Origin of the sequence: Citrobacter sp. Cy070 (genome assembly GCF_030332245.1) — a bacterium.
Classification (GTDB): Bacteria; Pseudomonadota; Gammaproteobacteria; order Enterobacterales; family Enterobacteriaceae; genus Citrobacter; species Citrobacter youngae.
Genome location: NZ_JAOWIG010000074.1, coordinates 57,672 through 114,367, shown reverse-complemented (window position 1 = coordinate 114,367; position 56,696 = coordinate 57,672). Strand labels below are relative to the sequence as shown.

The 56,696-nt window shown below is 51.6% G+C and carries 60 protein-coding genes and 1 pseudogene (1 of these 61 only partly in view); 20 read left to right on the top strand and 41 right to left on the bottom strand.

Annotation, left to right across the window (positions count from 1 at the left end; genetic code table 11):
- Together OGY19_RS14835 and OGY19_RS14830 are read right to left on the bottom strand one after the other, a co-directional pair.
- Window positions 1-129, bottom strand: the beginning of a protein-coding gene (locus OGY19_RS14835; RefSeq protein WP_286596716.1) for a dihydrodipicolinate synthase family protein. The gene continues 765 nt to the left of window position 1, outside the view; only the first 129 of its 894 coding nucleotides appear in the window; the start codon lies at window positions 127-129; its stop codon lies off the left edge, out of view.
- A 21-nt stretch (window positions 130-150) separates the two neighbouring features.
- On the bottom strand, window positions 151-846 hold the full coding sequence (locus OGY19_RS14830; protein ID WP_048998202.1) for a B3/B4 domain-containing protein: 696 nt from the start codon (window positions 844-846) through the stop codon (window positions 151-153).
- Between the two features lie 43 nt (window positions 847-889).
- Between OGY19_RS14830 and OGY19_RS14825 the strand changes: the two genes are divergently transcribed.
- From OGY19_RS14825 to OGY19_RS14815, 3 genes are all read left to right on the top strand, one after another.
- Window positions 890-1,492, top strand: a complete 603-nt coding sequence (locus tag OGY19_RS14825; protein ID WP_048998203.1) for a helix-turn-helix domain-containing protein — start codon at window positions 890-892, stop codon at window positions 1,490-1,492.
- 61 nt (window positions 1,493-1,553) lie between these two features.
- Window positions 1,554-2,015 carry a GNAT family N-acetyltransferase gene (locus OGY19_RS14820; RefSeq protein WP_116361278.1) on the top strand — a complete coding sequence of 154 codons (462 nt, stop codon included), beginning with the start codon at window positions 1,554-1,556 and terminating at the stop codon, window positions 2,013-2,015.
- A 26-nt stretch (window positions 2,016-2,041) separates the two neighbouring features.
- Window positions 2,042-2,560, top strand: coding sequence for a GNAT family N-acetyltransferase (locus tag OGY19_RS14815; RefSeq protein WP_286596715.1), 519 nt, complete (start codon window positions 2,042-2,044; stop codon window positions 2,558-2,560).
- A gap of 163 nt (window positions 2,561-2,723) precedes the next feature.
- On the opposite strand, the gene fecE is transcribed toward OGY19_RS14815, so the two are convergent.
- The 9 genes from fecE to OGY19_RS14770 form a co-directional block, all read right to left on the bottom strand.
- The gene (fecE, locus tag OGY19_RS14810; RefSeq protein WP_286596713.1) at window positions 2,724-3,491 is read right to left on the bottom strand and encodes a Fe(3+) dicitrate ABC transporter ATP-binding protein FecE; all 768 of its coding nucleotides are present in this window, start codon (window positions 3,489-3,491) and stop codon (window positions 2,724-2,726) included.
- Window positions 3,492-4,448 carry a Fe(3+) dicitrate ABC transporter permease subunit FecD gene (gene fecD, locus OGY19_RS14805; RefSeq protein WP_142879242.1) on the bottom strand — a complete coding sequence of 319 codons (957 nt, stop codon included), beginning with the start codon at window positions 4,446-4,448 and terminating at the stop codon, window positions 3,492-3,494.
- Window positions 4,445-5,443 (bottom strand): iron-dicitrate ABC transporter permease FecC, encoded by a 999-nt coding sequence (gene fecC, locus OGY19_RS14800; protein WP_116361231.1) that lies wholly within the window; start codon window positions 5,441-5,443, stop codon window positions 4,445-4,447. Before fecC ends, fecD begins: the two co-directional genes overlap by 4 nt.
- On the bottom strand, window positions 5,440-6,342 hold the full coding sequence (locus tag OGY19_RS14795) for a Fe(3+) dicitrate ABC transporter substrate-binding protein FecB (protein ID WP_286596712.1): 903 nt from the start codon (window positions 6,340-6,342) through the stop codon (window positions 5,440-5,442). The genes fecC and OGY19_RS14795 overlap by 4 nt, the downstream gene beginning before the upstream one ends.
- 74 nt (window positions 6,343-6,416) lie before the next feature.
- Window positions 6,417-8,741: a TonB-dependent Fe(3+) dicitrate receptor FecA gene (fecA, locus tag OGY19_RS14790; protein ID WP_286596710.1), complete on the bottom strand. Its 2,325-nt coding sequence runs from the start codon at window positions 8,739-8,741 to the stop codon at window positions 6,417-6,419.
- Between the two features lie 86 nt (window positions 8,742-8,827).
- Complete coding sequence (fecR, locus tag OGY19_RS14785; RefSeq protein WP_286596709.1) at window positions 8,828-9,781, bottom strand: ferric citrate uptake sigma factor regulator FecR; 954 nt, start codon at window positions 9,779-9,781, stop codon at window positions 8,828-8,830.
- A complete protein-coding gene (gene fecI, locus OGY19_RS14780; protein ID WP_048211780.1) occupies window positions 9,778-10,299 on the bottom strand; it encodes a ferric citrate uptake sigma factor FecI in 522 nt (173 codons plus the stop codon). Before fecI ends, fecR begins: the two co-directional genes overlap by 4 nt.
- A gap of 230 nt (window positions 10,300-10,529) precedes the next feature.
- Window positions 10,530-10,889, bottom strand: a complete 360-nt coding sequence (locus tag OGY19_RS14775; protein WP_286596707.1) for a TIR domain-containing protein — start codon at window positions 10,887-10,889, stop codon at window positions 10,530-10,532.
- Window positions 10,890-10,899: 10 nt separating this feature from the next.
- Window positions 10,900-11,484, bottom strand: coding sequence for an NUDIX hydrolase (locus OGY19_RS14770; RefSeq protein ID WP_040233800.1), 585 nt, complete (start codon window positions 11,482-11,484; stop codon window positions 10,900-10,902).
- Between the two features lie 87 nt (window positions 11,485-11,571).
- On the opposite strand from OGY19_RS14770, the gene OGY19_RS14765 reads away from it, so the two are divergent.
- Both OGY19_RS14765 and OGY19_RS14760 read left to right on the top strand, forming a co-directional pair.
- Complete coding sequence (locus tag OGY19_RS14765; RefSeq protein ID WP_061067844.1) at window positions 11,572-12,327, top strand: DeoR/GlpR family DNA-binding transcription regulator; 756 nt, start codon at window positions 11,572-11,574, stop codon at window positions 12,325-12,327.
- A gap of 696 nt (window positions 12,328-13,023) precedes the next feature.
- Window positions 13,024-14,445, top strand: coding sequence for a YeeR family protein (locus OGY19_RS14760; protein ID WP_286596704.1), 1,422 nt, complete (start codon window positions 13,024-13,026; stop codon window positions 14,443-14,445).
- Between the two features lie 246 nt (window positions 14,446-14,691).
- On the opposite strand, the gene OGY19_RS14755 is transcribed toward OGY19_RS14760, so the two are convergent.
- From OGY19_RS14755 to OGY19_RS14735, 5 genes are all read right to left on the bottom strand, one after another.
- Window positions 14,692-15,174, bottom strand: coding sequence for a glutathione peroxidase (locus OGY19_RS14755; protein ID WP_115602091.1), 483 nt, complete (start codon window positions 15,172-15,174; stop codon window positions 14,692-14,694).
- A 118-nt stretch (window positions 15,175-15,292) separates the two neighbouring features.
- Window positions 15,293-16,030 (bottom strand): SDR family oxidoreductase, encoded by a 738-nt coding sequence (locus OGY19_RS14750; protein WP_115602090.1) that lies wholly within the window; start codon window positions 16,028-16,030, stop codon window positions 15,293-15,295.
- Between the two features lie 202 nt (window positions 16,031-16,232).
- Entirely contained in the window at window positions 16,233-17,237 is a 1,005-nt protein-coding gene (gene trpS, locus OGY19_RS14745) for a tryptophan--tRNA ligase (protein ID WP_048211775.1), read from the bottom strand.
- A gap of 257 nt (window positions 17,238-17,494) precedes the next feature.
- On the bottom strand, window positions 17,495-19,279 hold the full coding sequence (locus OGY19_RS14740) for a diguanylate cyclase (RefSeq protein ID WP_061067850.1): 1,785 nt from the start codon (window positions 19,277-19,279) through the stop codon (window positions 17,495-17,497).
- A 116-nt stretch (window positions 19,280-19,395) separates the two neighbouring features.
- Entirely contained in the window at window positions 19,396-20,505 is a 1,110-nt protein-coding gene (locus OGY19_RS14735; RefSeq protein WP_061067851.1) for an AI-2E family transporter, read from the bottom strand.
- 308 nt (window positions 20,506-20,813) lie between these two features.
- Here OGY19_RS14735 and OGY19_RS14730 point away from each other — a divergent pair, with 308 nt between their 5' ends.
- Entirely contained in the window at window positions 20,814-21,512 is a 699-nt protein-coding gene (locus OGY19_RS14730) for an RluA family pseudouridine synthase (RefSeq protein WP_048211772.1), read from the top strand.
- Between the two features lie 19 nt (window positions 21,513-21,531).
- Here the strand turns inward: OGY19_RS14730 and mdtK are convergent, their stop codons facing one another.
- Window positions 21,532-22,905, bottom strand: a complete 1,374-nt coding sequence (gene mdtK / locus OGY19_RS14725; protein WP_115602089.1) for a multidrug efflux MATE transporter MdtK — start codon at window positions 22,903-22,905, stop codon at window positions 21,532-21,534.
- A gap of 217 nt (window positions 22,906-23,122) precedes the next feature.
- On the opposite strand from mdtK, the gene OGY19_RS14720 reads away from it, so the two are divergent.
- Window positions 23,123-23,770 (top strand): riboflavin synthase, encoded by a 648-nt coding sequence (locus tag OGY19_RS14720; RefSeq protein ID WP_061067853.1) that lies wholly within the window; start codon window positions 23,123-23,125, stop codon window positions 23,768-23,770.
- A gap of 41 nt (window positions 23,771-23,811) precedes the next feature.
- On the opposite strand, the gene cfa is transcribed toward OGY19_RS14720, so the two are convergent.
- Both cfa and punC read right to left on the bottom strand, forming a co-directional pair.
- Window positions 23,812-24,960 carry a cyclopropane fatty acyl phospholipid synthase gene (gene cfa / locus OGY19_RS14715; protein ID WP_061067854.1) on the bottom strand — a complete coding sequence of 383 codons (1,149 nt, stop codon included), beginning with the start codon at window positions 24,958-24,960 and terminating at the stop codon, window positions 23,812-23,814.
- Window positions 24,961-25,250: 290 nt separating this feature from the next.
- Window positions 25,251-26,456, bottom strand: coding sequence for a purine nucleoside transporter PunC (punC, locus tag OGY19_RS14710; protein WP_048211768.1), 1,206 nt, complete (start codon window positions 26,454-26,456; stop codon window positions 25,251-25,253).
- Window positions 26,457-26,567: 111 nt separating this feature from the next.
- Here punC and punR point away from each other — a divergent pair, with 111 nt between their 5' ends.
- Window positions 26,568-27,500, top strand: a complete 933-nt coding sequence (gene punR / locus OGY19_RS14705; RefSeq protein ID WP_048211767.1) for a DNA-binding transcriptional activator PunR — start codon at window positions 26,568-26,570, stop codon at window positions 27,498-27,500.
- On the opposite strand, the gene purR is transcribed toward punR, so the two are convergent.
- Window positions 27,497-28,522 (bottom strand): HTH-type transcriptional repressor PurR, encoded by a 1,026-nt coding sequence (purR, locus tag OGY19_RS14700; RefSeq protein WP_048211766.1) that lies wholly within the window; start codon window positions 28,520-28,522, stop codon window positions 27,497-27,499. The two genes, punR and purR, sit on opposite strands and share 4 nt — an antisense overlap.
- Before the next feature lie 297 nt (window positions 28,523-28,819).
- On the opposite strand from purR, the gene cydH reads away from it, so the two are divergent.
- Together cydH and OGY19_RS14690 are read left to right on the top strand one after the other, a co-directional pair.
- On the top strand, window positions 28,820-28,909 hold the full coding sequence (cydH, locus tag OGY19_RS14695; protein WP_003029209.1) for a cytochrome bd-I accessory subunit CydH: 90 nt from the start codon (window positions 28,820-28,822) through the stop codon (window positions 28,907-28,909).
- A gap of 178 nt (window positions 28,910-29,087) precedes the next feature.
- The gene (locus OGY19_RS14690) at window positions 29,088-30,257 is read left to right on the top strand and encodes an MFS transporter (protein WP_115602088.1); all 1,170 of its coding nucleotides are present in this window, start codon (window positions 29,088-29,090) and stop codon (window positions 30,255-30,257) included.
- A gap of 40 nt (window positions 30,258-30,297) precedes the next feature.
- On the opposite strand, the gene sodB is transcribed toward OGY19_RS14690, so the two are convergent.
- Both sodB and OGY19_RS14680 read right to left on the bottom strand, forming a co-directional pair.
- Window positions 30,298-30,879 carry a superoxide dismutase [Fe] gene (sodB, locus tag OGY19_RS14685; RefSeq protein WP_048211764.1) on the bottom strand — a complete coding sequence of 194 codons (582 nt, stop codon included), beginning with the start codon at window positions 30,877-30,879 and terminating at the stop codon, window positions 30,298-30,300.
- 127 nt (window positions 30,880-31,006) lie between these two features.
- On the bottom strand, window positions 31,007-31,837 hold the full coding sequence (locus OGY19_RS14680; RefSeq protein ID WP_115602087.1) for a C40 family peptidase: 831 nt from the start codon (window positions 31,835-31,837) through the stop codon (window positions 31,007-31,009).
- A gap of 334 nt (window positions 31,838-32,171) precedes the next feature.
- Here OGY19_RS14680 and grxD point away from each other — a divergent pair, with 334 nt between their 5' ends.
- The gene (gene grxD, locus OGY19_RS14675; protein WP_003832760.1) at window positions 32,172-32,519 is read left to right on the top strand and encodes a monothiol glutaredoxin 4; all 348 of its coding nucleotides are present in this window, start codon (window positions 32,172-32,174) and stop codon (window positions 32,517-32,519) included.
- 53 nt (window positions 32,520-32,572) lie between these two features.
- Here the strand turns inward: grxD and rnt are convergent, their stop codons facing one another.
- The 4 genes from rnt to OGY19_RS14655 form a co-directional block, all read right to left on the bottom strand.
- On the bottom strand, window positions 32,573-33,220 hold the full coding sequence (gene rnt / locus OGY19_RS14670; protein WP_048211762.1) for a ribonuclease T: 648 nt from the start codon (window positions 33,218-33,220) through the stop codon (window positions 32,573-32,575).
- 94 nt (window positions 33,221-33,314) lie between these two features.
- On the bottom strand, window positions 33,315-33,722 hold the full coding sequence (gene gloA, locus OGY19_RS14665) for a lactoylglutathione lyase (RefSeq protein WP_003029198.1): 408 nt from the start codon (window positions 33,720-33,722) through the stop codon (window positions 33,315-33,317).
- A gap of 97 nt (window positions 33,723-33,819) precedes the next feature.
- Entirely contained in the window at window positions 33,820-34,917 is a 1,098-nt protein-coding gene (locus tag OGY19_RS14660) for an alkene reductase (RefSeq protein ID WP_115602086.1), read from the bottom strand.
- A 54-nt stretch (window positions 34,918-34,971) separates the two neighbouring features.
- Window positions 34,972-35,571 carry a TetR/AcrR family transcriptional regulator gene (locus tag OGY19_RS14655; RefSeq protein ID WP_048211760.1) on the bottom strand — a complete coding sequence of 200 codons (600 nt, stop codon included), beginning with the start codon at window positions 35,569-35,571 and terminating at the stop codon, window positions 34,972-34,974.
- A gap of 101 nt (window positions 35,572-35,672) precedes the next feature.
- Between OGY19_RS14655 and OGY19_RS14650 the strand changes: the two genes are divergently transcribed.
- From OGY19_RS14650 to sodC, 3 genes are all read left to right on the top strand, one after another.
- A complete protein-coding gene (locus OGY19_RS14650; protein ID WP_048211759.1) occupies window positions 35,673-35,912 on the top strand; it encodes a DUF1289 domain-containing protein in 240 nt (79 codons plus the stop codon).
- A 49-nt stretch (window positions 35,913-35,961) separates the two neighbouring features.
- A complete protein-coding gene (locus OGY19_RS14645) occupies window positions 35,962-36,858 on the top strand; it encodes an aldo/keto reductase (RefSeq protein ID WP_061067856.1) in 897 nt (298 codons plus the stop codon).
- Window positions 36,859-36,939: 81 nt separating this feature from the next.
- The gene (sodC, locus tag OGY19_RS14640) at window positions 36,940-37,461 is read left to right on the top strand and encodes a superoxide dismutase [Cu-Zn] SodC (protein ID WP_115602085.1); all 522 of its coding nucleotides are present in this window, start codon (window positions 36,940-36,942) and stop codon (window positions 37,459-37,461) included.
- Here sodC and OGY19_RS14635 read toward each other — a convergent pair.
- The 3 genes and pseudogenes from OGY19_RS14635 to OGY19_RS14625 form a co-directional block, all read right to left on the bottom strand.
- Window positions 37,437-39,477: pseudogene (locus tag OGY19_RS14635) on the bottom strand (FUSC family protein). The gene sodC and the pseudogene OGY19_RS14635 sit on opposite strands and share 25 nt — an antisense overlap.
- Window positions 39,474-40,337: an efflux RND transporter periplasmic adaptor subunit gene (locus tag OGY19_RS14630; RefSeq protein ID WP_115602084.1), complete on the bottom strand. Its 864-nt coding sequence runs from the start codon at window positions 40,335-40,337 to the stop codon at window positions 39,474-39,476. The pseudogene OGY19_RS14635 and the gene OGY19_RS14630 overlap by 4 nt, the downstream one beginning before the upstream one ends.
- Before the next feature lie 2 nt (window positions 40,338-40,339).
- Window positions 40,340-40,576, bottom strand: coding sequence for a DUF1656 domain-containing protein (locus tag OGY19_RS14625; RefSeq protein ID WP_005127177.1), 237 nt, complete (start codon window positions 40,574-40,576; stop codon window positions 40,340-40,342).
- Between the two features lie 192 nt (window positions 40,577-40,768).
- Here OGY19_RS14625 and slyA point away from each other — a divergent pair, with 192 nt between their 5' ends.
- Complete coding sequence (gene slyA, locus OGY19_RS14620) at window positions 40,769-41,209, top strand: transcriptional regulator SlyA (RefSeq protein ID WP_019076732.1); 441 nt, start codon at window positions 40,769-40,771, stop codon at window positions 41,207-41,209.
- Between the two features lie 48 nt (window positions 41,210-41,257).
- Here slyA and slyB read toward each other — a convergent pair whose 3' ends face one another.
- Window positions 41,258-41,725 (bottom strand): outer membrane lipoprotein SlyB, encoded by a 468-nt coding sequence (slyB, locus tag OGY19_RS14615; protein ID WP_003029175.1) that lies wholly within the window; start codon window positions 41,723-41,725, stop codon window positions 41,258-41,260.
- A gap of 274 nt (window positions 41,726-41,999) precedes the next feature.
- On the opposite strand from slyB, the gene anmK reads away from it, so the two are divergent.
- The 5 genes from anmK (at window position 42,000) to pdxY (ending at window position 46,578) form a co-directional block, all read left to right on the top strand.
- Window positions 42,000-43,121: an anhydro-N-acetylmuramic acid kinase gene (gene anmK / locus OGY19_RS14610; RefSeq protein ID WP_115602083.1), complete on the top strand. Its 1,122-nt coding sequence runs from the start codon at window positions 42,000-42,002 to the stop codon at window positions 43,119-43,121.
- 87 nt (window positions 43,122-43,208) lie between these two features.
- Window positions 43,209-43,538 (top strand): C-type lysozyme inhibitor, encoded by a 330-nt coding sequence (gene mliC, locus OGY19_RS14605; protein WP_086523662.1) that lies wholly within the window; start codon window positions 43,209-43,211, stop codon window positions 43,536-43,538.
- 58 nt (window positions 43,539-43,596) lie between these two features.
- Entirely contained in the window at window positions 43,597-44,253 is a 657-nt protein-coding gene (pdxH, locus tag OGY19_RS14600) for a pyridoxamine 5'-phosphate oxidase (protein WP_048211753.1), read from the top strand.
- A 126-nt stretch (window positions 44,254-44,379) separates the two neighbouring features.
- A complete protein-coding gene (tyrS, locus tag OGY19_RS14595; protein WP_020996426.1) occupies window positions 44,380-45,654 on the top strand; it encodes a tyrosine--tRNA ligase in 1,275 nt (424 codons plus the stop codon).
- 63 nt (window positions 45,655-45,717) lie between these two features.
- Entirely contained in the window at window positions 45,718-46,578 is an 861-nt protein-coding gene (gene pdxY / locus OGY19_RS14590) for a pyridoxal kinase PdxY (RefSeq protein ID WP_048211752.1), read from the top strand.
- An 83-nt stretch (window positions 46,579-46,661) separates the two neighbouring features.
- Here the strand turns inward: pdxY and gstA are convergent, their stop codons facing one another.
- The 11 genes from gstA to ydgT form a co-directional block, all read right to left on the bottom strand.
- Window positions 46,662-47,267 carry a glutathione transferase GstA gene (gene gstA, locus OGY19_RS14585; protein ID WP_048211751.1) on the bottom strand — a complete coding sequence of 202 codons (606 nt, stop codon included), beginning with the start codon at window positions 47,265-47,267 and terminating at the stop codon, window positions 46,662-46,664.
- A 104-nt stretch (window positions 47,268-47,371) separates the two neighbouring features.
- Window positions 47,372-48,877, bottom strand: coding sequence for a dipeptide/tripeptide permease DtpA (dtpA, locus tag OGY19_RS14580; protein ID WP_048211750.1), 1,506 nt, complete (start codon window positions 48,875-48,877; stop codon window positions 47,372-47,374).
- A gap of 611 nt (window positions 48,878-49,488) precedes the next feature.
- Window positions 49,489-50,124 carry an endonuclease III gene (gene nth / locus OGY19_RS14575; RefSeq protein ID WP_048211749.1) on the bottom strand — a complete coding sequence of 212 codons (636 nt, stop codon included), beginning with the start codon at window positions 50,122-50,124 and terminating at the stop codon, window positions 49,489-49,491.
- A complete protein-coding gene (locus tag OGY19_RS14570; RefSeq protein ID WP_048211748.1) occupies window positions 50,124-50,816 on the bottom strand; it encodes an electron transport complex subunit E in 693 nt (230 codons plus the stop codon). Before OGY19_RS14570 ends, nth begins: the two co-directional genes overlap by 1 nt.
- Window positions 50,817-50,818: 2 nt before the next feature.
- Window positions 50,819-51,439: an electron transport complex subunit RsxG gene (gene rsxG, locus OGY19_RS14565; protein ID WP_048211747.1), complete on the bottom strand. Its 621-nt coding sequence runs from the start codon at window positions 51,437-51,439 to the stop codon at window positions 50,819-50,821.
- Window positions 51,440-51,448: 9 nt separating this feature from the next.
- Complete coding sequence (rsxD, locus tag OGY19_RS14560; RefSeq protein ID WP_101742540.1) at window positions 51,449-52,501, bottom strand: electron transport complex subunit RsxD; 1,053 nt, start codon at window positions 52,499-52,501, stop codon at window positions 51,449-51,451.
- Entirely contained in the window at window positions 52,502-54,526 is a 2,025-nt protein-coding gene (rsxC, locus tag OGY19_RS14555; protein WP_115602082.1) for an electron transport complex subunit RsxC, read from the bottom strand. It abuts the gene before it with no gap.
- Entirely contained in the window at window positions 54,519-55,097 is a 579-nt protein-coding gene (gene rsxB, locus OGY19_RS14550; RefSeq protein WP_005121200.1) for an electron transport complex subunit RsxB, read from the bottom strand. The genes rsxC and rsxB overlap by 8 nt, the downstream gene beginning before the upstream one ends.
- A complete protein-coding gene (gene rsxA / locus OGY19_RS14545) occupies window positions 55,097-55,678 on the bottom strand; it encodes an electron transport complex subunit RsxA (protein WP_005121199.1) in 582 nt (193 codons plus the stop codon). Before rsxA ends, rsxB begins: the two co-directional genes overlap by 1 nt.
- A 76-nt stretch (window positions 55,679-55,754) precedes the next feature.
- A complete protein-coding gene (locus OGY19_RS14540; protein ID WP_101742575.1) occupies window positions 55,755-56,195 on the bottom strand; it encodes a DUF2569 domain-containing protein in 441 nt (146 codons plus the stop codon).
- A gap of 91 nt (window positions 56,196-56,286) precedes the next feature.
- Entirely contained in the window at window positions 56,287-56,502 is a 216-nt protein-coding gene (gene ydgT / locus OGY19_RS14535; RefSeq protein WP_003832804.1) for a transcription modulator YdgT, read from the bottom strand.
- Window positions 56,503-56,696: the final 194 nt, after the last annotated feature.

The window sequence follows — 56,696 nt, the reverse complement described above, 5'->3', positions numbered from 1 at the left end:
TGACCCCAGGATGCCCATAGAATCAACCCGAGCTTCTGTCAGGCGGGAAAGAATATGGCTGAAACCCTTTTCATCCACGCCGCTGGCGGTGACTGGGGTTAATGGAAACGCCGACAAACCGGTAAACATAAAAGTTTCTCCTGAATGATATTACTGCTGTTGTTCTTCGATGAGAGCAACCTCAAACCACAGACCGGGCATCATTTTTTCCAGGCCGTCGGTCAGCATCTTCCCGGCTTCGTGAAGTCTCTCCAGCGGCATCTGCGGCAGGCTTTCCAGAATAAACCACATTTGCTGAGCTTCCACACCTAAGCGGGTTCTGAGCCCCTGTCGCCAGTTCCAGCGACGGCAGGTCACACCGATATCATCACACCAGATGATCTCGCCTTGTGAAGGATATTCAACGGCCTTTTCCCCCTCTTTGACTGTATCAAAAGGCTCTGTTCCTTTTGCCACGGCCAGACATGGTGAACCCTGATAGGCAGCGATATTCTCTCCACCCACCGGAACGGCGTAGCGGAGACTAACGGCATTATAAAGATCAACGATGGGATCAAGTGCTGGCATCGTTCCGTCACGTAATACGCGCTTGCGTAACGCATCCGCTGAGCAAGGGGTACGTTTAGGTTTAGCACCAAACTTTTGAAAAACCTCTGCCCATGCGGTCAGATGCGCTTCCGCCCACTCAGGCTCACCGGCCAGAACCGCTTCACAGGCTTCTCGCAGCGCTGTTTCTCCGATATCGGAGTTAAGCACTGGTGCAGCTTTTACGTAGACACTGAGTGCCCGAAAACCAGGCGCAATGCGATAAATTTCAGGGGCAATTGACGGAGAGACTGTTAACACGTGATAATCCTGTAATGACCAATTTATCCCATGATAATGACCGATGACCAAGAAAGTCAATTTAATGACCGATGCAGATTCTATCGTCAGCACCGTAAATGAAGCCGTATCTCAGCGGATTAAGCTGTATCGTAAGCAAAAGAAAATATCGCTCGATGAACTCTCCCGCCGGGCGGGCGTCAGCAAGGGCGCGCTGGTTGAGATTGAGGGATGCCGGGCAAATCCCAGTATAGCCCTGTTATGCCGCCTGGCTGCCGCGATGGGGGTTTCGGTAGCCGATTTTGTGGATGTCAGTTCCAAACCGACCGTGCATCTCATTGCTGAAGATGAGATCCCAGAATTGTGGGCTGGTGAAAAAGGAGGGAGAGCAAGGTTGCTCGCTGGTTCGGGCGGCCCTGATATGACCGAGCTCTGGATGTGGGAAATGCAACCGGGGGAAAAGTTTGCTTCGCCCGGCCACACGGAAGGGACGCTTGAGCTGTTTTATGTTCAGACAGGCACGCTCACGCTGGGTGTGAAGGACCACCTGTATCAGGTAAAAACCGGCTGTTCAGCAACAGCCAGAACGGACGTTCCTCATTTCTATGAAAACCAGGAGGAGGGACCATTGGTGTTCATCATGACAGTACATGAGAAAACATCCTGATTGTCGCCCGGCAAGCAATAGGGCTTGTTTTATCACAGGTAAGTTTGCATGGAGTGGTTCAGTGGATAATCAACATCTGAGTTTTGCCAAAAGCCAGTTTACTGTCACAACCGATCCCGCTTTTTTTCAACTGGAAGCCATTCACGATTACCTCTCGCAATCGTCCTGGGCTCCTGGCATTGATGCCGAAACGGTCAGAATATCAATCCAGAACAGCCTTTGTTTTGCGCTTCTGGATGGAACAAGACAAATCGGCTTCGCCCGCCTTGTCACAGACTATGCCACTTTTGGTTATTTGTGTGACGTCTACGTATTAAACGATTATCAGAAAAGTGGTCTCGGCCGCTGGCTGATCGAATGCTGTCACGCCCATCCGTTGATGTCACGCCTGCGACGGATAATGTTGGTCACTGACAGCGCGCCCTGGCTATACCAAAAACTGGGTTATAACCCATTGAACCGGAAAGATTTTGTCTGGCAGATCAATCGGCCAGACATTTATCGTAATGCCGGACAAAAATAAGAATACTTTTCAGAGAGTAATGATAAATGTTAATCCGTAGGGCCAGTTCCTCTGATGCAGAAGAGCTGGCTATTTTAGCCGAGCGAACCTTCAGAAAGACTTTCCAGGATGGTAATACTCAGGAGGATATGGATCTTCACTGCCATGCAAGCTATTCAACTAATATCCAGTTGAAAGAAATCCTCAGACAAGACTGGATTACATTAGTCTGCGAATACGAGAGCAAACTGATTGGGTACGCTCAACTAAGGTGGGAAGAGTTTCCTCCCTGTGTCAATAGCATCCATGCCGGAGAAATTCTGTGCCTGTATGTCGATGAGCCCTACCATGGTAAAGGATTTGCACAGGCACTGATGCAAAAGTGCTTTGCTGAATTTGAGGCAAAGGGATCGGATCCTGTCTGGTTAGGTGTCTGGGAACATAACCCAAGGGCCATCTCTTTTTACCGTAAGTTTGGGTTTACCGAGGTGGGTGAGCATATCTTTCAGGTTGGGTCAGACCCGCAGAGAGATATCATTATGAAACGCTCAACTTACGCTAGCTGAACACACATTTTGACGTCCGCTTTTGGCACAATGCGGACATTCTAAAACAAGTTGATGGACGATGAGCATTGCTCATCGCAAGCATTCAGAGCCAGGCAGAAGGACACTGCGGCACAGTTCCCGTTTCGTTTAGCCGAGGTTTACTGCATACGACCTGTACAATCTACCTCACCACACACATTGGTCTGCCAGATATCGGCTCGGGATGGATCTCCGTTTCCACGCTGAATACACTTCTCAGCAATCCTGGATTCATCACTGCTTTCGGTGTGCCTTGTGCCATCACATGTCCGTTGGCCATGACCACCAGATGATCGCAGTATCGGCTGGCCTGATTAAGGTCGTGCAGCACTGCGACTACCGTTTTCCCCTGGGCTCGGAGTGCGCCCATCAACCGCATCAGTTCCACCTGATGATTGATATCGAGATAGGTCGTTGGCTCATCGAGCAGGACCACGGGCGTATCCTGCGCCAGGACCATCGCCAGAAATGCGCGCTGGCGCTGGCCGCCAGAAAGATCGGTTAACCGTCTGTCGGCAAGATGATGGATTTGGGTCTGGCTCATGGCGAGATTGACCCGCGCATTGTCTTGCGCACAAAGACGCCCCCAAAGTGGTAACCACGGGTTGCGGCCGTAGGAAACCAGCTCCTGGACGGTGATCCCCTCTGGCGTTAAATGGTGTTGCGGCAGCAGCGCCAGCCTGCGGGCAAGCTGGCGCGATGAGAACGTATTGATGGGATTGTCGTCAAGAAATACGGTGCCGGACTGCGCCATTAACAGCCGTGAAAAACAGTTTAACAGCGTCGATTTCCCACAACCGTTAGGGCCAAGTAGCGCAGTAATCTTGCCCGTAGGCAGTGCGAGTGATACGCCGTCAAGCACCTTGTTTGTCCCGTAACAGACCGTCAGATTTTCAGTTCGTAATGTCATTTATCGCATTCTCACAAGCAGCCAGACAAACCACGGCGCACCGATAATGGCGGTCAGCACGCCAGCCGGAAGCTCCAGCGGGGGATGAATAATTCGCGCCAGCAGGTCGGCCGCCACCAGCAGCAATGCACCCGTCATGGCCGAAACGGGCAGCAGCCAGCGGTGACGCCCACCGGTAATGGTGCGCACCATATGCGGTACCACGAGTCCAATAAAGCTAATCGGGCCGCAGACGGCCACGCCGGTTGACGTCATGGCAACCGCCAGTAGTAAAGCCTGAAACCGTGTACGCGGCACCGACACCCCGAGCGTGGTGGCACGCGCATCGCCCAATGCCAGGAGGTCGAGATCTCGGCAAAAAACCAGGCTCAGCGGCAGAAACAACATCAGCAGCGGGGCGGCAACCTTCACAAAACTCCAGTCACGTCCCCATAAGCTGCCGGTCAGCCACAGCAGGGCGCTGTTGACATCCTGTGGGCGCGAAAGCATCAGGTAATCCGTCAGGCTGGCCCAGCAGGCAGAAAGCGCGACACCCGTGAGCGCGAGCTTCATCGGCTGGCTGGTGTTCGCCAGCATTTTCAGCAGAATCAAGCCTGCCATGCCACCGGCAAAGGCCAGCAGCGGCAGGGCAATTACCGGTAGTGACGGCAAGAGCAACAGCGCGCCCACAGAGGCCAGGCTTGCGGCATGATTTACGCCGAGAATATCCGGCGATGCCAGAGGGTTACGCACGATCCCTTGTACCAGAACGCCTGCCACCGCGAGGGCTGCGCCGACCAGCAGCGCCAGCAGCAATCGCGGCAGGCGGTACGCCGTTAACACGTAATGATACTCGCGCCCGGTTTGCCAGTCGGTCAGCAGGGCGTGCCAGGGAACGGCGATCACCCCCATTTGCAGAGACAGAACCGAAAATCCCGTCAATGCGAGGGCGATGAAAATGACTAACGCAATTTTCATCCACGCCTCCTGACCAGCCAGACAAAGCAGGGCGCACCAATCAGCGCCACTACTGCCCCGGCAGGCAATTCGCCAGGAAAAGCCATCGCTCGGGCCAGAAGATCTGCCAGCAGCAGCAGCGTAGCGCCCATCAGCATGCTCATCGGTAAAACCTTGCGCTGATCGAATCCCACCCAGAAGCGAGCCAGATGCGGCATCAGCAGGCCGATAAACGCAACCGGGCCAGCCACGCTGACGCAGGCACCGACCAGAAGCAGCACCAGAATATTGATGATCAAACGTAGCTTTGGCAGATTCACCCCCAGCGTGCGGGCAGTGCTGTCACTGACGTTAAGCAGGTTCAGTTGATTAGCCAGCAGCAACACTACCGGCAGGGCAACCGCCACCATCGGGAAAAGCTGCCAGAACTCCTGCCAGCGTGCGTGGGATACGCCTCCCGCGAGCCAGTATAAAATGCCGTAAGCGTGATCTTCCGTCAGCAGCAGGGTGATGCGGGTCAGGGCCATGCAAAACGCCGAGAACGCGATGCCCGCGAGGATCAATTTGTTTCGGTCCTGGCTGTGGCGAAATCCGCCGCCAGCGGTCATCACCAGCAGCCAGCTTACGCCGCCACCGCAGGCGGCGATAAAGGCGATGGAGTAACCTGCAACGGGCACGGGGCTGAGAGCGCTGGTCAGCGCCATCGCCAGCGCCGCGCCGCTGTTAATACCAAGCAGCGAAGGGGATGCCATTGAATTATGCGTCAGGGTCTGCAGCAGCGTTCCCGCGAGAGCCAGACTCGCGCCGATCAGAATGGCGACCAGGCTTCGCGGCAAACGAAGGTTTTGCACCAGCGCTTGTGCAAGCGTCGGCGTATGGCCCGGCAGCAGAGCGTGAATGGCGTCAACGCCAGAAACAGGAATGGCCGAGTAGCAAAACAGACTCAGCCAGAAGAGAGTGATAAGCGCGGCAAGGGGAAGACCCCACTGCAGCGCTGGATGTCTGAGAACCGTCATTTCACATCGGATAAAGGCTGGTGATGGAAGATTTTTACCGTGTCACTGGCAATGCGTTCGGCCGCGAAAATGCCGCGCATCCGCGCCCAGGCGTTACTGTCGACCGACGCCGTCTGCTGTTTTTGCACCGCAGTTAACATCTGCCACAGCGGGTCCTGCAGCCAGCGTTTGACGATGCTCTCTTCGCGGTAGTGGGCGACCAGCAGCCATGAAGGATTGATCGCCAGCAACTGCTCCAGGCCGATAGACGGCATAGACGCACCGGATATTGACGCCGGCACCGTCAGCCCCAGAGCGGTCAGGACGCCCCCGGTCCAGGTCTCCTGCGTGTGCAGGTTGAACTGCTGCTCCCGGGACGTACCAAACAACACCAGCGTGCCTTTTGGCAACTGGCTTGCCCACGCTGACATCTGTTGTTGGTGTTGCGCCAGACGTGACTGCATCTGCGCCTTTTTACCCACTACTTCGCCGATGATGGCCGCAGATTGCAGATTTTCAGTGTAGGTTTCATTGCGGGACTTAAGCAGCAGCACCGGTGCGATTTGCTGCAAGGCGCTGTAGATACCCGCATGACGGCTGCTGTCGGCAATGATCAGATCCGGTTTCAGCGCGCTGATGGCTTCTAAGCTCGGCTGCGCGCGCGTACCGACAGACTGCCAGGGTTTAAGATGGGCGCGAACTTCTGGAAGAATGCGTGTGGCATCGTTATCGTCGGCAATGCCGACCGGACTAACATCGACGGCTGCCAGTGCGTCCGCGAACGACAGTTCCAGCACCACGATCCGCTGTGGTGTTTTATCAAGCGTAAAGGTGCCATGTTCGTCATGAACCGTGGCGGCAAAAGCATGGCCGGTGAGCAGCAGCAGAGCGGCGAATAGGGTGCGTAATGATGTAAACATGTGAGTGGCCTGTGTCGAGTGGCGCGTCGTTTACCCGGCCGACAAAAACAGCGTGCAGGCCGGGTAAACGGGATTTAGAACTTCAACGACCCCTGCATATACAGCGTGCGCGGCTGGCCTGCGTAGATGCCTTTATTGTTGTCGTCGTAGGAGCGGGTGAAATATTCTTGGTCGAAGATATTTTTCACACCGAACGCCAGGTTCAGGTCTGCCATCTGCGGACCGAAGTCATAGGCTACGCGTGCGCCCCAGAGCATGAAACCTGGGATACGGCCAGTGCTGCCGTCGGCGCTCTCTTTGACGGTGTTGGCGTTATCCGCAAACTGGCTGGACTGGAAATCGCTGTTCAGGTTGAAGGTCCAGTTGCCCGGCTTATAGTCCACGCCCAATGTGCCTTTGTGTTTCGGCGAGAACGGCACCTGGTTGCCGTAGGTGTCGCCTTTCTCACGAATCTCGGCGTCCACGTACGCATAGCTTGCGTAGACTGAAACGTTGTCGAGCGTTGGCGTCAGCGTGCCGAGGTCATAGCGGGCCTGGGTTTCCAGCCCGGTATGGCGCGTTTTACCGCGTGCTGTAACGGTGTCGTTGGTCTGGTTGGAGTCGTACTGATTATTAAAGTTAATCAGGAACAACCCCATTTCCGCGGTCAGCGCGCCATCGTCGTATCGGGTGCCGAGCTCCCAGGTTCGCGCTTTTTCCGGTTCCACATTGCCGCTTTGCACAGCCTTGCCAATTTGGCTGTACTGTACGGTGCCGAACGAGCCTTCGGTGTTTGAATAAAGATTCCAGCTGTCAGTCAGGTGATAAAGCACGTTTAGCGCCGGAAGCGGGGCGTTATAGCTCACTTCCTCATGTGTGCCTTTGATGGCGTTGTTCTGGTATGACTCGATATGTTCAAAGCGCATACCCGGAGTGATAGTCCAGTTGCCAATATCGATTTTGTCATCCAGATACCAGGCGTGCGCTTCGGTACCGGAACGGGTGTCGCGATCGTAAGGGCTGGCGCTGGTCGGCAGTTGCCCGCTGCTGGTGGCGGTGTAGTAGCGCATTTCATGCGTCGACTCGCTCACATAGCGGTATCCCACCCCCACTTCGTGCGCGGAAGGGCCCACCATAAAGCTTTGGCTGTAGCGTGGCTCAATGCCGCGTACCCAATAGTTACGCGGTGAAAGCGTGGTGCGTTTGCCCTGTTCCAGGTAGCCGCTGCGCAGGGTTTCGGTGTAGAAGCCCTGAATATTGAATTTATGCTGGCTGTCCGGCTGGAACTGATAGCCAAGGCTTGCCAGCTTGCGACGCCCCCAGAAGCGATCGTTCGGACGCGTAGATTGCCAGCGGTCGGCGTTGTAATCCGCGCGCGACAGGCCACCGGGCATATCGGCTTCACCGTCGTAGTATTGCAGAAGACTATTGAAGGTATGCACGTCGTTCGGCGCATATTTGCTTTTCAGCATCAGGTCATCGATGCGCGTCGCGCTGTGCTCGCGCCAGTCGCTGCCGCGCGTGCCGGAGTAAAGCAGGGCGGTGCCAAAACCGTTATCCGCTGTGCCGCCCACCATCAGGTTGTGCGTCTCTTTTGGATTATTTTGCGAGGACGTTGGGCTGAGCTGGCCTTCCATGCCGGCTTCGATCCCGAAGTCTTGCGGAATGGCGCGGGTAACAAAGTTCACCACGCCGCCCACGCTCTGCGGTCCGTAACGTACGGCGCCGCCGCCGCGCACCACATCGATGGCGTCCATATTTCCGAGCGAAACGGGTGCCAGGGAAAGCTGCGGCTGGCCGTAAGGGGCAAACGGCACCGGAATACCGTCCATCAGCACCGTTGAACGGCTGGCAAGGCGCGGGTTCAGGCCGCGAATACCAAAGTTCATCGCCAGATCGTGGCTACCGGTACCGTTGTTTTCCGGGGCGGTAACGCCAGGAATACGATTCAGCACCTCGCGCATGGTCGTCGCGCCGGTTTTGGCGAAATCCTCACGGCGGATAACGTCACGCGCGCCGGCATGTTCGAATACGTCGTTTTCGCGCGCATCGCCCAGCCAGTCGCCCACAACCGTGAGCGCATCTTCCTGTGGTGCTGGAACGTGTTCGAGCGTCCAGCTGTTATTCCCTAACGGCTTCACCTGCAGGCCACTGCCCAGGAGCAACTGCTGCAAACCACTCTCAACATCGTAATCGCCGTGCAAACCGTTGCTGTGCTTGCCGCGCGTCAGGCTGGCATCAACAGACAGGGTAATTCCGCTGTGTGCGGCATATTGGTTTAGCGCTTTATCGAGTGAGCCTGGTGCAATATCAACCTGCGCTGCGAAAGCGGATAACGAGAGCCCAGCCAGCGGCAGCAGGCTCAGGCGAATGGCGTTAACCAAAGGTGTTGTTTTGCTAAAAACGCGTAAAGGCGTCATACCTTCTCCATCATCATTTTTGTTGTGTTCAGCTATGAGTCGAATGAGAAGGGGAAAAAGGACAATGAAAATGAGAATTATTTTTCTTACAGTGCCGAAATATTTACCCAGTATCGCGTAACAGTCTGAATTTTAACTGGAAGTGTCTGGGTAATAACATCCAGAATCGCATCGGTATTTTTCAGCGGGAACGTGCCACTCAGGCGCAGCCCGGCCACTGCCGGATCGCAACGCAGCACGCCGTTGCGATAACGGCTCAGTGTGGCAATGACCTCTCCCAGCGGTTTATCGCTGAAACTCAGAACACCCTGTGTCCAGGTTGCGCTTTCATCATCCGCTGAGGCGATTGCACCAAATTCAGACGCGCTAAACTGCAGGCTCTCGCCAGCGTTGACGATGCGTTTTTCCTGCGGGCGGTTTGCCAGTAAGACTTCAACCGCATGCTGTTGAACGGTAACACGCGTGACGTTGTCCTGCTGGTAGACGGTAAATTCTGTGCCTAATGCGGTGAGCTGGCCCTGGCGGGTCACCACGCGGAAAGGCCTCTGCTGCGCATCTTTTGCGGTGGTAATCGCAATTTCGCCATACCAGAGGTGGACAGCGCGCTGATGCGTATCAAAACGAACATCAGCGGCGCTTTGTGTGTTGAGCGTCAGCAGTGAGCCATCATCCAGCCGCTGATGGCTGACCACGCCTTTAGCGGTGCGGTAGTCGGCACGTAGACCTTCTCCGGCCTCAGATTGCCAGAGCTGCCAGCCGCTACCCACGCCAAGCAGTAGCAACAACCCTTTCATGACGTGACGACGAGTTAGGCGCGTATCGTGCAGCGCCCGGCTGGCGACATCGCCCGGAACGCTGCTGAGCTGGCTGCGCAGGTTTTCAACCTGTTGCCAGGCCCACTGATGATCTTTGTCCTCTTCATACCATTGTTGCCAGCGCGCTTCCTGCTGTGGGCTGACACGCTCGCCGCTCAATACGGCATACCAGTGTGATGCTGAGCGCAAAGCCTGACGGCGAGAATCGGTGATAGCAGCGTTCACAGGCCGTGCTCCAGACGAAACAGCAGACAATGTTCGATAGCCTTTGCCACATACTTTTTCACCGAGCTGACGGAGACGCCGAGCTTAAGCGCGATCTCGCTGTATTTGAGCCCCTCCAGTTGCGAAAGCAAAAACGCTTCGCGTGTGTTTCCGTTCAGGCCGTCAAGCATGCTGTCGATGAGTTGCAGGGTTTCGAGCTGGCTCTCACGTTCCTCGGGCGAAGGCGCGAGATTTTCCGGCATCAGCGCCAGCATCTCCAGATAGGCTTTTTCCAGCGCGTTTCGGCGAAACAGGTCGACCATTACCCGTTTGGCGATAGTGCACAGGAAGGAACGAGGGTCGCGGACAGTCTTGAGCGAGTCACTGCCCATTACCCGTAAAAATGTGTCCTGGGCAATATCATCAGCATCAAAGGCAGACTGGAGCTTGCGCGTCAGCCAGCTTTTCAGCCAGCCGTGATGTGTGCCATAAAGCGACTCGAACGTGAAGCAAGCGGTAGTAGTGGCGCGGTCAGACATGCGGATTGCATCAAAAGTTAATTATCACGCGGCTACATTAACATGAGAATGGTTATCATTACAATTGGAAATGAAATGAGATAAAAATGACATTTTAAAGGGGTTATGATTTTGGCATTAATAGCATCCCTTATTGCCCGCGCTTGCGCTCCCCATCTTTCCTGAGAGTCATAGATCCCATTGGCGATGGTTTAATTGCCTGCACATTCGCAGGCAATAGCACAATAAAATTACGCCAACGGGATGTCTTCAAGGCGGAAATAAACGGTGAGTCCATGCTTATGTGCGACATTGATGTCCATATCAGCACCTTTAGAAGCGCCTTTAATACGGTAAATCGCATCACATTTGGTGATAAGTCGATGGGCAACGGGGTAGATCATAGATTCGCCGATTTCATCGTCAATAGCCGCAGAACCGGCAGATTTTGCCAGTGGTAGTGCCAGCCATTCGCCAATTACAGGAATGTGTCCTCTTTGATATACCGCTAACGCTGCATCTTCCAGGCGAGCAAGATTCGCATCGATAAGATTTTGTTTTCCATCCGTACCGCTACGGTAGGGGCCAGCAATGAGAATAAGTTGTTTCACAAAGAGAACCTCATAGAATGTTTTTCAGCGCGATGTGATAAAGCAACATAATGGTTTTGCCATCGACGATAAGACCACTTTCAATTGCGGCAAGTGCGCTTGCAAGCGGCCACTCAAGCACTTCGATATCTTCTCCTTCAGCCGCAATTCCACCACCGGCACCTGTCTTGTCGGCAGCATCATATTCCGCGATGTAAAAATAGAGCTTCTCCGTGACCGAGCCTGGGCTCATGTACGCCTCGAAAACCTTCTGTACGCTGGATACACGAAAACCGGTTTCTTCTTCAACTTCGGCTTTGATCCGTTTTTCAGGAGCCATGTTGTCAAGAAGACCTGCTGCTGTTTCAATGAGATAGCCATCGTGACCATTTATAAATACCGGAAAACGAAACTGACGAGTTAAGATCACTGTTTTCCTGTCACGGTTATAGAGCAGAATCGTGGCTCCGTTGCCGCGATCGTAAACTTCACGACTTTGGCGCTGCCAATCACCGTTTCTTCGTTGAATATCAAAAGTGTATTTTTTTAAACAATACCAGTCATCGGATAATGTTAGGTTATCGACGATGCGTATTTCTGCACGCTTAGGTTGCATGAAGACTCCTTGATCCGTAGAGTTGACATCATAATCAGCATCATCGTGCAAATACAAGTATAAACATGCATAAACAGGAACGGTCACATGCTCGCTCATCAACGTAAACACCTTATTCTTGAACAACTGCAGGTTGAAGGGCAGGTCCAATCGAAAAATCTGAGTGATCGATTTGGCGTTTCAGAAGACACCATTCGACGGGATTTACGTGAGCTTGCCGCAGAAGGGCGATTGCAGCGCGTTCATGGTGGTGCTTTGCCATCGTCTTCAGCTGTTGCGACATTTTCCGAGCGTAAATCATTAAAAACAGATGTGAAAATGAAGATCGCGCGCAAAGGCACTGAACTCATTTCTTCGGGACAAGTTGTTATTGTGGATGGCGGCACGACCACATCAGAGCTGATTGCCTGTCTGCCGGACGATCTGCATATTACCGTGGTGACACACAGTCCCAGCATTGCACTGGGGTTGGTCGATAAACCCGAGGTTGACGTTATTTTGATCGGTGGCCGACTGTACAAGCACTCCATTGTCAGTGTAGGGGCGGCCGCTATTGAAGGCATCGGCAATATTCATGCGGATATTTTCTTCATGGGGGTAACGGGTATTCATCCTGAAGCGGGATTAACCACGGGTGATTATGAAGAAGCGTGCATCAAACGTGCATTTTCCGGCAGAGCGGCGGAAACGGTCGTACTGGTGTCACCGGAGAAGGTCAACGCTGCGTCATCGTTTGTCATCGGTGAGGTAGGGCTAATCAATACTATCGTGGTTGATAGTGAAACCGATGATAATTGGTTAAGGAGTATTGAAGGAAAGGGCATCACCATTATCAAAGCGTGATTCTCTGTTAATCGAACATGAGAAATCGCATAAAAAACAGATACAGCCACGCCAGTACACTCTGGCCGTTCAGCAACTGTCGCAGATAGCCCAGCACTGTAAAAATCACGCTTTCCATCGTTTGTTCGTGAGATGGCACATATTTGTAAAGTCGGAGGGAAAGGGCAATGAATAGGGGATCTTTGGTAAGGATCTTACTGACTATGGCATTAGTTGGGGATGGGGTAGGACTAGCGACCGCTTTGAGCGAGAAGCGGACATCTTTTCCTATAACGGGCTGCACGCTTAATAGCTATTGGTCATCCATAATATTTTAGCTACATCATCTAACCAGTCTGGAAGATGTTCCCTATACCAGTTGAGATATGAAGGAAATGCTGCTTTTTGCAGCTCATCAAGTAGCGCAATAACTTCAGTGGCTAACTCACATGCCAGAGGCCCTCTAAAGGAGAATGGTATGATCATGCAGGATACTTACATTCCCATCCATAATTAAATTACCCCTCAGGCTGTACACCAAGATGAGTACGATACATCTCAATAAAAACTATGCTTTACAGTATGTTGGGGACCATTAATGCCACTATCAACCCGACAACGGCTGATATTTTTGAGTAAAGCTCCTAAAGAGTGATATGTATATGCCGATAACCAAGTAAATATAATGTCTATTGCCTGAGATTGGATATATACCTCATGAATGAGAAAAATATTGTCGGAACAACCGCTGGTATAATTGGCAGCTCTGAAAATTACGCAGACAATGTAGTCCTTGGGGCAACCAGAGGTCATGGATTTGCTGCTGAAAAAGCGAATCACCTTAAGGATGTGATGTCAGGAAAAAATGCAAAGATTGTTGGCGGTGACAATGTCAAAAATGGCGCTGACAGACTGGTGGATGGCATTCACATACAAACAAAATATTGTAATTCAGGCTCAAAATGTATCAGTGAATGTTTTGAAAATGGAACTTTCCGCTACTTAAACACTGATGGTACCCCTATGCAAATAGAAGTACCGTCAGATAAATATGATGATGCGGTGAAGGCAATGGAGCATAGAATAAAAAATGATCAGGTGCCAGGTGTAAAAGATCCAGAATTAGCGAAAGATATTGTCAGGAAAGGTTCCTTCACATATGAACAAGTAAGGAATATTGCTAAATTTGGTACTATTGAAAGCTTAACTTATGATGCAATAAACGGCATTAAGTTGGCTGGTACTGCAATGGGAATCTCTGCGGCTGTTTCATTCGCTGTCGCTCTATGGAATGGCGAAGACTGGGATAAAGCTCTTGAATCATCTTGCTATGCTGGATTAAAAGTGGGTGGTGTAGCCTGGGTTAGTAGCATCATTACTGCTCAACTTGGCAGAACAGGTATAGAACAAAGTTTACGTGGCGCTACAGATTGGATCGTTCAGCAAATGGGGCCTAAAGCTGCCGCATGGATTGCAAATGGTTTACGATCAGGTAATGCGATATATGGTGCCGCTGCGATGAACCACGTTAGTAAACTTTTGCGCGGGAATATCGTCACAGGCGTTGTCACAACTCTGGTTATATCTTCCGTAGATTTTGTTCGAATGTTTCAGGGCCGATGCTCAGGCGCTCAATTATTCAAGAATGTTACTGCTACTGCATCTGGAGTTGCTGGCGGAACAGGTGGCTGGATGGCAGGTGCTGCTGGAGGAGCCGCATTGGGTTCACTTATTCCTTTCGTTGGCACGGCTGCAGGCGGAATCATCGGGGGGTTATTAGGTGCGTTTGCCGGTGGTACGGCTGCAAATGCTGCTGTTTCAGCTATTCTCGATGAGTTTATTGAGGACGATGCTAAAGAAATGCTTAAAATAGTTGAAGAAGCATTTGGTGAACTTGCTTTTAATTATCTGTTAAGTGAGCAAGAGGCAAAGTCAGTTATTGATGGATTTAAAGAGAAGGACGTACCAGATTTTTTGCGAGATATGTATGCATCTTCTGACCGCCCGTTGTTTGCAAAAAATGAATTTGAACCAATGATTATAAATATTGCTAAGAATAGGAATGTTATTTCTCTACCTACTGATGCTCAACTATTACAAAAAACCGCAAAAATTATAGATACCCTTGTAGCAGATTAATTATTCAGTGTGTATTAGCTCAAGTATGAGCTAATACATCACATTACGTCCATATCATTCCTGAATAGGATATTAATTCGTTTAATATAAATGAATTTTTTGCCTCATTAGGTTTGGGAATCGGAACATGAACCAACTGAAAGCAATCTTTGGTGACAGAGCCCACCTGACCTGCTCCCTGTCGATTCTCATAGGCTGACACTAGCAATGTCCGCTCCTGGCACCAGGTTCAAATGACAATAATACCTAGATTTCAAGTGCAGCAAGGATGATGGTTTCCATTTTCTCCGGGGTAGTGAACGGCGCAAAACGCTTTAGCGGCTTGCCATCGCGTCCGATCAGGAATTTTGTGAAATTCCATTTTATCCGTCCCCCCAGCATGCCGGGCAACTCGTCTTTTAGATAACGAAATACCGGATGCGTAGCGGCGCCGTTAACCTCCACTTTATCAAACATTGGGAAGCTTACACCGTAGTTGATGTGGCAGGTCTGCGCGATTTCGTCGGCGTCGCCGGGTTCCTGCTTACCGAACTGGTTGCAGGGAAAACCAAGCACTACCAGTCCGCGAGCTGCATACTTTTTGTAAAGCGTTTCCAGACCTGCATATTGTGGCGTGAAGCCACAATGGCTGGCGGTATTTACCACCAGAACCAGCTTGCCAGCATAGTCAGCCATAGGGATACGCTGGCCGTCCAGGCTGGTGGCTGTTAGTTGATAAAAGGTGGTCATAGCGAACTCCTCAGAGCAGGACCTGTCAGACATCGGCATAGCCATACAGCATGGTGCTGCCGGGGCAAGTTAGGAGCGGAGGTGAGTCCGCTCGGTTTAGTGCTGCCAGATTCAGTCCCTAATGCTCCAAATCTTCGCGAGTGGGTCCTTGAAAGTAAAGGGTACTAATATGGCAACTACGCGGTTGAGTCAGCACAAAATGAATTGTTTCCCAGACAGAACGCCCATTCATTAGATGTTCTCCCATTCTGGATTGAGTGTCGACAAGAGGATCTAACCCGGTCAATTCAAAATCCGGTGGGTATAACCCGGTTACCCGTATATTTTCTTTGGATAACTGTTCCGACAGTTTAGTTGTAAAACCACTCATCCCGTGTTTACTGGCAAAAAAAGCGGGATGGGCAATTGAATCCGTAAAATTCGGAATGCCGCATACAGATATAATCGAAACAATGTCAGCACTGTCTGAGCGCCTTAATCCTGGAAGCAATGCCTGTGTTAGTAGAATTGAACCTGTCAGGCCTGAGCTGACGGTATTGTAGATTTCTGAGTCCGGTTGTTCGTCTATAGTCCCTGATAACCACTGAGCAGCATTGAGGATTAGAATGTCGATGGACCTGTCTATATCTAAGAGTTGTGAAGCAAACTGAGAAATAGATTCAGGCTGGGTTAAATCACACAGATACCCTTTTGCAACACCACCTTCAGCGGCGATGATGCTGCAGGTTTTGTGAATATCCTCAACCCGCCGGGCAGAAAAATCCACGTTGACGCCTTCTCGAGCCAACCAAACGCACAACGCCTGACCAAATCCTCCTCCGCCGCCGGTGATAACGGCTCTTTTACCTTTCAACATAACGATGCTTCCCTTTCGTGATGAGTTTGTGTCGCTGGATATATAGCATGGTGATACGGGGTCACATCTTCCCGTTAGTGCCATTTACGGCGGGATATAAATAGCGGTTTGCATGCGTTATATCGTTCTCAAAATGGGCTCAGCTCAGATTTAAGCAAAATGCACACCGACGGGGGGATGCATGATGGGACGTCAATCAAGATTAAAATACCGACAATCCCAATCCTTGTTTTACTTCTCTTAGCGTTTGCTGTGTGATGTCGTAGGCCTGCGCGCTGCCTTTTTTAAGCATCGCCATCAGCATACCTTTATCCTGAATATAGGTTGCCCGACGCTCACGCATGGGCGCGATGAGTTCTTGCAGGCACATCTCCAGCTCATTTTTGCATGCCCGATCACCCAATCCTCCTTGCTGATAATTCACTTTCATTTCTGCGACTTTGGCCTTATCCGGGTGAAAAGCATCCAGATAGGTGAACACGACATTACCCTCAATTTGCCCCGGATCGGACACTTTTAGGTGGTTAGGATCAGTGTACATTGCGCTGACGGCGCGATGGATAGTCTCTTCACTTGCCGACAGGAGCAGCGTATTACCGAGTGATTTCGACATCTTGGCGTTGCCGTCAATACCAGGAAGACGGCTGGTTTCGCTTAACATAGCTTTACAGTGATGCAGAACGGGGGTCGGTAACAGGCTATTCATCTTATGCACGATTTCATTAGTCTGTTCGATCATCGGCAACTGATCGTCGCCGACGGGCACCAGGCTGGCTTTGAACGCCGTAATATCTGCTGCCTGGCTGATGGGGTAAACCAGGAAACCGACCGGAAGCGAACGGGCGAAACCTTTTTGCGCAATTTCATTTTTGACCGTTGGGTTACGCTCGACGCGAGCCACGGTAACGATATTCATATACAGCGCGGTGAGTTCGGCAAGGGCAGGTAGTGCTGATTGTAAACAAAGGGTGGTGAGTGAGGGATCAATACCTGCAGCGAGATAATCGGCCAACACTTCGGGTATGTTATTTTGGATCTTTTGTGGATCGCTGCCGTTATCGGTCAGACCTTGCAGGTCTGCGACCAGAACAAACTGCTGATAGTCGTGTTGCAGTATCGCGCGTTGGCGCAGGGAACCGACATAGTGGCCAAGATGCAGTGGCCCAGTAGGGCGGTCGCCGGTAAGGATGATGGATTTGTTGTTCATAGAAGACTCCTTAAGCATAAAACCGAAAGGGGTCTCAAAATGCAAATAACCGCCTTTCGGCGGTTATTTAAAAATGGATAAACACATTCTGACCGCCTTTAAGAAGGCAGCCACCAACGCTTGTGGTTAAAACCGTTGCAATCGTGTTTTATATTCATCGGGTCAACATATCACTACCAGGGGTAGAGGTAAAGTAATGCTCCGCCCGCTCGGGGGGATATTTTAGGAAGTACCCGTCTGGGCTTACGCACCGCTTTTTAGCTCGCTTCCAGCATCCCAAAGCTCACTATACGCGAACGCCCCAGCTCTTTTGCGCGATACAGCGCGACATCCGCGGCACGTAACAGGTTATCGCTCTGGGCGTGCTGCGGGTAGCTGGCGACACCAATAGACACATCAACATGACCGATGTCAGAGACGCCAAAGCTGAGCGTCAACTCGCGTACCCCGTTGTAAATGTCCGTCGCAAAGCGATTGGCCGCTTCTTCATCCATACCGGCAAGCAGAACCAGAAACTCTTCACCACCGTAGCGGAAGGCCATTCCGTGGTCGTGAACAACGCGCTGAATAATTGCTGCGATACTTTTTATCACCCCATCACCTGCCTCATGACCAAATCGGTCGTTGATGTTTTTGAAGTGATCGATATCGATCATCAGGCAACTGATCGGTTCCTGGTTGTGGACAGCCTGACTCATTTGGGTGCGCAGAGTGTCTTCAAGGTGATGGCGATTGCGCAGACCGGTCAGTGGGTCGTAAAGCGCTTTTTCCAGTAATGCATCGCGCAGACGTTGGTTGGCTAATGCCAGTCCAAGTGCCTCGGCCATCAGCTCCAGATAAGCACGGGAAGGGGCGGAATTGTCACTGAGATTCTGGAATGAGAGCAGGCCGATGGCTTCCCCCTGGGCGATCAACGGTACGCACAGGGTATGATCCTGACACGACTCAGGCAGGTGGTAGCAGGCGATATCAGGCTCACCTTGCACGGGAGGATGACTTTGCCCACGGCGCACTGCCCAGCAGTCATCCAGATGGAAAGGGTCTGTTTTGCCTTGCGGCGAAAGCCACTCGGCGGCACAGCGCATGTGCCAGGCTTGCCGATCAAGAATGTAGAGCCGTCCGGCAACGCCAGGGGCAATGTTCGGGGCAAAAAGCTGCGCAACATTGATAACATCGGCAAAGTTTTCGCAGCCCTGTAAACGCTGGGTCATACGAGCCAACAGTTCACGGATCGCCCAGTCGGCGTCCCGCTCTTTCTCCAGCCGCTGCCGCACCAGGCCGTTCTCACGAAAGATGCGAATGGCTTGCGCCATATCGCCAATCTCGTCAATCTGATTAAAGTTAGGCGTTTCTACGGCATAATCCTGCGATGCGAGACGGTGAACCACGTCGCTCAGACGCACAACCGGACGCAGTACGCGGCGTTTCAAAATAAAGCCGAGGACAAACAAAAACAGCAGCGCGGTTAAACCGACCATAACTTCGGAGAGCGTACGCAGTATGCGGGAAGTCCTGGTGGCATCGTCAATGCTGTTACGTACACGGTTATCGAGCAACTGCCGGAAATGATCTATCCGCACCTGCGCCCGTTCCAGTTCCTGTTCATAGGCTTTGCCGTAGAGCAGGGCGATTGCCTGTGACGTTTCTCCGCGGGCCATACTGGCGAGCGCGGCTGCTTGCTCTTCCTGCAGCGCATCGACAATTTGTAATCCTTCATGCAGCAGCGCCAGCTCTTCACCTGTCGCGCCGAAGTCTTTTAATTTTGTTAACCGCAGCTCAATCGCTTTTAGTGATGACGCCTTTTGGCGATAGGCATTCAGTGCTTCTGGATCTTTGGCGATCACGTACTCGCGAGCTAAATCTGACAATGACCAGGCATCGAGTTCCACCTCTTCGGTTAGCTGATCAAATTTATACCGCTGCTCTACCACCTGACGTTCAGTATTGTCTGCTCCGGATGCCATCAGCATAACAACGCCGGAGGCAATGGTCAGGCATACCGTCGCACTGTAGGCCCAGTTGGTGATTGTGGCTATTCGCACTTTTTCGTTCCTTCTGCGACGATTAATGAATAAGCATGATTGAAATTATAGGAAACGTATGATTTTGCGTGAAAACAAAAGGCGACCCGCGGTCGCCCCTTGTTATCGTCATGCCATCATAAATCTGGAGGGTTTTTTCCTTCTTCCATGAAGGCTTCATCGATACCTTCTACGTTGCCCTCATGGTCACGTCCGGAGAACAGATTCCAGCTCGCCAAAAACAGTGCAGCGATTAGCGGGCCAATCACAAAGCCATTGATACCGTAAATCTCCATCCCACCGAGGGTGGTAATCAATATCAGGTAGTCCGGCATTTTGGTGTCTTTTCCTACCAGTAGTGGGCGCAGGATATTGTCCACCAGTCCGACAATAATGACGAAGAATCCGACAATAAACAGCCCTTGCCACAGTTGGTGGGTGGCAAAGAGGAAAATAGCCGCCGGGACCCAGACTATCGCCGAGCCAACCGCTGGCACCAACGAGAGGAATGCCATTAGTGCGCCCCACAAAACGCTGCCGTCGATGTCAACAATGGCGAAAGCAATGCCGCCCAGCGTGCCCTGCACGACAGCGACAACCGCCGTGCCTTTGACTGTCGCCCGCGTGACACCCACGAATTTGGCAAACAAGTGCTGCTTGGCAAAATCAGACAGCGGTAAGGAATCCAGAATCTGACGCACCAGATACGGTCCATCCTTCAACAGGAAAAATAGCAGGTACAGCATGATGCCAAAGCTGATGGCGAAGCCGAAGGTCCCTTTACCAATCAGGAAAGCACTGCCTGCGAGGTACTGTCCTCCCTGCAGCGCAATGTCGGAGAGTTTTTTCTGGATCTGCGCGACATTATCCAGATTGTGTTCTGCGAGGAATCCTCTGGCCCAGTCAGGAAGATAAGAAAGAATAGAACTGACCACTTCCGGAAACTGCGTATCGTTTTGCTGCAACTTGGTGTAAACCACATTCAGTTCTATTGCCAACGATGACAGGATCACCATCAGAGGAATAAAGACAATTAAGCAAATAATACCAATAGTGATTAACGATGCCAGACCGTTACGTTCGCCAAGCGCACTGCGCAGTTTGTTTTTTACCGGATTAAAGATAGTCGTCAGAATTGCGGCCCACAAGATTGCGGAGAAGTAGGGGGACAATACGTCGAAAAACGCCCAGGTCACGAGGGCAAGAATGAAAATGAAGAAACCTTTAGTCAGTCCGTTAAATCGCATTAGTGAATCCTGTAACTGAGAAGCAGTCTCGACTATAGAACTGTTCAGCAGAATTACCAACTGTGGATGTTGATTCCGGCTTAACGCCGCCTTGATGAGCAAACAGTGAACTCAGAGCAAAAAATTGCCGCGTGTTCCTGTCTCCGTAAGGGGTGAGCGAATGATCTATCTACTCGCCGAGAAAGGGGGCAACGTGTCTGGAAAGCCAAAAATTCTCCGTTGTTTACTGTCCACCATGAAGCGAGTTGATTCGCCAGCCGGTTGAAAATTCGGTATGATCTATCCCCACTTTTTAGTCTGGTTGTCTGATGTCTACGATTCTCGATACCTTTGTTGCTCCGCCGTGCCATGACGAAATAGAAATCCTTTACCAGGATGAACATCTGCTGCTTATCAATAAACCCAGTGGGTTGCTGAGTCTGTCGGGGAAAAATCCGCAAAATCTTGATTCGGTTCACTATCGTCTGGTACAGATATACCCGGGCTGCACGCTGGTACATCGGCTTGATTTTGGTACTTCGGGTCTGATGGTCGTTGCACGCAATAAAGCGATCAATGCAGCGCTCTGTCAGCAGTTCAGCCAGCGCGCGGTGACTAAGGTGTACAGCGCATTGTTATGTGGACACCTGAAACAGGATGACGGTGTGATTGATGCCGCCATTGTCAAAGATCCAGCACTGTTTCCGTTGATGTCGATTAGTGCTATTAGCGGTAAACCTGCGCGTTCCCGTTTTCGGGTGATTGAGCGCTTCAATCAGCTACTGAAGGATGGACGGTCACTGCCCCTGACACGGGTGCAACTGATGCCGGAGACCGGACGAACCCATCAGCTACGTCTTCACTGTCAGCATTTGGGTCATCCGATCTGGGGCTGCGATCTTTATGGTGGACGCGAGTGGCCTGGCACGGAGCAGACGTCGCGGCTGATGTTACACGCCAGCGAACTGCGCCTGGTACATCCCATCAGCCATGAACAAATCAACGTCTGCCATGCCAGCCCATTTTAATCCGGCGGCTATTACGGTGTTATCGTGCTGCACGCTGCAGAATGACGGCTGACGGCTGGCGTTGCAGAAAACGCATCCGCAGCATCATCAGCACCGCGGCAGAGGTCAGGCCAATAATAAAGCCCATCCAGAAGCCCGCTGGCCCCATGCGGTCGACGACCAGATCGGTGAGCGCAAGAATATATCCACTTGGCAAACCCAGCACCCAGTACGCCGTGAAGGTGATAAAGAAAATGGAACGCGTATCTTTATAACCACGCAGGATCCCGCTGCCAATAACCTGAATGGAGTCCGAAATCTGGTACACGGCAGCCAGCAGCATCAGCTGTGCAGCCAGTGTGACAACTTCAGGATTATTGTTGTAGAGCAGGGCGATGTGCTCGCGCAAAGTGACGGTGAAAATGGCGGTCATCATCGCCATACATACGCCGACACCTAAGCCAGTTCTGGCAGCGGTCTGTGCATCCAACGTTGATCCCTGACCCAGGCGGTATCCCACACGAATGGTGACGGCAGCCGCCAAAGACATCGGCAGGACAAACATTAATGAGCTGAAGTTCAGCGCGATCTGGTGTCCGGCCACGTCGACAATCCCCAGCGGGGAGACCAACAGCGCCACCACGGCAAACAGCGTGACTTCAAAAAATAATGCCAGCGCAATTGGCAAACCCAGCTGTACCAGGCGTTTCATCACCGCGGTGTCAGGTTTCTGGAAGCCACGCTCATTACGGATATCACGCATTGATCGGGCGTGTTTTACGTAAGAAAGCATGGCGGTAAACATCACCCAATACACCGCCGCCGTTGCCACACCACAGCCTACGCCACCCAGTTCTGGCATACCCAAATGGCCATAGATGAAAACATAGTTAACCGGAATGTTCACCAGCAGGCCGAGAAAACCCATTACCATTGCCGGTTTGGTCTTGGCCAGGCCTTCGCACTGATTACGGGCAACCTGGAAGAACAAATATCCGGGCGCACCCCATAGCAGCGCGCGCAGATATCCCACGGCTTTGTCGGCCAGTGCAGGGTCAATGTTATGCATAGAGCGGATAATGTATCCCGCATTCCAAAGCACAATCATAATCAGAACGGATACGATCCCCGCCAGCCAGAAACCCTGACGTATTTGATGAGCAATACGATCGCGGCGCCCGGAACCGTTAAGTTGCGCAATCACTGGCGTCAGAGCCAGCAACAGCCCGTGACCAAACAGAATTGCGGGTAGCCAGATGGACGTACCGATAGCAACGGCTGCCATGTCCGTCGCGCTATATCCGCCGGCCATCACGGTATCGACGAATCCCATTGCGGTTTGAGCGATTTGCGCAAGAATCACCGGAATTGCCAGAGCTAATAACTGACGCGCTTCACTTACATACTTTTGCACGTGTACACCACTATATTGTTGTTATTTGAGAGACTAAAAAAGCCGCCTTATATGGCAGCAAGGAGAAAATGCAGGGGGAATTTCAGTCTATTGTAGCGAGGAATCCGTATTTCTCCAGTGAAAAAATAGGCGGGAGCGGCGCATTGCTGGCAACCTGATTTTCCACCTGCTATTGTGCACAGCAGAGATGTCTTAATTGAGTTCAGGAGTTACAGGTATGTTTACGGGTATTGTGCAGGGCACCGCGAAACTGGTGTCGATTGATGAAAAACCGAATTTTCGCACACATGTAGTGGAGTTACCTGAATACATGTTGGATGGGCTGGAGACCGGCGCATCGGTAGCACACAACGGCTGTTGTCTGACAGTGACCGAAATTAACGGTAACCAGATAAGCTTCGATCTGATGAAAGAGACGCTGCGAATCACCAATCTGGGTGACCTGAAGGTCGGCGATTTGGTCAACGTTGAGCGCGCAGCAAAATTCAGCGATGAAATTGGCGGACATTTAATGTCAGGCCATATTATGACTACCGCCGAGGTATCGAAAATTCTGACCTCAGAAAACAACCGCCAGGTGTGGTTTAAAGTTCAGGATCCGTTGCTGATGAAATATATCCTGTACAAAGGATTTATCGGTATTGACGGTATTAGCCTGACGGTTGGCGAAGTCACACCGACACGCTTTTGCGTGCATTTGATTCCGGAAACCCTGGAACGTACAACGCTGGGCAAGAAAAAACTGGGTGCGCGAGTCAATATCGAAATCGACCCGCAAACACAGGCTGTTGTTGATACGGTTGAACGTGTATTGGCCGCGCGTGAAAGCGCTATGAGCAACGTTACTGGCGAAGCGGGCGTTTAAGTCGGAATAAAAAGCCCCCGGTAGTTCGGGGGCTATGCTGTCTAACGGGGAACGCGGAGCCCGTGTTCAACGCCACGAGAGAACACAACCTGCCACAGCTGGATGTCGCGCGCGCGAAATGCGCCAGCACACGCATTCAGGTAATAACTGAACATCCGTTTAAAGCGTTCACTATAGTTGGCGGCAATTTCTGGCCAGGCGGTTATGAAACGCTCGTGCCAGGCCATCAGGGTAGTATCGTAATCCGCACCAAAGTTATGCCAGTCTTCCATCACGAAATGTGGCTCGCTGGCGTTGGCTATCTGGCGAACTGACGGTAAACAGCCGTTCGGGAAGATATATTTATTGATCCACGGATCAACATTATTGTCGGTTTTTTTAGAGCCGATGGTATGCAGCAAAAAAAGACCGTCTTGCTTTAAATTACGGTCAACAACGTCAAAATAGGTGTTGTAGTTTTTCGGCCCCACATGCTCAAACATACCGACGGAAACGATACGGTCAAACCGGTCATTCAGGTCACGGTAGTCCTGCAGCAAAATCGTGACATCCAGCCCTTCACAGCGCGTCTGCGCCATTTTTTGCTGTTCTGCTGAAATAGTCACGCCAGTCACGCTCACCCCGTATTGTGACGCCATGAACTGGGACAAGCCTCCCCAGCCGCAGCCAATATCGAGAACGCGCATACCTGGTTTCAATTGCAATTTATCGGCAATCATTTTTAGCTTCGCCTGCTGGGCAGATTCCAGGGTATCGGCATCTTTCCAGTAGGCGCAGGAATATTGCATGTAGGGATCAAGCATGCGGCTAAAGAGATCGTTGCCAAGATCGTAGTGTTCTTTGCCAACGACCCACGCACGTTTTTTGGTTTGTAAATTAAACAGACGGGCCGTTGCGATACGTAGCGTATCTCTGAAGTGGCGGGGAAGTTGGCTTTCAAGACCTGCACGCAGGACTTTGCTAAAAAACATATCCAGCCGATCGCATTCCCACCAGCCGTCCATATAACTTTCACCTAAACCCAACGACCCTTCCTGCAACACGCGTTTGAAAAAGTCGGGGTTTTTAACGCGAATATCTGCCGGTGCCGGGCCATTAATAGTAATGCCTGCACGGCTCAATAGCTCATTGGTGATTCGGTACCAGTCATCATCCGGTACGCTGACGTCTTCTATACATGATGAACTCATAGCTTCTCCATCACTGGTCGGTGATCAGAACCTTAAAACAGCGTAGACGCTTTTTTGGGCTTTGTGAGAAATCTCACGGAATTAATCCGCGAATCTATAATCCGACGTAGAACAGAGGAAGGGAGGAACCCTTGCCGAAAAGGCCATCCATGGAAGAACGGGAACCTGCTTGTTCCCGTTACTCTATAAATCTTATCGTTTTATTAACAACCGAAAATCAGTATAGGCCTGAATTTTTGGCTATTCAACCGAAAATTGTTAGCGGGCTAACTAAATGCCCGCAACAATGATTAATGTGACTCACCGTGTGCAACTTGCGCGCTCTCATCCGGCAAGGATGTGTTCTCAGCCTGTGACTGCATTTTGTAACCTAACGCGGCCAGCAACACTGTCGTCAGCATAACGCTGGTGGTCGTGAGCAGCGGCGTGCTGATTAACCACGAAACGACCAGGCTTGCCAGGAAGCATAACCCCAGTTGCAGCGTATTCTGCAACGCAGCGGCGCGCCCTGTTGCCTGAGGGAATGGGCGCAGCGCCTGAGCGACAACGATAGGGTAGATTGCCCCGTTCGCAATGGCCATCACGCAGAATGGGATCAGGATTTCAGCCAACGCAACGTGGTGAATAAAGCCTGTAGCCCAGGTGCCGATAACGCTAATGGCGTACAGGATAAGCAACCATGGCAGAAGCTGGCGACCCTGCCATTTTTGCAGTGCCGCGCGGCAGCCGTAACCCCCGATCAAAAATGCAATAGTTTGCGGGACATAGCTCAGACCAATCACAGCCGGGCTATAGCCCATTTCGCTAAGGATAAATGGTGAACCCGTCAGCCATGCGAAGAAACTTGCAGAACATGCTGCGTAAATCAGTACATTTCCACGGTATGCTTTGGAGCGCAGCAGCGTAGCGAACGTCAGTTTATCCTGGCTGTCGTCGCGCGCTTTTGCCGTTGGTTTTAAGCGCAGGGCCGGCAGCATCAGGATCAGGGTAATCGCAAAAAGGGTAGCAAAAATGGCCTGCCAGGAAAAATGTACCAGGATCCAACTGCCTAATAACGGTGCAAGTGCAGGGGATAATCCAACCAGCGGCATAATGGTGGCAAAAATGCGGTTTACTTTTTGTGAAGGATAATAATCGGTAACCAGCGCCTGCCAGATAACCGAAGCCGCACAGACACCAACGGCCTGAATAAAGCGTAGCACCAGTAAGCCGGTGGCGTTTTCTACCCACAACATGCCCAGGCTGCCCAGCGCGAAGATGGATAAGCCCAGCAGCAAAATAGGTTTGCGACCATAGTGGTCAGAGAGTGGCCCCCACAAAAGTTGTGCGACGGCAAATCCCGCTAAGAACAAGCTAAGGCTGGCACTCACGGCAGAGGCGGGCGTCTGTAAATCGGACTGAATAGCCGCAAAGGCGGGCAAATACATATCCGTTGCCAGAAAACCCAGCACGCTAAGACCTGCCAGCCAGACTAAAAACCCTTTTCCCGGTTGCATTATCGTTTCTCTTTTTAGCAATAGAACATTGCCGCTGAGTGTAGTGAGTGTAATTCTCGCTGTGAAACGCTAATATTTGCTTACTGATTTCAAATTTTTTGCAGGCAGAATATGTGGTCTGAATATTCACTTGAGGTGGTTGATGCGGTGGCGCGTAACGGTAGCTTTAGTTCGGCCGCGCAGGAGTTGCACCGCGTACCTTCGGCGGTAAGCTACACAGTGCGCCAACTGGAAGAGTGGCTGGCTGTGCCACTTTTTGAACGTCGTCATCGGGACGTGGAATTAACGCCTGCAGGTGCGTGGTTTTTAAAAGAAGGCCGATCTGTTATCAAAAAAATGCAGATCACCCGTCAGCAATGTCAGCAAATTGCCAACGGCTGGCGCGGGCAGTTGGCGATTGCAGTCGATAACATTGTCCGCCCGGATCGTACCCGCCAGATGATCGTGGATTTCTACCGCCATTTCGATGATGTGGAACTTCTGGTCTTTCAGGAGGTGTTTAACGGCGTCTGGGACGCGCTTTCAGATGGTCGGGTGGAGTTAGCTATCGGAGCAACGCAGGCCATTCCGGTAGGGGGGCGCTATACGTTCCGTGATATGGGAATGCTGAGCTGGAGTTGCGTGGTGGCCAGTCATCATCCGTTGGCGGCAATGCCGGGACCGCTCAGTGACGATACGTTGCGCAACTGGCCATCGCTGGTACGCGAAGACACGTCCCGTACGCTGCCAAAGCGTATTACCTGGCTACTGGACAACCAAAAACGCGTCGTGGTGCCTGACTGGGAATCATCGGCCACCTGCTTGTCAGCCGGACTCTGTGTCGGGATGGTACCGACGCATTTTGCCAAACCGTGGATCGATAGCGGAAAATGGGTGGCGTTACAGCTGGAAAATCCGTTCCCGGATGCCGCATGCTGTCTGACATGGCAACAGAACGATACGTCGCCGGCATTGAGCTGGCTGCTGGACTATTTAGGGGATAGCGAAACGCTGAACAAGGAGTGGCTGCGGGAGCCGGATGAGGCTCCCGCACAACAGTCTTAACGACGGTAATCGCGGAACGGGCCGTCGGCCACGGAGCGACGCTCTACCAGGCGTGGGTGTACCTCGATGGACTGCGATTCTTCACGTTTATTCACGATTCGGTCTAACAGCATGTTGAAGGCCGTTTCACCAAGTGAATCTTTTGGCTGATGGATGGTTGTCAGCGCAGGGGTGAAGTAACGGGCGTTGCGCACGTTGTCGTAACCGATAACTGAGATATCCTGCGGCACGCGCAGTCCCATCTCATCTGCGGCACACAGCGCACCCATCGCCATAATATCGCCACCACAGAATACGGCGGTTGGGCGATGTGACTGGGAGATGATTTGCTGCATAGCGCGGTAGCCGGATTCAGGCTCAAAATCACCCTGGACAATCCAGTTGTCAGGCACTTTAATCAGCGCTTCTTCCATCGCTTTCATGAAGCCAGCCAGGCGGCCTGCGCCGGTATTACGCTCCATAGGTCCTGGGATCACGCCGATCTCACGATGACCGCGTTCAATCAGATACCGGCCTGCCATGTAACCGCCTTCGAAAGCGTTATCAATGACGGTATCGGTAAAGTCGGCTTTTGCTTCGCCCCAGTCCATAACCACCATTGGAATATGGCGATACTCTTCGAGCATGGAAAGCAGTGATTCCGGATATTCTGAACACATTACCAGCAAGCCATCTACGCGCTTTTGCGCCATCATAGACAGATAAGCCTGCTGTTTTTCGAGACTGTTCCAGGCGTTGCCCAAAATCAGGGTGTAGCCTTTCTGGAAACAATTTTTCTCAACGGCCTCGATAATTTCGGCGAAATATGCCGCTTCGCTGCTGGTTGCCAACAAACCGATCGATTTGGTGTGATTCACCTTCAGGCTACGTGCAACTGCGCTAGGGGAGTAGTGCAGCTCTTTGATCGCTGCCCAAACAGCGTTGCGCGTTTCTTCAGCGACAAAGCGCGTTTTGTTAATTACGTGTGATACGGTTGTAGTGGAAACGTTTGCTCGCTTCGCTACATCTTTAATAGTTGCCATTACATCTCACTCCAGACCATATCCTAAGCTCCTGAGAATACTCCAGGTAAACGTTTGCCTTCACACACCCTCAACGCAACGTCAGGGTTGCGGCACGCCGGGAAAACGACACGGAACGTCAGGAAGGGGTCAATGGCCGGTACGCTAATCAAGTAAGCGTGGAATTTTGTCTGATCTTAACGAAAAGGGGAAGAGTTAAAAGCAGTTATCAATATAAATCGTGAGAGATTTTTGCTTTCAAGTGTGTAAAAATGCGCAATATCACTTTTTGTGTGGGAATAAAAAGGAGAAAACTTGATGAGCACCGATCTGAAATTTTCGTTAGTAACGACCATAATTGTTCTGGGCCTGATTGTCGCGGGTGGCCTGACTGCAGCACTGCACTGATTTCCCCCGAGGGAGTTCGCTCTCCCTCATCCTTTCTGCTTGCCTTTTCCGTCCTATTTTTTGCAAATAAGCAAAAGTCTTTTGCAGTTTTGTTAACTTTATTAATTTTGCGATCAATGTCATGCTTTTGACATCTTATGATGTGTCGTGCCAAGGCTCGACGTTACGGAGTCGATAGATGAAACTCAATTATCCTTTACTGGCGCTGGCGATAGGTGCGTTTGGCATTGGAACGACCGAATTTTCTCCTATGGGGTTGCTACCCGTCATTGCCAAAGGCGTGGATGTATCCATTCCGGCCGCAGGGATGTTAATCAGCGCGTATGCGGTAGGCGTGATGGTTGGCGCCCCGCTGATGACATTACTGCTGTCCCATCGTGCGCGTTGCAATGCGCTTATCTTCCTGATGGCCATTTTTACGTTGGGTAATGTACTTTCGGCGATATCTCCGGATTACACGACGCTGATGCTGTCGCGCATTTTGACCAGTCTTAACCACGGGGCATTTTTCGGCCTTGGCTCTGTGGTTGCCGCAAGCGTGGTGCCCAAACACAAACAGGCCAGTGCCGTAGCAACCATGTTTATGGGGTTAACTATTGCCAATATTGGCGGTGTTCCCGCAGCAACCTGGCTTGGGGAAACCATCGGCTGGCGTATGTCCTTTATGGCGACGGCGGGACTGGGTGTTATCGCCATGGTCAGCCTGTTCTTCTCATTACCCAAAGGTGGGGCAGGAGAGCGCCCGGATGTCCGCAGCGAACTGGCGGTACTCATGCGTCCGCAGGTGTTGTCGGCTCTGCTGACGACCGTTCTGGGGGCCGGGGCGATGTTTACGCTTTATACCTACATCTCACCCGTGCTGCATAGCATTACTCATGCTACACCGGCGTTTGTCACCGCTATGCTGGTGCTGATTGGCGTTGGGTTCTCTATCGGTAACTATCTGGGGGGTAAACTGGCTGACCGTTCGGTTAACGGTACGCTGAAAGGCTTTTTACTGCTGCTGATGATTATTATGCTGGCGATACCTTTCCTTGCGCGTAATGAGCTGGGTGCGGCCGTGAGTATGGTGGTGTGGGGTGCAGCAACGTTTGCGGTGGTTCCGCCGCTGCAGATGCGTGTGATGCGCGTTGCCAGCGAGGCGCCTGGATTGTCATCGTCAGTTAATATTGGCGCGTTTAATCTGGGGAATGCCCTGGGAGCAGCGGCTGGTGGGGCGGTAATTTCCGGAGGGTTGGGCTACAGTTTCGTACCGGTAATGGGGGCGATTGTGGCGGGACTTGCGCTACTGCTGGTCTTTGTCTCGGCAAGGAAACAAGCGGAAGAAGTCTGCAACGCAACGAATTAAAAACAAAAACGCAGAAGGGAAACCCTTCTGCGTTGTCATCTTATGCTGCGAAGTTTTTCGCAACAAATTCCCAGTTCACCAGTGCCCAGAAGTGTTCCAGGTAGCCAGGACGGGCATTACGATAATCGATGTAGTAAGCATGTTCCCACACGTCAACGGTCATCAGCGGCGTCGCGTCAGTCGTCAGCGGTGTACCTGCGTTGGAGGTGGACACGATAGCCAGTTTGCCATCCGTTCCTTTGACCAGCCAGGTCCAGCCAGAACCGAAATTCTTGATAGCGGCATCGGTGAATTGTGCTTTGAAGTCTGCAAAGCTGCCAAAGGAGGCGGCAATCGCTTCGGCCAGTTTACCGGTCGGCTCGCCACCTGCGTTCGGGGCCAGGCAGTTCCAGTAGAACGTGTGGTTCCAGACCTGGGCTGCGTTATTGAATACACCACCTTCAGAGCTACGTACGATCTCTTCCAGTGATTTACCTTCAAACGCCGTGCCTTTAATCAGGTTATTCAGGTTAGTAACGTAAGTCTGGTGATGTTTGCCATAGTGGTATTCCAGCGTTTCGGCAGAAATGTGCGGTGCCAGAGCATCTTTGGCATACGGTAATGCAGGTAATTCGAACGACATTGCTTCTCTCCTTATTATTTATATTGAGTACACACAATAGCCTCATTGTGAGTAAGGATAGGATAGCAAATTGAAAGGTTATGCAAAAGAAGAACTTACCCTACAGCATATTCTGTAGGGTAAGTTTTTAGCGAATTGTTTTCGGCGTCATTACACGGCGAGCGCCCACGTAGTGGCGTTGCCAGTAATCTTCGCTCAGAGAGGTTATTTGAATTTCCTGACCGCTGCGTGGAGACTGGATAAATTTACCATTGCCGACATAGACGCCAACGTGGTCGGCGGTACCGCGACCTTGCGTGCGGAAGAAGACCAGATCACCGTTTTTCAGTTCGCCACGTTCAATTGGCGCAGCGTCGCGCAGGTGATACATTTCATTGGCGGTACGCGGAATACGGAACTTGACCAGATCTTTGTATGCGTAATAAACCAGCCCGCTGCAATCAAAACCGGTTCTGGGTGAGGTGCCCCCCCAACGGTAAGGTTTGCCGATTTGGTTCATCAGGGTAGACATGGCGGTTTTGGTTGCTTTCTGTACTTTCACTTTATGTACATCAGCAACGGCTGTTGGCGCAGTCGTCTTCACTTTTACACAACGTGGCTTATGACCTTTGCGCGGGGTACATTTTTCAGTCCAGGTGACGGCGGGGGATTGTATTGCCGCTGTTTTACTACGGCGGTTTGCTGTTTTCGTCGATTTTGCCGGAGTCGCTGTGCGTTTTTTGGAGGAGGAAGCCGTTTTCGTACTGGTTTTACTGGTGTTTTTTGTCGCCGTTTTCTTGTTGGTTTTTGTTGCTTTTTGGCTGGCTGTTGCGCTTTTCTTTTTATCTACCGTCTTGACGGTGTGGGAAGCGGTAGGTGTCGTCCTGGCCTGCTTGGAAGCATGAGCCATAGGCGTTAAAGGCAGTGTGGTAAAAAGTAAAGCACAGAGCGTGATCGAGATTCGGTTTATCCGCGCCACTGAGCAGTCCTCTGGTAAGGCAGGTCTATCGTGCCTGCGTGTGATTTTCAAAACTTGACGATTCTAATCTATAGAAAGAGGGAAAGTTAATAGCTTTTTTCGTTTAAAACTACGTTTCGTAACCGACCGCAAAAAAAAACAGCAATTCAGGGCGTAATTGGTGAACAGATAATCAAATCCACAGGCTCCATGCGGATAAATGAGATTGTGAATGCAACTTTTAACGACAGGCGATAAAATAATATCGCGTAATGAAAATGTTATTTTCCGTTACCTGCCTGACCCGCTACAATGTCAGACTACTGCCGTAAAAGAAGTTTAAGGAAGCAAGATAATGAGCACCACTATCGAAAAAATCCAGCGCCAGATCGCTGAAAACCCGATTCTCCTGTACATGAAAGGTTCCCCAAAACTGCCAAGCTGCGGTTTCTCTGCTCAGGCTGTGCAAGCGTTGTCCGCCTGTGGTGAACGTTTTGCTTATGTTGATATTCTGCAGAACCCGGATATTCGCGCCGAGCTGCCGAAATATGCCAACTGGCCGACTTTCCCACAGCTGTGGGTTGATGGTGAACTGGTAGGCGGCTGTGACATTTTAATTGAAATGTACCAGCGCGGGGAGTTGCAGCAGTTGATTAAAGAAACTGCTGCGAAATACAAAACCGAAGAGCCAGACGCTGAGTAATTTTAGCGGAAATAAAAAAGCGACCTGTGATGGTCGCTTTTTTTATCGGTCCGTTATGCTTCTTCGGGCATGGGAAGAGGCCAACCGCCGAGGCGTTTCCAGCGGTTAACGATTTCGCAAAACAGAACGGCTGTCCGTTCTGTGTCATACAGCGCCGAGTGCGCCTGAGTCCCATCAAACTCCATTCCTGCAGCCAGACAGGCTTTCGACAGTACTGTTTGCCCCAACGACAGGCCGCTTAATGCTGCCGTATCAAAGGTGACGAAGGGGTGAAACGGATTACGTTTCAGTGAAGCGCGTTCTGCTGCAGCCATCATAAAACTGTGATCAAATGTCGCATTGTGCGCCACCATGATAGCCCGATTACAGCCGCTATCTTTGATACCTTTACGCACCATTTTGAAGATGGCATGCAGCGCGTCGTACTCGCTGACCGCGCCACGCAGCGGGTTGCTCGGGTCGATACCGTTAAATGCCAGCGCTTCGGGTTGTAAATTCGCCCCTTCAAACGGTTCAACGTGGAAATGTAACGTCATGTCCGGCATCAGCCAGCCTTGTTCATCCATTTTCAGAGTGATGGCGGCAATTTCAAGCAGCGCATCGGTTTTTGCGTTAAATCCTGCTGTTTCGACATCAATGACGACAGGATAAAAACCACGAAAACGGTCACACAGACCGGAAAGTTGAGCGTTATCGGACATCTGGGTCTCTTAATACGGGAAAATTGCAGCGCGTATTATGGCAAAATGATGAGTATAAAACTACGGGCACAGACGATCTGCGCCCGAGGGGAGGTTAGTCGCCCAGACCGCGGCCGGCGTCTTTTTCTTCGATCAGCTCAATTTTATAGCCGTCCGGATCTTCAACAAACGCGATCACAGTTGTGCCGCCTTTTACCGGACCCGCTTCACGCGTTACGTTACCGCCGTTTTGACGAATACGTTCACAGGCCTCTGCCGCGTTATCTACGCTCAGGGCGATATGACCGTAGGCTGTGCCCAGCTCATACTTATCGACACCCCAGTTATAAGTCAGTTCGATCACCGCTTCGCTGGTTTCCGGGCCGTAGCCGACAAAGGCCAGAGAGTACTTGTATTCAGGGTTTTCGCTGGTACGCAGCAGCTTCATGCCCAACACGTTAGTATAAAACTCGATGGAACGCTGCAGGTCACCCACGCGCAGCATGGTATGAAGTAAACGCATCTTTTTCCCCTTCGAAAATGGCTAATACATTCAAAATGTTGTTTTAGTATAGCGGCGTTGTTACGCCGCTATCAATGGCAGAACTGAGTTTGTGAGATTACAGGGTAGGATAATCGGTATAGCCTTCAGCACCGCCGCCGTAGAAACTTTCCGCACGCTGTGGATTGAGCTCGGCTTTACGCTGCAGACGTGCAACCAGATCCGGGTTAGCAATGTAAGCACGACCAAAGGCAACAGCATCGATCAGACCTTTCTCGATCAGTGATTCGGCTTTCTCTGGCGTATAGGCGCCCGCACCAATAATCGGACCGTGGAAACGGGCGCGAACTTTCTCGCGAAACGCGTCTGAATACGGTTCGCCACCAGCCCAGTCTGGCTCGGACATGTGCAGATAAGCAATGCCGCGCTTGCCCAGTTGTTCAATCAGGTACAGAGCATCAGCCTCTTCATTCGGACCGTTGTCGACGTTCTGGAACGAGCCGATAGGGGAAACACGGATACCAATGCGATCGGCACCCCATTCTTTAATACCTGCATCGACGACTTCCAGTACCAGACGCGCACGGTTTTCAACGCTACCGCCGTATTGATCGGTACGCTGGTTAGACGTTGGTGACAGGAATTGATGCAGCAGGTAGCCGTGAGCGGAATGCAGTTCAACCATGTCGAAACCCGCTTCGCGTGCGTTGGCAATCGCCTGACGGAAGTCATTTACGATGCCTGGGATTTCTGCGGTTTCCAGCGCACGCGGCATTGAGGTATCGACACGTGTTGCCTGGCTATTTTCATCGCGCAGTGAGGTGCGGGTACCGGCGCTAATCGCAGAAGGCGCAACCGGTGCCTGACCATTTGGCTGCAGACTGGCGTGAGAAATGCGCCCGGTGTGCCACAACTGAACAGCAATATGACCTTGCTCAGCATGTACGGCCGCAGTGATTTTTTTCCACGCGGCAATCTGTGCTTCGCTGTGTAGCCCCGGCGCCCCTGCGTAGCCTTTCGCCTGGGCGGAGATCTGCGTCGCTTCGCTGATAATAAGACCTGCGCTGGCGCGTTGACGGTAATACTCGGCCATCAGCGGAGTAGGGATGTCGCCCGGCTCGATGCTGCGCAGACGCGTCAGTGGCGCCATGAATATGCGGTTCGCTGCCGTAATGGCGCCCACTTTCAGTGGGGAAAACAGTTTTTCAGATGACATGTGGCACTCCTGAATAGACCGGTCGTCTAGTAATAAAGGAAATAAAAACGCCTGTTAAACGGCAGGCGTTGTAATGATGGTTTTAACGTGCGCCAGCGCATTTTCCAACGGAGTGGCGCTACGAGAAATCTTGGCCTGGAGGTTGGCGCCCAGCCACAATGCATACAGCACCTGTGCCTGCTGTAACGGCTCGCCAACAAAGGACAGACAGTGATTGCCCCGGCCTTTCTCCAGCGCCTGCGCTAACAACGCAATAATGTGCCGTGCACCTTTATCCATCGCTGTGCGCATATCCTCTGACAGATCGCACACTTCGGCAGACAGCTTAACGGTTAAACAGCCGCTGATAATCCCGTGCTGGCTAAATTGGTTCAGGGTTTCCTGATAGTAGGCCAGGATACGGTCGCGGTAATTCCCCGCCCCTGTAGCAAAATGCGTAGCCAGTCGCTGATGATAGGCCGCATAGTGGCGTTCCAGCATCGCGACGCCGAACGCTTCTTTAGAGCGAAAATAGTGATAAAACGAACCTTTAGGAACTTCAGCGGTTTTCAGTAGTTCGCTTAAGCCCATGCCGGTGAAGCCGCGCTGCATACACAGCAGTTCGCCGGTCGCCAGCAGATGTTCGCGTGTATCGTGTTCAGTGACTTTGTTCATGGGAAAAATTGTAATAGACCAGTCGGTCTAATGCAATAGCCCTTGCGAGAAATTCAGTTAACGTCTTCAATAGGTATATCAATCTCACTAAAGGAGGGGATGTGGCCGAACAGCTGGAGTTTTTCCCCGTCCAGAGCCCATGCCGTGGAATATGTCAGTCTGACGAACGCGGTTTTTGTCGTGGATGTTTTCGCAGTCGGGATGAGCGTTTTAATTGGCAGAAAATGAGCGATGCCCAAAAGCAGGAGGTACTGCGGCTTTGTCGCCAGCGCCTGATGCGTAAATTACGCGCAAACAAATCCAACCCGCCGGAAGAACCGCAACAACCTTCACTCTTTTAAAAGCGTAATTGCGTATACTCGATGCACATTCACTTATAAGGAAGCTGCTATGGTTCAGCGTATTACTATTGCGCCGCAAGGCCCGGAATTTTCGCGCTTTGTGATGGGGTACTGGCGCCTGATGGACTGGAATATGTCCGCACGTCAGCTAGTCAGCTTTATTGAGGAACATCTCGATCTGGGTGTCACGACTGTCGATCACGCGGATATTTATGGCGGATACCAGTGTGAGGCGGCGTTTGGCGAGGCGATGAAACTGGCACCGCACCTGCGTGAAAAAATGCAGATTGTGACCAAATGCGGTATTGCCACGACGGCGAAAGAGGAAAACGCGCTGGGTCATTACATCACTGACCGCGCCCATATTATTGCCAGTGCCGAACAGTCGCTGAAGCTGCTGGCAACCGATCATCTTGATCTGCTGTTGATCCACCGTCCCGATCCGTTAATGGATGCAGACGATGTGGCGGAAGCTTTCAAGACATTACATCATAGCGGTAAGGTGCGCCATTTTGGTGTCTCTAATTTCACCCCGGCACAGTTCTCATTGTTGCAATCGCGTCTACCGTTTACGCTGGCAACCAACCAGGTTGAGATCTCTCCGGTACATCAGCCGCTCCTGCTGGATGGTACTTTAGATCAACTGCAACAACTGCGTATCCGTCCAATGGCCTGGTCCTGCCTCGGCGGCGGTCGCTTGTTTAATGACGATGCGTTCCAGCCATTACGAAATGAACTTGCCGTGATAGCAGAAGAACTGAATGCACAGTCCATAGAACAAGTGGTGTATGCGTGGATCCTGCGTCTGCCGTCGCAGCCACTGCCGATTATTGGCTCGGGTAAAATCGAACGTGTGCGTGCTGCAATTGAATCAGAGTCATTGAACATGTCTCGCCAGCAGTGGTTCCGTATTCGTAAAGCGGCGCTCGGTTACGACGTGCCTTAATCACGTATTCAGCGTTCCGTCGTTCAAATTTGTGTCACTGGATTACACTTATCAGTCAGACACCTGGATGACGGAGGTTGTATGAAACGTTTGAGTTTAGCCATCATCACGTTATTGGCCTGTGCAGGTGCTCAGGCTGCCAGTGAGAAGGTGGTGATGAATCTGGTGACGTCGCAGGGCGTTGGCCAGGAGATTGGTACGGTCACTATTGCCGAATCCGCAAAAGGGCTGGAGTTTACGCCTGATCTTAAAGCACTGCCACCGGGTGAACATGGTTTTCATGTGCATGCTAACGGCAGTTGCCAACCCGCTATCAAAGAGGGTAAAGCCTCAGCAGCAGAATCGGCTGGCGGTCATTATGATCCGCATAAAACTGGCAAGCATGAAGGTCCGGAAGGCACAGGTCACATGGGTGACCTGCCATTGCTGGTGGTAAATAACGAAGGGAATGCGACAACGCCGGTTGTTGCGCCGCGGCTCAAAACGCTCGACGAGGTAAAAGGTAAGGCGCTGATGATCCATGTGGGTGGCGATAATATGTCCGATCAACCGAAACCACTTGGCGGCGGAGGTGCGCGCTACGCCTGTGGTGTTATCAAGTAATCAGCGACTCAGCGTGCCCGGTGGCGGCGCTTGCTCAAGTTGTGAAAGTGAGCAGTGTAGTCGCCAGATAAGGGCCGATAACTCCTGCGCTGCGGGCTGATGATGATGGGCCAGTGCATCACAGATGCGCTGGAGTTCGTTAAGCGTGGCATTCAGCGGACGTTGCTGCACGCCACGTTCACTCATCACATCGCGTAACAGTGATATACACACATCCCTGACGCGCGCCAACGGATCTGATCGTGCCTCCCAGACGCGAAGTTGCCATACCACGTGTGAGCAGTTCAGTAGCACCACTCCCCAGCGTAGTAACCAACGTCGCGCCAGTGCATCCTGGCTGTTGCTGAGCTGGCTGACATGATGATAGGTCAGTGACTCAAACTCATTTTCACTGAGTGACGGATGGCGGCTAAGTTGATCAACAAAGTTACGCCGTAACGCGCGAATATGACGGCGGCTCTTTCTCGCATCAGAACCTGGCCGCAGAATGGCAAAAGCCAGCCACGACAGAGCGACGCCCGTGATCTTCGCCGTATTGTCATTCAAAAAAACTGCAAAATCATAGACGGGAGGATTGGTCACCGCGATGAACGATCCCATAAATACGATCAGCTGTCCCCAAAGCCCCGCCAGTTTCGGCATCTGTAATTTTAACAACTGCATGGTGGCAAGCAGTGGGAAGAGAAACAGAATGAACTGCCAGAGATCGGTAATTTGTACCATCAGACCGAATTTCACCACAAAACTGAACAGCGACAGCAGGACCAGCGTGCGCATCAGCAAAGAGAGTGATTTGAAGGGGGCTGCTACGGCGGAATACAACACGCAGCTGATGGCGGCAAGTGTCAGAGCCCCGGAGCCTGATTCCCATTGTGCGCCAATGCTCCACGCGCCGATTGCCATCAGCGTAATGAAGGTACGCAATCCGCTCCAGAGAGCCTCCGCGTTATCGGTATGACGGGCAAGACCCGGCGTGCGCTCAATATTGATATTATCGACCGTAACCCCCTTTTCCAGTAAGCGCAGATAATGGCTGCTTTTCAGATAGATACGGCAAAAATAGCGCAGACGCTGCCAGAAGGCGACGTGCCGATAGTCATGCTGATCGACGGGGCACAGCGGGGCGATAATCCGCGCGACGGCGTAGCTGTCGGTATCGGGTTTTACCAATGCGTTCAGCAACTGCTCAATGACATTCCGGGTATTTGCCGGGGGATTGGGCCAGTTCAGTAGCATCCGCCGCAGACTGGAAATTACGCTGGTCAACCGCAACTGCTGGTGTAACAACGCATTGAGCAAGGTATTTTGACGGCGAAAACGGTAGTGGCTCCAGAACGCCTGAATACGTAGCAGATTCATGGTCAGGATTTGGCCGATCACCCCTTCATGGGCGGTGCGGATAGCATCTGTGGTTTCTGGCTGCCAGAGTAAACTGGCATGCTCCAGCAAACGTGCATGCATATTTTTCAATGCGGTCAGCAGCGTGGTGCCATCGGATGTACTGGGCAGGATCATCATCATCAAGCCGCCACACAGGATCCCGACAATGACTTCGCACACACGTGCCTGGGCGATATCCCACAGTTGCGTAACCTCTGTAATATGCACCATTGGAAACGCAATAATCGCTGCGGTATAGCCTGCCAGTTGAAAAGCGTAGGCCACGTTGTTGGTGAAATGCGCGCACGCCCAGGTACAAAAACCGATCCAGACTGACATGCTCAACAGAAACAGCCACGGTTCATTGAGTGTATGGCCGGCTATAATCAATGCGGCCGTTGCACCAAGTAAACTGCCCGCGATACGCCCCAGACTTTTGCTGATCACGCCACCAACGGTTGGAAAACTGACTACCGCTGCTGATGTCATCGCCCAGTAGGGTTCGTCCAGATTGAGGTAATAGGCGAAGGTTAGCGCCAGACACATCGCAATAGTATTACGCAGCGCGTAACGCCATTGTCCGCTCGTGGCTTTAAACCACGGCAGACTGGCTGGTGTCAGGCGGGGCAGTTTCATTTTTGCTGACCGATGGACACGCTACAGGTTGTCCCCGAAACCAGCGTAACATCGTGCGGAAGGGTATCAAATTCGATACGAACAGGAACCCGCTGCGCCAGACGGACCCACGGAACGTTTGGTTTGATGTCAGGAACCAGACCGGAATTGCTTTCCACGCTCTGATCATAAATAGCGCGACCAATGCTGGAAACGTGACCCTGTAACTTAATGTTGCCGCTGTAGAGAGTGATTAGAGCAGGTGCCCCGTCTTGAATATGGCGTAGCTTGGTTTCTTCGAAATAGCCCATGACATAAAAAGAATGACTGTCGACCAGAGCAAACAGCGGTTTACCCGTTGAGGCGTAGTCTCCGGTACGGGTTGATAGATTGGTGACCCAGCCTGTGACCGGGGCTTTGACTACCGTTTGCGCCAATTGCCACTGAGCATGGCGCAAGCTGGCCTGGGCTGCGGCAACGGTCGCCTGCATGGCTTTTACATTGAGCAGTGCACTGTCCAAATCTTCTGCCGAGATGAAATTTTGCGACAAATTGCGGCGACGTCTGGCTTCATTATCGGCTTTGGTCAGATCGGACTGCGCTTTGGCCAGTTGAGCCTGTGCATTCAGCTCAGCTATTTGGAAAGGGGTCTTGTCGATAACAAAAAGAATATCGTCTTTGTTAACCAGTTGATTATCTTTAATGTTGAGTTCACTAATGCTGCCAGAGATTTGCGGTGTGATGCTGACCTGTTCAGCGCGGACTTTTCCGTCACGCGTCCATGGAGATTGCATATAGTAATTCCACATCCACCACCCGGCGAGGACGGCGATGACAGCGACTATAATAGTGGAGAAGTATTTAATGGTTTTAAGCGACATAATCACCACGCAATCAACATGACAAAGGCCAGACACACGCAAAGCGTAAAGAGGGACAGATCCATTAACAGGGGATGCCAGATTTCGCCAGAATAGATCCAGTCGCGTAGCAGGCGATGAACAACTAGCCAGAGGATAAATCCTGCAACAAACGCCTTGAAAATAGGGGGGAAGTAGACAGATGCTCCGATCATTAAATCTTGTAGGGGCAATCCTGTTGCATTAAACATAAACTTCACGGGCAAAATCCTTGGCGAAAAGAGCGTTGCTATAGGTTTAGCAAAAAAAGGGACAATGTGTCTCTGTAACGCATAATGTCTGAAAAAATGTCATCCGGTAAGCAAATTTGGCAATACATTTGTTTTGGGAATACAAATGCTGCACACTATTCTAAAATCAGCACAATAACTTAGCAAGCTAATTATAAGGAGATGAAATTGGAATCGCCATTAGGTTCTGATCTGGCACGGTTGGTGCGCATTTGGCGTGCTCTGATTGACCATCGCCTGAAACCTCTGGAGTTGACGCAGACGCATTGGGTTACGCTGCACAACATTCATCAGTTGCCACCGGATCAATCACAGATTCAACTGGCTAAAGCGATTGGTATTGAGCAGCCTTCATTGGTGCGTACACTCGACCAGTTAGAAGAAAAGGGACTCATTTCACGACAGACTTGCGCCAGCGATCGTCGGGCAAAGAGAATTAAATTAACGGAGAAGGCCGAACCGCTGATTGCTGATATGGAAGCGGTTATCAATAAAACGCGCGGCGAAATTCTGGAAGGGATTTCCGCTGAGGAAATTGATCTGCTGATAAAACTGGTCGCCAGACTGGAACACAATATCATTGAACTGCAGTCGCAGGGCTAAAGCGATCAAAACGACGTGTGGCCAGAGGCTGACCACACGTGAATTCGATTAACGTGGAGACACGGTAACCTGGCTACCATTGTTAGCCATAACAACGCGCTGACCCGCAGAGAATTTGGTCGCACCCTGCTTCTGAACCACCATAATGGTATTACCGTCATCCTTACGAATTTCCAGTTCTACGCCCTGGGTTTTATTCATCGCGCCTTGTACGCCCTGGCCTGCTACGCCACCAGCAACCGCACCTGCAGCTGTCGCTAATGAACGACCGGTACCGCCGCCTACGGTGTTACCGAGGAACCCACCCAGCACAGCACCACCAATAGCGCCAATCACGTTTGCGTCGTCACCACCCTGGATTTGCACCGGACGAACATGAACAATCGTACCGTAGGTAACGTTCTGAACTTGTTTCGCTTCGGATGCGGTATACACGTCACCGGAAAGGCTATCATTGTTAACGCAGCCCGCTAAAGATACGCCCATTAATGAAACAATCAGCACACGTTTAATCATTTACAAATCTCCTTTGTCACCACGAAACGCTAATAAAGCACTCCTCATGGCTAAATTATATGGCATTTGTGAGTCTAAGGTCACATGTTCTACTGGAACAATATGAAAATCTTAACCGAAATCGGGTTAACCGAGTATAAACGAATCATTCATCACGGTGATGGAATTTAGCGGTTACTGGAAAGATTAACCTGCAAAAATCATCAAGGAAGCATGGAATTAGTCGACACTTTATGGTGGAGTGTCAAGGCTAATTTGCTTAAAAGGATGACGTATGAAATCGGGCCGTTTTATCGGAGTGATGTCTGGAACCAGCCTTGATGGTGTGGATGTTGTGCTGGCGGCGATAGATGAAACGATGGTTGCGCAGCAGGCAAGTCTGACATGGCCCATCCCCGTTCATGTAAAACAGGCCATTCTGGATATTTGTCAGGGGCAGCAACTGACGCTTTCCCAATACGGTCAACTGGACACGCAGTTGGGGCGTTTGTTCGCTGATGCGGTGAACGCGTTGCTGCAGCAGGAAAAATTAAAACCGCAGGATATTGTCGCGATCGGCTGTCATGGGCAAACCGTGTGGCATGAACCGACAGGAATTGCGCCACACACGTTACAAATTGGTGATAACAACCAGATTGTAGCGCGTACCGGGGTAACGGTGGTCGGTGATTTTCGTCGGCGCGATATCGCGTTAGGTGGACAGGGGGCACCGCTGGTTCCAGCTTTTCATCAGGCGTTGCTGGCGCATCCAACGGAATGCCGGATGGTGTTAAATATTGGTGGTATTGCCAATCTGTCACTGCTCATTCCAAAACAACCGGTTCGGGGGTATGACACCGGCCCGGGCAATATGCTGATGGATGCGTGGATTTGGCGGCAATGTGGCCAACCTTATGATAAAGATGCACAGTGGGCCTGCTCGGGTACAGTGATCCTGCCACTGTTGCAAACGATGCTTAACGATCCGTATTTCTCTGCACCAGCGCCAAAGAGTACGGGGCGCGAATATTTCAATTATGGCTGGATTGAACGCCATCTGGCGCAGTTTCCGGGAATTCGCCCACGAGACGTACAGGCGACTTTGGCTGAACTGACGGCCGTGACGATTTCCGAGCAGGTCCTGTTGAGCGGTGGGTGTGAACGGTTGATGGTATGTGGCGGCGGTAGTCGCAATCCACTTCTTATGATGCGTCTGGCGGCGCTGCTGCCAGGGACGGAAGTGACCTCCACCGATGAAGCCGGGATCAGTGGTGATGATATGGAAGCGTTGGCCTTTGCCTGGCTGGCGTGGCGTACACTCGCGGGACTGCCGGGCAACCTGCCTTCGGTGACCGGCGCATCTGAGCCCAGCGTTTTAGGGGCTATTTTCCCCGCCAATCCACGAACTCAGAGTTAACTGAAATTATTTCAGGCGCTATACCGATAAACTAGGGATGTTAGGGAGGGTGTTTTTGCCCTCCGGGACCAGGAAAGTCTTCAGGAAATGGCTATGAAAAAATTGTTATTAGTGTGTCTGCCCGTATTGCTTACCGGTTGTAGTGTGTACAACCAATTTGTCGAGCGCATGCAAACGGATACGCTCGAATACCGCTGTGATGAAAAACCGCTTACCGTAAAATTGAACAATACCCGACAGGTGGCGAGCTTTGTTTATGATAATCAACTATTGAATCTCAAACAGGGTGTGTCGGCATCAGGTGCACGCTATACCGATGGTATCTACGTCTTCTGGTCTAAAGGCGACGAGGCAACGGTCTATAAACGAGACAGAATTGTGCTAAATAACTGTCAGTTACAGAACCCGAAGCGTTGAGATTTTCACCTGGGCGGCGCACAATAGCGTCACCCACTGACAATCCGTAGCCAACATCATGTCTGATAACGACGAATTGCAGCAAATCGCGCATCTGCGCCGTGAATACACGAAAGGTGGTCTTCGCCGCCGCGATCTTCCCGCCGAACCCCTTGCGCTGTTTGAGCGCTGGCTGGGGCAAGCCTGTGATGCCAAACTGGCAGACCCTACCGCTATGGTCGTCGCAACAGTCGATGAACACGGTCAGCCGTATCAGCGAATCGTGTTGCTCAAACATTATGATGACAAAGGGCTGGTGTTTTATACCAACATGGGCAGCCGTAAGGCGCACCAGATCGAGAACAACCCACGCATTAGCCTCTTGTTCCCCTGGCATACGCTGGAACGGCAGGTGATGGTCATCGGCAAGGCCGAACGCTTGTCCACTCTTGAGGTGGTAAAATATTTCCACAGTCGCCCGCGCGATAGCCAGATTGGCGCCTGGGTTTCTAAGCAGTCCAGTCGGATCTCCGCACGCGGAATTCTGGAAAGTAAGTTTCTTGAGCTGAAGCAGAAGTTTCAGCAAGGGGAAGTTCCGTTGCCGAGTTTCTGGGGCGGCTTTCGCGTGAGCATTGAACAAATGGAGTTCTGGCAGGGTGGTGAAAACCGTCTGCACGACCGTTTTTTATACCAACGTGAAGATGACGCGTGGAAAATTGACCGTCTGGCCCCCTAAAGATGCAAAATTCTTGTTTTAAGCGCTGGTGCTGATGAATCCGGCGCTTTATTCTATGTCTCTTTCGCATCAGGCGAAAAGTCGTGTACCGGCAAAGGTGCAGTCGTTTTATACATGGAGATTTTGATGGCAAGCAGTAACTTGATTAAACAATTGCAAGAGCGGGGGCTGGTGGCCCAGGTGACGGACGAGGAAGCGTTAGCAGAGCGACTGGCGCAAGGCCCGATCGCGCTCTATTGCGGCTTCGATCCTACCGCTGACAGCTTGCATTTGGGGCATCTGGTTCCATTGTTATGCCTGAAACGCTTCCAGCAGGCAGGCCATAAGCCTGTTGCGTTGGTGGGTGGTGCAACGGGTCTGATTGGCGATCCGAGCTTCAAAGCCGCCGAGCGTAAACTGAATACTGAAGATACCGTGCAGGAGTGGGTGGATAAAATCCGCAAACAGGTGGCACCGTTCCTCGATTTCGACTGTGGCGACAACTCGGCGATTGCTGCGAACAACTACGACTGGTTTGGCGGTATGAACGTACTGACTTTCCTGCGTGATATCGGCAAACACTTCTCCGTAAACCAGATGATCAACAAAGAAGCGGTTAAGCAGCGTCTGAACCGTGACGATCAGGGGATCTCCTTTACCGAGTTTTCTTACAACCTGCTGCAAGGTTATGATTTTGCCTGCCTGAATAAACTGCATGGCGTGGCATTGCAAATTGGCGGTTCTGACCAGTGGGGTAACATTACCTCGGGTATCGATCTGACCCGCCGTCTGCATCAGAATCAGGTATTTGGCCTGACGGTTCCGCTGATCACTAAAGCTGACGGTACCAAATTCGGTAAAACGGAAGGTGGCGCAGTTTGGCTGGATCCGAAGAAAACCAGCCCATACAAGTTCTACCAGTTCTGGATCAACACAGCTGACGCGGACGTATATCGCTTCCTGAAATTCTTCACTTTCATGGACATTGAAGAGATCAATGCGCTGGAAGAAGAAGATAAGAACAGCGGTAAAGCGCCGCGTGCCCAGTATGTTCTGGCTGAGCAGGTAACGCGTCTGGTTCACGGCGAAGAAGGTTTAGTGGCGGCGAAACGCATTACCGAAAGCCTGTTCAATGGTAACCTGAGCGACCTGAGCGAAGCGGACTTCGAACAGCTGGCACAGGATGGTGTACCGATGATTGAAATGGACAAGGGTGCCGACCTGATGCAGGCGCTGGTGGATTCTGAACTGCAGCCTTCTCGCGGTCAGGCGCGTAAGACCATTGCGTCTAATGCGGTCACCATTAATGGTGAGAAACAATCTGACCCGGAATATTTCTTCCAGGACAGTGATATTTTGTTCGGCCGCTACACCTTACTGCGCCGTGGCAAAAAGAACTACTGTCTGATTTGCTGGAAGTAAGTCAAAGTCAGCAGGGGCGTGGGAAACTACGCCCCTTTATTTTTTAGGGTTGTGGTAAGTAAAATGAAGAATATCCTCGCCATCCAGTCCCACGTTGTTTTTGGCCATGCCGGCAACAGTGCTGCCGAATTTCCGATGCGTCGTCTTGGCGCGAATGTCTGGCCGCTCAACACCGTTCAGTTTTCTAACCACACGCAGTACGGTAAATGGACCGGCTGTGTTATGCCACCCAGTCACCTGACTGAGATTGTTCAGGGCATTGCTGATATCGATAAACTTCAGACCTGCGATGCGGTGCTGAGTGGTTATCTGGGATCCGCTGAGCAGGGCGAGCATATTCTGGGTATTGTGCGCAAAGTGAAAGCGGCAAATCCCCAGGCGAAATTCTTTTGCGATCCAGTGATGGGTCATCCTGAAAAAGGGTGCATCGTGGCACCTGGCGTTGCGGAATTTCATGTTCGTCACGCACTTCCGGCCAGCGACATTATCGCGCCAAATCTGATTGAACTCGAAATTCTGTGCGAGCATGCGGTTAACAATGTTGATGAGGCGGTGCTGGCTGCCCGTGAACTGATTGCGCAGGGGCCGGAAATTGTGCTGGTTAAGCATCTTGCCCGTGCAGGCATGAGCGCAGATCGCTTTGAGATGCTGTTGGTCACCGCTGATCAGGCGTGGCATATCAGCCGTCCGCTTGTTGATTTTGGCTCACGCCAACCGGTTGGCGTTGGTGATGTCACCAGTGGCTTGCTGTTGGTTAAACTGTTGCAGGGGGCTTCATTGCAGCAGGCGCTGGAACATGTGACTGCGGCGGTGTACGAAATTATGATCGCCACCAAAGAGATGCAGGAGTATGAGCTGCAGGTGGTTGCCGCTCAGGATCGTATCGCGAAACCGGAACACTACTTTAGCGCTACTCAGCTGTAATCAATGTGCAATGGCGCTCACGCTTATCGGGCCTGGGTTTGGCTGTAGGCCGGGTAAGCGCAAGCGCTACCCGGCAACAACAATTAATTTAATCCTTCCGCTTTAAGCGCTGCGGCAACCGCCGGGCGTTCAGCCATCCGCGCCATATACGCCTCGATATGGCTTAATCCTGCCATATTCAACTTAACCGCATACGCCCAACGCAGTACGGTAAACAGATAGGCATCAGCAATGCTGAAGCGTGCGCCGCAAATCCACGGGTTGTCTTTCAGCGATTCGTTCACATACTGCATTTTTTTCTCAAGCAATGCGCGTACGGTTGGTTTGTACTCCTCTGGCGTGTCCGGGCGGAACAGTGGGGTAAAACCTTTATGTAGCTCTGTAGCAATATAGTTAAGCCATTCGATAGTTTTGTAGCGGGAGAGACTGCTGGTAGGGGCCAGGAGATGACGGTCTGGAACGGTATCTGCCAGATATTGCATGATGGCGACGCCTTCGGTCAGTAGTGTACCATCATCCAGCAACAGTGCGGGAACTTGTCCTTTCGGGTTTACCGCGAAAAAATCGTCGCCGTTTTCCAGGCGTTTCTTCATCAGATCAACACCATCCAGAGTGAAATCTTTACCGCTCTCACGAAGTGTGATGTGGGAAGCGAGAGAACAAGCGCCCGGTTTGTAGAACAGTTTCATCGGTAACTCCTTTTGGCTGAGGTATACCGTATGGTAGTGCTACCTGGAGCAAAAAAAAAGCCGCTAACAACAGTTAGCGGCCTGAAATTAAGTTTCCCTGAGAATTACGCTGTTGCGGCCTTAGCGGCTTTCTCATCGGCTTCGTCGTCCTGAGTCATACGATTCAGTTTCGGTGCCGTCAGCAGCATCAGAACAGCGATAACCGCCGTTGCAACACCAATCTGCAGGAACACGCGCCCGTAGACTTCCAAAGACATCAGCGGATCGGTCACATTCTCCGGAACCGCCATCATGTTAGCCACGTAACCACCGATGATGTTTGCACCGGCAGTGGTCAGGAACCAGCTACCCATAATGAAGCCCATCAGACGCTGTGGAACCAACTGTGCCACCATCGCCAGGCCCAGACCAGAAATCATCAGTTCACCGATACTTTGCAGACCGTAGCAGATGATCAGCCAGTTAACAGAAACGATGCCCGCATCGGTCGCGAATTTAGCGCCCAGCGGCAGGATCAGGAACGCACCGGAACACAGCACCATACCAATCGCAAATTTGGTTGGCATCGGCAGCGTATCGCCCATCTTGTTATAGATAGCGGCGAGGATTGGGCTACCAATGATGATCCAGAACGGGTTCAGCGCCTGGTACTGTTCAGGTTCGAAAGCAATGCCAAGAATAGAGTGCTCAACGTTACGAATCGCAAAGAAGTTCAGTGAGGTCGGCATCTGGCTGTACAGCACGAAGAAGATAATCGCTTCCAGCATCAGAATGAAGGCGACGATCATTTTACGACGGGCAGCACCGTGCATGGTGAAGGCTTCTTTACCGAAGATAAATACGATACCGATAGCAATTACACCCAGAACCATACGTGCGATCTGCTGGTTGTGCAGCAGCCAGGTCGCAATCGCGATCAGCACCACAACGCCAACGATAGTCAGCAGCAGGTTACGGAAGTTGATCGGCTCAAAGTCAGGCTTGGAACCGTACTGTTTAACCCAGCGCTGGCAGAAGGCGAAGTTAACAACGGTGATCAGCATACCTACAACGCTCAGGGCGAACGCGGTGCTCCAACCATAACGCGCTGCCAGCCACGGTGTTGCCAGCATAGAGAAGAATGAGCCGATGTTGACGGACATGTAGTACATGGTGAATGCACCATCAAGACGCGGGTCATCTTTGGCATAGCAGGTAGAAAGCAGGGAAGATGGGTTCGCTTTAAACAGGCCGTTACCGACCGCGATGGCTGCCATACCCATATAAACGATACCCGCATCGTGACCAGACCATGCAACCAGCGCATAACCAATGGCCAGGACAACGGCACCCAGCATAATGACGCGTTTTGTACCCAGAACTTTATCACCTAACCAGCCACCAATGGCAACAAGGCCATACACCAGGGCGCTAAAGGAGGAGAAAAGGGTGATGGAATCCGCTTCTGACATACCCAGTTGCTTCACCAGGTAGACGGCCATAATCCCTTGCAGGCCGTAATAACCAAAACGTTCCCATAGCTCAATTGAGAAAATGAGATAGAACGCTTTTGGTTGTTTGAAGGCGTTTAAACTGACGCTTTCTGTTGGTTTATTGTTTGCAGTAGACACTTTTACCTCTTTTTTTACATCCCATATCAACGGGGGTGTTCTGGTACGTGATGAGTCAAGTTCATCCGTCCGATTGTTATAGTGGGAGGGGAAACGGCAAGTAATGTTCACTATCTTGACCATTCAGACAAGGGGTTTGTAATAATCTGTTACATATAACTCAGATGGTGAAATCGTCGGGGCTGAGAAATGTTATCCAGCGTTAAATTTCTTCATATGGAGAATGGCAGATTTTTACACTGTCAGGATGGGGTTAAAATGGGAATGTGGCGATATGTTCTGCTATTTTGGCTTGAAGGTAGTGATATGGTCCATTATCTGAAAAATAGCCAGTGTAATGTTTTGTATCGAAACGAACCTGTCAGGTCATCTGATTGTCATTTTAACTACAAAATAATAAATATTTTACATAATGTTATCAGGGTGATCTTGATCACGGATGGATAGAAATTTCTACTATTAAAAAAACGATTAACCTACTCAGGTGTTAGTTCACAAGAATATTACATCAGATATGCAGGAAGGTACGGCATCATTGTCGGGAAATTAACGATTGAGAAGTGCATAACTAATCGTTATGAAATAGGGGCCAGCGTTATGGCCCCATGTTGTCAGATATCGACTTTTTCTTTGAATTCGCAAAGATCTTCGATAATGCAGGAACCGCAACGTGGTTTTCTGGCTATGCAGGTGTAGCGACCATGAAGAATTAACCAGTGGTGGCAATCGACTTTAAATTCACTGGGGACGACTTTCAGCAGTTTCTCTTCGACCTGTTCGACGTTTTTACCTGGGGCAAATTGTGTCCGGTTACATACCCGGAAAATGTGGGTATCTACGGCAATCGTTGGCCAGCCGAAGGCGGTATTTAACACTACATTCGCCGTCTTGCGCCCAACGCCAGGCAGGGCTTCTAATGCGGCTCTGTCTTCCGGAACCTCGCCATTGTGCTTTTCCAGTAAAATGCGGCAGGTTTTAATCACGTTCTCCGCTTTGCTGTTAAACAAACCGATTGTCTTGATGTAGGACTTAACACCTTCAACGCCGAGTTCCAGCATCGCGGCAGGCGTATTAGCGACGGGGTAAAGCTTAGCTGTTGCTTTATTGACGCTGACATCGGTGGCCTGCGCGGAGAGCAAGACCGAAATCAGCAGTTCAAACGGTGATGTAAAATTAAGCTCGGTTGTCGGATGCGGATTGTTATCACGCAGGCGCGTCAGTATTTCCAGCCGTTTTGCTTTGTTCATTACACATTCCCTGTTTCACCCGCCGGGTCTGCTGCCATAGCGGCCTCGGCACGACGCTTCTTCATCTTTTCATCAATCAGATACTTAACAGCCAGCATCAGCCCCAGGCCAATGAATGCACCCGGCGGTAGCATGGCCAGCAGAAATGGTGTGTCAGTATGGAAGATCTCCACGCGCAGGACTTTGGCCCAATTGCCCAGCAGTCCGTCTGCGCCGTCGAACAATGTACCGTTACCTATGATTTCACGCAGCGATCCGAGAACAAACATGGCGCCGGTCGCCCCCATGCCAATAGAAAAACCATCGAGCGCGGATAAAGCAGGGCCCTTTTTAGCGGCGAAGGCTTCTGCGCGGCCAACAACAATACAGTTGGTCACAATTAAGGGGATAAAGATACCCAGAGACTGATACAGGCCAAAGGCGTAGGCATTGATAAGCATTTGTACCGCACTCACTACGGAGGCGATGATCATGACATAAATGGGAATACGGATTTCGGGCGGTGTCCAGCGGCGTAGCGCTGAAATTGTCAGGTTTGTCAGGGTCAACACCAGCGTAGTCGCAAGCCCCAGACCTAACGCATTGGTTGCAGTAGAGGTAACGGCCAGCAACGGGCACATCCCGAGTAACTGTACAAGGGCGGAGTTATTTTTCCAAAGCCCCTGAACAATGACGTCTTTAATTTCGCTCATGGTTATTCTCCACAGGCGCTAAGTTGAGGAAGTTGCGCAGGCAGCGTCTGCGCATATAAACCGGCGCGTTTTACTGCATTCACTACCGCACGCGGCGTGATGGTTGCGCCCGTAAACTGGTCAAAGTCGCCGCCGTCTTTTTTCACCGCCCAGTGAGGGTCGTTCTCTGCACTAATCGTTTTGCCGCTAAAATGGGTTATCCAGTCTGACAGACGTAACTCGATTTTATCACCGAGGCCTGGTGTTTCATGATGTTCTGTTACCCGCGTACCCAGCACAGTACCGTTGAAATCTACACCAACCAGAAGTTGAATTGCGCCGGAATAACCATCGGGGGCCGTAGCCTCCAGAATTGCCGCAACCGGACGATCGTCCTGGCGGGCAATATACACTCGGTGGCTGCCTTTGCCTAACGCTGGCGCATCGACCAGATAACAACTCTCAGGCAAGTTATTATTGTAGCGTTCGCCAGGCAGAACCTGATCGAACAGTGCTTTTTGCTGCAGCGCGGCCTGTTCATCAATAGTGGACTTGGTTAATTGATTGATTGCCGCGGTTAACCCCGTCGAGCCCGCAGCAAACAGCGCCAGTGTAATACCGTGTTTACGAATCGTTTTCAGCATAGGGAGTCCTTAGCGATGTCCGTACACGCGAGGGCGAGTGTAATAATCAATCAGCGGAACCGTGATATTTGCCAGCAATACGGCAAAAGCCACACCATCAGGATAACCGCCAAAACTACGAATCAGCCAGACCAACAGACCCGCAAGCGCGCCAAAAATCAGGCGACCACGGTTGGTAGTTGATGCCGTAACGGGATCGGTAAGAATAAAGAATGCACCCAGCATGGTGGCGCCGGAAAGCAGGTGCAACTGCGGTGATGCCAGAGAGTCTGGCGAGAAAATCCAGCCTAAAGTGGCGCAAACAGCGAGCGATAGCAGGAAGCTCACCGGGATGTGCCAACGAATCGCTTTCTGCCATAACAACACGATGCCGCCCGCCAGCCAGGCAAGGTTAACCCACTGCCAACCCGCGCCCGCGAGCATGCCGCTGTAAATCGGATACTGCATCACCTGTTCAACGGTACGCCCTGCATGTAGTGACGTCTTAAAGGTATCGAGAGGCGTTGCCTGACTGATGCCGTCGATCCCTATACGGAGCGTGTTCATATCGCTGCCGCCAGCGGTATGTCCGGTAAAGATAACGTTTAAAGCATCAAAAAAGCCGGGCACCGTAGCGGCAATTTCATGCGGTGGCAGCCAGCTTGTCATCTGCACCGGGAATGAGATCAACAGCACGACATAACCAATCATTGCCGGATTAAATGGATTCTGCCCAAGACCGCCATACAGCTGCTTGGCAATGATAACGGCGAAGACGGTACCCAGGATCACCATCCACCACGGAGCCAGGGGAGGAATACTGACGGCAAGCAGCAACCCTGTAAGCAGGGCGGAGTTGTCTTTCAGGATCGCGGCAACGGGCTGTTTACGTAGTTTAAGCACGCCCGCTTCGGCGGCGATGGCACTGACCGATGCCAGCACTATCTGGAACAATGTACCCCAGCCGAAGAACCACCATTGAGCGGCAATTCCTGGTAATGCAGCAATCAGAACCAGCATCATGATACGCGATGTCTGACGCTGGTTATGGGTATAAGGGGAGCTAGCTATTCTGAATACCATTTATTCCTCGTTTACAACCTGCTGCTGTGCGGCTTTCTTTGCCTGAGCGCGAGCAATAGCGGCCGCAACGGCGGCTTTACGTGGATCAATCGGCTCGGCTGTTTCCGTTACTGCCTGCTGCTCAAGCTTGCGGGCTTTGGCACGGGCAATTGCGGCTTCGACGGCAGCTTTGCGCGGGTCAATCGGTTCGGTTGTTTCCGTGGCTGCCTGCTGCTCAAGCTTGCGGGCTTTGGCACGGGCAATTGCGGCTTCGACGGCGGCTTTGCGCGGATCAACCGGTTCGGTTGTTTCCGTAGCTGCCTGCTGCTCAAGCTTGCGGGCTTTGGCTCGGGCAATTGCGGCTTCGACGGCAGCCTTGCGCGGATCCGCACCCGCTCTGCTGTCCTCATCTTTTGACGGATTGTCAGTGCGTGCGGCGCGAGCCTGCGCTTTTCGCGCTTCACGTGCGGCAATCACTGCGCTGTTATCAGGTTTTTCACCTGCCTGAATGACAACCGGCTGCATAGCCTGGGCCTGTTTCTCTTTCACGCGAGCCAGTGCAGCAGCGATGGCATCATGATCTTTGGGCGCCGGTTGTACAGCTGCGTTTTTATGCCGCTCAAGACGCGCTGCTTTTTCACGTTCAAGGCGCGCCTGTCGGGCTTCAAATCGCGCTTTTGCTTCAGCCGCTCGTTTTTCTTCCTGACTAATGGCGTAAATCTCGGCTTTTTCCTGACGGAAATACTGCACCAGGGGAATGTTGCTTGGACATACCCAGGCGCAGGCACCGCATTCAATGCAGTCAGCAATGTTGTGGGTTGTCGCTTTATCATGCTGCTGGCCTTTACTGAACCAGTAAAGTTGCTGCGGCAGAAGATCGGCAGGGCAGGCATCGGCGCAGGCGCTACAGCGAATACAGCCTTTTTCTTCCTGCGGTTCACCCATTTCACTGGCAGAAGGCGCAAGCAGGCAGTTGCTGATCTTCACGATGGGAACATCCAGCCAGGGCAGGGTAAAGCCCATCAGCGGACCGCCCATGATCACCATCTGGTCAGCAGAAGGACAGAAACCTGCATCATTGAGCAGGTGACGAACAGGCGTGCCCAATCGCGCCCAAACGTTGCCCGGGCGGCTGACTGCTTCGCCCGTTAGCGTGACCACACGCTCGGTGATTGGCTCGCCGTCAATAACGGCCCGCTTGACAGCATAGGCAGTCCCCACGTTTTGCATCAGCACCCCGATATCGGAGGAACGTCCACCGTGAGGAACCTGTTTCCCGGTCAGGATTTGCGTCAGTTGTTTGGCACCGCCTGACGGGTATTTAGTGGGAATGACTCGTAAGCTGATATCGTGAGAATCAGCCAACACTGCGCGCAGCATGGAGATAGCCTGCGGTTTGTTATCTTCAATACCCAGCAGGACTTCGCGCGGTTGAAGAATATGAGCAAGTATGCGGATACCTTCGACCACCTGGGCCGCGCAATCTTGCATTAAGCGGTCATCGGCGGTGATGTAGGGTTCACATTCAGCGGCGTTGATGATCAGTGTTTCAATTTTATCACCGCCACCCTGCAATTTGACGCCGGTTGGAAAACCTGCGCCGCCGAGTCCGGCAACACCGAATTGGTGAATACGGGCTATGAGCTCTTCGCGGCTGCGGGCACGATAATTTGCCCAGCCGTCACGCTCAATCCAGCGATCTTCGCCGTCCGCATCAATGATGACGCTAAGTTCAGCTAAAGCCGAAGGATGCGCGGTAGAGTGCGGGGCAATGGCAACAACGGTGCCGGAGGTCGGGGCGTGTACGGGCAACATTCTACCGCGCCCACGGGTTAGCGCCTGACCACGCAGCACGGTGTCGCCCACATTGACACACAGTTCACCTTCAGCGCCAATATGCTGCTTCAACGGAATAATAAAGCGCGGAGCCAGCGGAACCTGCCGCAGCGGTGTCCCGTTAGACTGGGTTTTCATTTCAGGTGGGTGAATGCCGCCATCAAAGTCCCAGATTTTATTTTTTCTGAATGCGGAGAATAACTTAAGCATGTTGTTCCACAGGAATGATGCGCACAGGAATAGTGTTTAAATCCCACTTCCAGCTGTCAGGTGTCTCGGCGACCGGGCGTAATTCGATACATTGGGTCGGGCACGGATCAACGCACAAATTGCATCCGGTGCACAGATCGCTCATCACCGTGTGCATGGCACGCGTAGCGCCCACGATGGCATCGACCGGGCAGGCCTGAATGCATTTTGTGCAGCCGATACAGTTATTTTCATCAATCACCGCCAGCATACGAACGGGGGTAGCGTCCTGCTCATCACCATCAATAGGTTGCGGATCGACGTTCAACAGGGTCGCAATTTTTAGCATCACCGCTTCGCCACCAGGGGCGCATCGGTTGATTTTTTCGCCCTGACAGCCAATAGCTTCAGCATAAGGACGGCAGCCCGGATAACCGCACTGCCCACACTGGCTTTGCGGGAGAATTTCATCAATTTTCTCCACGACTGGATCATCCTCGACGGCAAATCGACGAGAGGCATAACCCAAAATAGCGCCGAACGCCAGACCCAGCAGACTCACTGCGGCAACGGCAATCCAGATAGCATTCATTACAACTTCACCAAACCACTAAAGCCCATAAAGGCCAAAGACATTAAACCAGCGGTAATCAGCGCAATCGCATTACCGCGGAAGGGGGCAGGAACGTCTGCCACGGCGAGGCGTTCGCGAATTGCGGCGAACAGAACCATCACCAGTGAGAAGCCGACGGCGGCGGAAAAACCGTACAGCGCCGACTGTAAAAAATTATGCCCGAGGTTGATGTTCAGCAACGCTACACCTAATACCGCGCAGTTAGTGGTGATCAGCGGTAAGAAGATCCCCAGTAGGCGATACAGCGCAGGGCTGGTTTTGCGTACAACCATCTCGGTAAATTGTACCACCACGGCGATGACCAGAATGAAGGCCAGCGTGCGCAGGTAGATGAGATCGAGCGGGATGAGGATCCAGGTGTCAATCAGCCATGCGCAAATGGATGCCAGCGTCATTACAAAGGTCGTGGCGAGGCCCATACCCATTGCGGTTTCCAGTTTTTTGGAAACGCCCATAAAGGGGCATAAGCCCAGAAACTTGACCAGTACAAAGTTATTGACCAGTACAGTTCCGACAAACAGCAGCAGGTAATCAGTCATTTTTCGGCCTGAAATAAAAAAGCCGCCTATTATCTGACAATCTACAACAGGCGACAACAGGTTAACTGTAGGGTTATTACGGGTTCACAAACGTCGTCTTAACGCGTTGCGAGCGTTTGAAATAGGGTACCAGCAGCGCAGCCGCTAACAAAGGGAACAGCAGTTGACGCACGGCAAACGCATCCGGAACAGGTGAGAATGCAAACGCTTTAATTGCCAGTAACACCGAGATCAGCAGCCATATAATATAGTGTTTTGGCACACAGACTCTGCGTTTGAAAAACGCGATGGTCAGCCACAGCGTGTAGTACCACATGGCGATAGCGGTAATAAAGGAGACGCCCCATAGCAGCAAATTCGTCGTACTTTGCTCGCTCAGCGTGTGGAATGTCTGCGGTGTGGACAACGCAGTGACATACAGCAGTAACGCCAGCGAAGCACTTAACAACGCGACTAACAGCCAGGCCAATGGCCCAAGTAGCCAGCCTCCGATACGTTGTGCCGGTGTTGTAGTCATTTCATCTCCAGGTTTACGCGCGCGAACAGACATGCCGTTCATTTTGGGGCAATTATTATAAAGCTTTTAACGCCAGGCGCTACTGTCTTGTTTATTGCACGTAATGCCAGACGGATTTGGGTACCTGGCCAACATCGAACAGGCGGCCTCCCGAAATGAGCTCGGCACGGCGGTGGTCTGCAGCGCGATACATATTGATAATGTCGCTATCGTCAGTAAGTGTGTAGTTAAGATGATCGAACAATTTTTCCAGACTTTCTAGCGAACTGATTTTGCGGAATTTTAATAAGTAATCCTGAACAGTCATAAAAGGCAATCCATATTAATAAAATAATACTAACGGAGTAGTAAATATTAAAAAACAACCAACGTTGTACAGGTAAACGCGAATTTGCGCGCAAATGTAAGAAGAGTTTTCAACCCTGTGGGAATCCAGGCGCTATTTACGCCTGCGGAAAGGGTAACGCGCTTCACGATCGCAGGCAATACGCGCTGGAGCGG

Excerpts from the sequence above, each read along its gene's own strand:
- grxD (WP_003832760.1), top strand. The coding sequence starts at position 32,172 with ATGAGCACCACTATCGAAAAAATCCAGCGCCAGATCGCTGAAAACCCG.
- punR (WP_048211767.1), top strand. The coding sequence starts at position 26,568 with ATGTGGTCTGAATATTCACTTGAGGTGGTTGATGCGGTGGCGCGTAAC.
- anmK (WP_115602083.1), top strand. The coding sequence starts at position 42,000 with ATGAAATCGGGCCGTTTTATCGGAGTGATGTCTGGAACCAGCCTTGAT.
- fecC (WP_116361231.1), bottom strand. The coding sequence starts at position 5,443 with ATGACGGTTCTCAGACATCCAGCGCTGCAGTGGGGTCTTCCCCTTGCC.
- pdxY (WP_048211752.1), top strand. The coding sequence starts at position 45,718 with ATGAAGAATATCCTCGCCATCCAGTCCCACGTTGTTTTTGGCCATGCC.
- nth (WP_048211749.1), bottom strand. The coding sequence starts at position 50,124 with ATGAACAAAGCAAAACGGCTGGAAATACTGACGCGCCTGCGTGATAAC.
- OGY19_RS14660 (WP_115602086.1), bottom strand. The coding sequence starts at position 34,917 with ATGTCATCTGAAAAACTGTTTTCCCCACTGAAAGTGGGCGCCATTACG.
- OGY19_RS14630 (WP_115602084.1), bottom strand. The coding sequence starts at position 40,337 with ATGTCGCTTAAAACCATTAAATACTTCTCCACTATTATAGTCGCTGTC.
- rsxC (WP_115602082.1), bottom strand. The coding sequence starts at position 54,526 with ATGCTTAAGTTATTCTCCGCATTCAGAAAAAATAAAATCTGGGACTTT.
- OGY19_RS14765 (WP_061067844.1), top strand. The coding sequence starts at position 11,572 with ATGCTCGCTCATCAACGTAAACACCTTATTCTTGAACAACTGCAGGTT.
- fecE (WP_286596713.1), bottom strand. The coding sequence starts at position 3,491 with ATGACATTACGAACTGAAAATCTGACGGTCTGTTACGGGACAAACAAG.
- OGY19_RS14760 (WP_286596704.1), top strand. The coding sequence starts at position 13,024 with ATGAATGAGAAAAATATTGTCGGAACAACCGCTGGTATAATTGGCAGC.
- slyA (WP_019076732.1), top strand. The coding sequence starts at position 40,769 with ATGAAATTGGAATCGCCATTAGGTTCTGATCTGGCACGGTTGGTGCGC.
- rsxD (WP_101742540.1), bottom strand. The coding sequence starts at position 52,501 with ATGGTATTCAGAATAGCTAGCTCCCCTTATACCCATAACCAGCGTCAG.
- fecA (WP_286596710.1), bottom strand. The coding sequence starts at position 8,741 with ATGACGCCTTTACGCGTTTTTAGCAAAACAACACCTTTGGTTAACGCC.
- punC (WP_048211768.1), bottom strand. The coding sequence starts at position 26,456 with ATGCAACCGGGAAAAGGGTTTTTAGTCTGGCTGGCAGGTCTTAGCGTG.
- sodC (WP_115602085.1), top strand. The coding sequence starts at position 36,940 with ATGAAACGTTTGAGTTTAGCCATCATCACGTTATTGGCCTGTGCAGGT.
- cydH (WP_003029209.1), top strand. The coding sequence starts at position 28,820 with ATGAGCACCGATCTGAAATTTTCGTTAGTAACGACCATAATTGTTCTG.
- purR (WP_048211766.1), bottom strand. The coding sequence starts at position 28,522 with ATGGCAACTATTAAAGATGTAGCGAAGCGAGCAAACGTTTCCACTACA.
- fecD (WP_142879242.1), bottom strand. The coding sequence starts at position 4,448 with ATGAAAATTGCGTTAGTCATTTTCATCGCCCTCGCATTGACGGGATTT.
- rsxA (WP_005121199.1), bottom strand. The coding sequence starts at position 55,678 with ATGACTGATTACCTGCTGCTGTTTGTCGGAACTGTACTGGTCAATAAC.
- OGY19_RS14655 (WP_048211760.1), bottom strand. The coding sequence starts at position 35,571 with ATGAACAAAGTCACTGAACACGATACACGCGAACATCTGCTGGCGACC.
- OGY19_RS14645 (WP_061067856.1), top strand. The coding sequence starts at position 35,962 with ATGGTTCAGCGTATTACTATTGCGCCGCAAGGCCCGGAATTTTCGCGC.
- pdxH (WP_048211753.1), top strand. The coding sequence starts at position 43,597 with ATGTCTGATAACGACGAATTGCAGCAAATCGCGCATCTGCGCCGTGAA.
- trpS (WP_048211775.1), bottom strand. The coding sequence starts at position 17,237 with ATGAACAACAAATCCATCATCCTTACCGGCGACCGCCCTACTGGGCCA.
- OGY19_RS14720 (WP_061067853.1), top strand. The coding sequence starts at position 23,123 with ATGTTTACGGGTATTGTGCAGGGCACCGCGAAACTGGTGTCGATTGAT.
- tyrS (WP_020996426.1), top strand. The coding sequence starts at position 44,380 with ATGGCAAGCAGTAACTTGATTAAACAATTGCAAGAGCGGGGGCTGGTG.
- rnt (WP_048211762.1), bottom strand. The coding sequence starts at position 33,220 with ATGTCCGATAACGCTCAACTTTCCGGTCTGTGTGACCGTTTTCGTGGT.
- OGY19_RS14570 (WP_048211748.1), bottom strand. The coding sequence starts at position 50,816 with ATGAGCGAAATTAAAGACGTCATTGTTCAGGGGCTTTGGAAAAATAAC.
- gstA (WP_048211751.1), bottom strand. The coding sequence starts at position 47,267 with ATGAAACTGTTCTACAAACCGGGCGCTTGTTCTCTCGCTTCCCACATC.
- sodB (WP_048211764.1), bottom strand. The coding sequence starts at position 30,879 with ATGTCGTTCGAATTACCTGCATTACCGTATGCCAAAGATGCTCTGGCA.
- OGY19_RS14690 (WP_115602088.1), top strand. The coding sequence starts at position 29,088 with ATGAAACTCAATTATCCTTTACTGGCGCTGGCGATAGGTGCGTTTGGC.
- fecI (WP_048211780.1), bottom strand. The coding sequence starts at position 10,299 with ATGTCTGACCGCGCCACTACTACCGCTTGCTTCACGTTCGAGTCGCTT.
- rsxB (WP_005121200.1), bottom strand. The coding sequence starts at position 55,097 with ATGAATGCTATCTGGATTGCCGTTGCCGCAGTGAGTCTGCTGGGTCTG.
- OGY19_RS14540 (WP_101742575.1), bottom strand. The coding sequence starts at position 56,195 with ATGACTACAACACCGGCACAACGTATCGGAGGCTGGCTACTTGGGCCA.
- ydgT (WP_003832804.1), bottom strand. The coding sequence starts at position 56,502 with ATGACTGTTCAGGATTACTTATTAAAATTCCGCAAAATCAGTTCGCTA.
- slyB (WP_003029175.1), bottom strand. The coding sequence starts at position 41,725 with ATGATTAAACGTGTGCTGATTGTTTCATTAATGGGCGTATCTTTAGCG.
- mliC (WP_086523662.1), top strand. The coding sequence starts at position 43,209 with ATGGCTATGAAAAAATTGTTATTAGTGTGTCTGCCCGTATTGCTTACC.
- OGY19_RS14735 (WP_061067851.1), bottom strand. The coding sequence starts at position 20,505 with ATGCGATTTAACGGACTGACTAAAGGTTTCTTCATTTTCATTCTTGCC.
- OGY19_RS14825 (WP_048998203.1), top strand. The coding sequence starts at position 890 with ATGACCAAGAAAGTCAATTTAATGACCGATGCAGATTCTATCGTCAGC.
- OGY19_RS14750 (WP_115602090.1), bottom strand. The coding sequence starts at position 16,030 with ATGTTGAAAGGTAAAAGAGCCGTTATCACCGGCGGCGGAGGAGGATTT.
- OGY19_RS14795 (WP_286596712.1), bottom strand. The coding sequence starts at position 6,342 with ATGTTTACATCATTACGCACCCTATTCGCCGCTCTGCTGCTGCTCACC.
- OGY19_RS14770 (WP_040233800.1), bottom strand. The coding sequence starts at position 11,484 with ATGCAACCTAAGCGTGCAGAAATACGCATCGTCGATAACCTAACATTA.
- OGY19_RS14815 (WP_286596715.1), top strand. The coding sequence starts at position 2,042 with ATGTTAATCCGTAGGGCCAGTTCCTCTGATGCAGAAGAGCTGGCTATT.
- rsxG (WP_048211747.1), bottom strand. The coding sequence starts at position 51,439 with ATGCTGAAAACGATTCGTAAACACGGTATTACACTGGCGCTGTTTGCT.
- gloA (WP_003029198.1), bottom strand. The coding sequence starts at position 33,722 with ATGCGTTTACTTCATACCATGCTGCGCGTGGGTGACCTGCAGCGTTCC.
- OGY19_RS14730 (WP_048211772.1), top strand. The coding sequence starts at position 20,814 with ATGTCTACGATTCTCGATACCTTTGTTGCTCCGCCGTGCCATGACGAA.
- cfa (WP_061067854.1), bottom strand. The coding sequence starts at position 24,960 with ATGAGTTCATCATGTATAGAAGACGTCAGCGTACCGGATGATGACTGG.
- OGY19_RS14755 (WP_115602091.1), bottom strand. The coding sequence starts at position 15,174 with ATGACCACCTTTTATCAACTAACAGCCACCAGCCTGGACGGCCAGCGT.